The sequence below is a fragment of the Bacillus timonensis genome (assembly GCF_000285535.1).
Classification (GTDB): domain Bacteria; phylum Bacillota; class Bacilli; order Bacillales; family Bacillaceae_L; genus Ferdinandcohnia; species Ferdinandcohnia timonensis.
Map to the genome: position 1 here is coordinate 588034 of NZ_HE610985.1, position 57671 is coordinate 645704.

General features: G+C 36.8%; 48 protein-coding genes and 4 pseudogenes (2 of these 52 only partly in view). All 52 read right to left on the minus strand.

Going from position 1 to position 57671, the window contains the following annotated elements; all coding sequences use genetic code 11:
- Positions 1-910: the 5' portion of a methionine gamma-lyase family protein gene (locus tag BTHG_RS03225; protein ID WP_010282238.1), read on the minus strand. It extends 371 nt beyond the left edge of the window; only the first 910 of its 1281 coding nucleotides appear in the window; the start codon lies at positions 908-910; its stop codon lies beyond the left edge, outside the window.
- A 12-nt stretch (positions 911-922) separates the two neighbouring features.
- Complete coding sequence (gene hflX, locus BTHG_RS03230; RefSeq protein WP_042341531.1) at positions 923-2164, minus strand: GTPase HflX; 1242 nt, start codon at positions 2162-2164, stop codon at positions 923-925.
- A gap of 119 nt (positions 2165-2283) precedes the next feature.
- Positions 2284-3210, minus strand: coding sequence for a stage V sporulation protein K (gene spoVK / locus BTHG_RS03235; protein WP_087947065.1), 927 nt, complete (start codon positions 3208-3210; stop codon positions 2284-2286).
- Between the two features lie 520 nt (positions 3211-3730).
- On the minus strand, positions 3731-3955 hold the full coding sequence (hfq, locus tag BTHG_RS03240) for an RNA chaperone Hfq (RefSeq protein ID WP_010282243.1): 225 nt from the start codon (positions 3953-3955) through the stop codon (positions 3731-3733).
- A 92-nt stretch (positions 3956-4047) separates the two neighbouring features.
- Positions 4048-4995 carry a tRNA (adenosine(37)-N6)-dimethylallyltransferase MiaA gene (gene miaA / locus BTHG_RS03245; protein WP_010282246.1) on the minus strand — a complete coding sequence of 316 codons (948 nt, stop codon included), beginning with the start codon at positions 4993-4995 and terminating at the stop codon, positions 4048-4050.
- Between the two features lie 182 nt (positions 4996-5177).
- A pseudogene (gene mutL / locus BTHG_RS24165) lies at positions 5178-7068 on the minus strand (DNA mismatch repair endonuclease MutL).
- Positions 7069-7145: 77 nt separating this feature from the next.
- Positions 7146-9742, minus strand: a pseudogene (mutS, locus tag BTHG_RS24170) (DNA mismatch repair protein MutS).
- Between the two features lie 125 nt (positions 9743-9867).
- Positions 9868-10410, minus strand: a complete 543-nt coding sequence (locus BTHG_RS03260) for an outer spore coat protein CotE (protein WP_010282253.1) — start codon at positions 10408-10410, stop codon at positions 9868-9870.
- A 335-nt stretch (positions 10411-10745) separates the two neighbouring features.
- Positions 10746-11177 carry a RicAFT regulatory complex protein RicA family protein gene (locus tag BTHG_RS03265; protein ID WP_010282255.1) on the minus strand — a complete coding sequence of 144 codons (432 nt, stop codon included), beginning with the start codon at positions 11175-11177 and terminating at the stop codon, positions 10746-10748.
- A 1-nt stretch (position 11178) separates the two neighbouring features.
- Positions 11179-12708 (minus strand): tRNA (N6-isopentenyl adenosine(37)-C2)-methylthiotransferase MiaB, encoded by a 1530-nt coding sequence (gene miaB / locus BTHG_RS03270; RefSeq protein WP_010282256.1) that lies wholly within the window; start codon positions 12706-12708, stop codon positions 11179-11181.
- 296 nt (positions 12709-13004) lie between these two features.
- Entirely contained in the window at positions 13005-13871 is an 867-nt protein-coding gene (locus BTHG_RS03275) for a 2-oxoacid:ferredoxin oxidoreductase subunit beta (RefSeq protein ID WP_010282257.1), read from the minus strand.
- 1 nt (position 13872) lies between these two features.
- The gene (locus BTHG_RS03280; protein WP_010282258.1) at positions 13873-15609 is read right to left on the minus strand and encodes a 2-oxoacid:acceptor oxidoreductase subunit alpha; all 1737 of its coding nucleotides are present in this window, start codon (positions 15607-15609) and stop codon (positions 13873-13875) included.
- Positions 15610-15933: 324 nt separating this feature from the next.
- A pseudogene (locus BTHG_RS03285) lies at positions 15934-16865 on the minus strand (dipeptidase).
- Between the two features lie 97 nt (positions 16866-16962).
- Positions 16963-17223 carry a stage V sporulation protein SpoVS gene (gene spoVS, locus BTHG_RS03290; RefSeq protein WP_003211281.1) on the minus strand — a complete coding sequence of 87 codons (261 nt, stop codon included), beginning with the start codon at positions 17221-17223 and terminating at the stop codon, positions 16963-16965.
- Positions 17224-17535: 312 nt separating this feature from the next.
- A complete protein-coding gene (locus BTHG_RS03295) occupies positions 17536-18330 on the minus strand; it encodes a TIGR00282 family metallophosphoesterase (protein ID WP_010282271.1) in 795 nt (264 codons plus the stop codon).
- 138 nt (positions 18331-18468) lie between these two features.
- Positions 18469-20031: a ribonuclease Y gene (gene rny, locus BTHG_RS03305; RefSeq protein WP_010282273.1), complete on the minus strand. Its 1563-nt coding sequence runs from the start codon at positions 20029-20031 to the stop codon at positions 18469-18471.
- A gap of 398 nt (positions 20032-20429) precedes the next feature.
- The gene (gene recA, locus BTHG_RS03310; RefSeq protein ID WP_010282275.1) at positions 20430-21470 is read right to left on the minus strand and encodes a recombinase RecA; all 1041 of its coding nucleotides are present in this window, start codon (positions 21468-21470) and stop codon (positions 20430-20432) included.
- Positions 21471-21756: 286 nt separating this feature from the next.
- Positions 21757-23004 carry a competence/damage-inducible protein A gene (locus tag BTHG_RS03315; protein ID WP_010282277.1) on the minus strand — a complete coding sequence of 416 codons (1248 nt, stop codon included), beginning with the start codon at positions 23002-23004 and terminating at the stop codon, positions 21757-21759.
- Between the two features lie 17 nt (positions 23005-23021).
- Complete coding sequence (gene pgsA / locus BTHG_RS03320) at positions 23022-23600, minus strand: CDP-diacylglycerol--glycerol-3-phosphate 3-phosphatidyltransferase (protein ID WP_010282279.1); 579 nt, start codon at positions 23598-23600, stop codon at positions 23022-23024.
- Positions 23601-23930: 330 nt separating this feature from the next.
- Positions 23931-24839 (minus strand): helix-turn-helix domain-containing protein, encoded by a 909-nt coding sequence (locus tag BTHG_RS03325; RefSeq protein WP_010282282.1) that lies wholly within the window; start codon positions 24837-24839, stop codon positions 23931-23933.
- A 106-nt stretch (positions 24840-24945) separates the two neighbouring features.
- Positions 24946-25731 carry a YmfK family protein gene (locus BTHG_RS03330; RefSeq protein WP_010282285.1) on the minus strand — a complete coding sequence of 262 codons (786 nt, stop codon included), beginning with the start codon at positions 25729-25731 and terminating at the stop codon, positions 24946-24948.
- A 174-nt stretch (positions 25732-25905) separates the two neighbouring features.
- Positions 25906-26148, minus strand: coding sequence for a DUF3243 domain-containing protein (locus BTHG_RS03335; protein ID WP_010282286.1), 243 nt, complete (start codon positions 26146-26148; stop codon positions 25906-25908).
- A gap of 79 nt (positions 26149-26227) precedes the next feature.
- Positions 26228-26953, minus strand: a complete 726-nt coding sequence (ymfI, locus tag BTHG_RS03340; protein WP_010282288.1) for an elongation factor P 5-aminopentanone reductase — start codon at positions 26951-26953, stop codon at positions 26228-26230.
- A gap of 52 nt (positions 26954-27005) precedes the next feature.
- A pseudogene (gene yfmH, locus BTHG_RS24175) lies at positions 27006-28292 on the minus strand (EF-P 5-aminopentanol modification-associated protein YfmH).
- Positions 28292-29572 (minus strand): EF-P 5-aminopentanol modification-associated protein YfmF, encoded by a 1281-nt coding sequence (yfmF, locus tag BTHG_RS03350; protein ID WP_010282291.1) that lies wholly within the window; start codon positions 29570-29572, stop codon positions 28292-28294. The pseudogene yfmH and the gene yfmF overlap by 1 nt, the downstream one beginning before the upstream one ends.
- A 179-nt stretch (positions 29573-29751) precedes the next feature.
- The gene (locus BTHG_RS03355) at positions 29752-31221 is read right to left on the minus strand and encodes a sodium:solute symporter family protein (protein WP_010282292.1); all 1470 of its coding nucleotides are present in this window, start codon (positions 31219-31221) and stop codon (positions 29752-29754) included.
- Between the two features lie 256 nt (positions 31222-31477).
- Positions 31478-32431, minus strand: a complete 954-nt coding sequence (locus tag BTHG_RS03365; protein WP_010282297.1) for an ABC transporter permease — start codon at positions 32429-32431, stop codon at positions 31478-31480.
- A 1-nt stretch (position 32432) separates the two neighbouring features.
- The gene (locus tag BTHG_RS03370; protein ID WP_010282298.1) at positions 32433-33497 is read right to left on the minus strand and encodes an ABC transporter permease; all 1065 of its coding nucleotides are present in this window, start codon (positions 33495-33497) and stop codon (positions 32433-32435) included.
- Positions 33494-35020 (minus strand): ABC transporter ATP-binding protein, encoded by a 1527-nt coding sequence (locus BTHG_RS03375; RefSeq protein ID WP_010282299.1) that lies wholly within the window; start codon positions 35018-35020, stop codon positions 33494-33496. The genes BTHG_RS03370 and BTHG_RS03375 overlap by 4 nt, the downstream gene beginning before the upstream one ends.
- Before the next feature lie 137 nt (positions 35021-35157).
- Positions 35158-36267, minus strand: a complete 1110-nt coding sequence (locus BTHG_RS03380) for a BMP family lipoprotein (RefSeq protein WP_010282301.1) — start codon at positions 36265-36267, stop codon at positions 35158-35160.
- 106 nt (positions 36268-36373) lie between these two features.
- Positions 36374-37099, minus strand: coding sequence for a GntR family transcriptional regulator (locus BTHG_RS03385; protein ID WP_010282304.1), 726 nt, complete (start codon positions 37097-37099; stop codon positions 36374-36376).
- 157 nt (positions 37100-37256) lie between these two features.
- On the minus strand, positions 37257-39584 hold the full coding sequence (locus tag BTHG_RS03390; protein ID WP_010282305.1) for a DNA translocase FtsK: 2328 nt from the start codon (positions 39582-39584) through the stop codon (positions 37257-37259).
- 410 nt (positions 39585-39994) lie between these two features.
- Complete coding sequence (locus BTHG_RS03395; protein ID WP_010282306.1) at positions 39995-40204, minus strand: YlzJ-like family protein; 210 nt, start codon at positions 40202-40204, stop codon at positions 39995-39997.
- Positions 40201-40956: a ClpP family protease gene (locus tag BTHG_RS03400; protein WP_010282307.1), complete on the minus strand. Its 756-nt coding sequence runs from the start codon at positions 40954-40956 to the stop codon at positions 40201-40203. The genes BTHG_RS03395 and BTHG_RS03400 overlap by 4 nt, the downstream gene beginning before the upstream one ends.
- A 117-nt stretch (positions 40957-41073) precedes the next feature.
- Complete coding sequence (gene dapA, locus BTHG_RS03405; protein WP_010282308.1) at positions 41074-41940, minus strand: 4-hydroxy-tetrahydrodipicolinate synthase; 867 nt, start codon at positions 41938-41940, stop codon at positions 41074-41076.
- Positions 41941-42067: 127 nt separating this feature from the next.
- A complete protein-coding gene (dapG, locus tag BTHG_RS03410) occupies positions 42068-43309 on the minus strand; it encodes an aspartate kinase (protein ID WP_010282309.1) in 1242 nt (413 codons plus the stop codon).
- A 30-nt stretch (positions 43310-43339) separates the two neighbouring features.
- Positions 43340-44392: an aspartate-semialdehyde dehydrogenase gene (asd, locus tag BTHG_RS03415; RefSeq protein WP_010282310.1), complete on the minus strand. Its 1053-nt coding sequence runs from the start codon at positions 44390-44392 to the stop codon at positions 43340-43342.
- Positions 44393-44519: 127 nt separating this feature from the next.
- Complete coding sequence (gene dpaB / locus BTHG_RS03420) at positions 44520-45125, minus strand: dipicolinate synthase subunit B (protein WP_010282311.1); 606 nt, start codon at positions 45123-45125, stop codon at positions 44520-44522.
- A 1-nt stretch (position 45126) separates the two neighbouring features.
- Positions 45127-46026 (minus strand): dipicolinic acid synthetase subunit A, encoded by a 900-nt coding sequence (gene dpaA, locus BTHG_RS03425; RefSeq protein WP_010282312.1) that lies wholly within the window; start codon positions 46024-46026, stop codon positions 45127-45129.
- Between the two features lie 263 nt (positions 46027-46289).
- Positions 46290-46550: a YlmC/YmxH family sporulation protein gene (locus BTHG_RS03430; RefSeq protein ID WP_010282315.1), complete on the minus strand. Its 261-nt coding sequence runs from the start codon at positions 46548-46550 to the stop codon at positions 46290-46292.
- Positions 46551-46613: 63 nt separating this feature from the next.
- Complete coding sequence (locus BTHG_RS03435; protein ID WP_010282317.1) at positions 46614-47855, minus strand: M16 family metallopeptidase; 1242 nt, start codon at positions 47853-47855, stop codon at positions 46614-46616.
- Between the two features lie 32 nt (positions 47856-47887).
- Positions 47888-48862 carry a polysaccharide deacetylase family protein gene (locus tag BTHG_RS03440; RefSeq protein WP_010282320.1) on the minus strand — a complete coding sequence of 325 codons (975 nt, stop codon included), beginning with the start codon at positions 48860-48862 and terminating at the stop codon, positions 47888-47890.
- A 132-nt stretch (positions 48863-48994) separates the two neighbouring features.
- Positions 48995-51112, minus strand: a complete 2118-nt coding sequence (gene pnp / locus BTHG_RS03445) for a polyribonucleotide nucleotidyltransferase (protein WP_010282322.1) — start codon at positions 51110-51112, stop codon at positions 48995-48997.
- A gap of 187 nt (positions 51113-51299) precedes the next feature.
- Positions 51300-51569 (minus strand): 30S ribosomal protein S15, encoded by a 270-nt coding sequence (gene rpsO, locus BTHG_RS03450; RefSeq protein ID WP_010282323.1) that lies wholly within the window; start codon positions 51567-51569, stop codon positions 51300-51302.
- Between the two features lie 103 nt (positions 51570-51672).
- On the minus strand, positions 51673-52638 hold the full coding sequence (gene ribF / locus BTHG_RS03455) for a bifunctional riboflavin kinase/FAD synthetase (RefSeq protein WP_010282325.1): 966 nt from the start codon (positions 52636-52638) through the stop codon (positions 51673-51675).
- Positions 52639-52667: 29 nt separating this feature from the next.
- The gene (truB, locus tag BTHG_RS03460) at positions 52668-53594 is read right to left on the minus strand and encodes a tRNA pseudouridine(55) synthase TruB (RefSeq protein ID WP_010282329.1); all 927 of its coding nucleotides are present in this window, start codon (positions 53592-53594) and stop codon (positions 52668-52670) included.
- A gap of 87 nt (positions 53595-53681) precedes the next feature.
- Positions 53682-54047, minus strand: a complete 366-nt coding sequence (rbfA, locus tag BTHG_RS03465) for a 30S ribosome-binding factor RbfA (protein ID WP_010282331.1) — start codon at positions 54045-54047, stop codon at positions 53682-53684.
- A 15-nt stretch (positions 54048-54062) separates the two neighbouring features.
- A complete protein-coding gene (locus tag BTHG_RS03470) occupies positions 54063-54341 on the minus strand; it encodes a DUF503 domain-containing protein (protein ID WP_010282332.1) in 279 nt (92 codons plus the stop codon).
- Positions 54338-56521 (minus strand): translation initiation factor IF-2, encoded by a 2184-nt coding sequence (gene infB, locus BTHG_RS03475; protein WP_010282333.1) that lies wholly within the window; start codon positions 56519-56521, stop codon positions 54338-54340. Before infB ends, BTHG_RS03470 begins: the two co-directional genes overlap by 4 nt.
- Positions 56522-56540: 19 nt before the next feature.
- Positions 56541-56843, minus strand: a complete 303-nt coding sequence (locus BTHG_RS03480) for a YlxQ family RNA-binding protein (protein ID WP_010282334.1) — start codon at positions 56841-56843, stop codon at positions 56541-56543.
- The gene (gene rnpM, locus BTHG_RS03485) at positions 56844-57122 is read right to left on the minus strand and encodes an RNase P modulator RnpM (protein WP_010282335.1); all 279 of its coding nucleotides are present in this window, start codon (positions 57120-57122) and stop codon (positions 56844-56846) included.
- A gap of 10 nt (positions 57123-57132) precedes the next feature.
- Positions 57133-57671: the end of a transcription termination factor NusA gene (gene nusA, locus BTHG_RS03490; RefSeq protein ID WP_010282337.1), read on the minus strand. It continues 598 nt past the right edge of the window; only the last 539 of its 1137 coding nucleotides appear in the window; the start codon falls outside the window, past its right edge; the stop codon is at positions 57133-57135.

Here is a 57671-nt window from a genome sequence, read left to right on the forward strand (position 1 = left end):
AAATTGCTGCAGTAAATACAGCTCCTTTTAATGCTTGTCCTACAATATGAGGTGCAAGGAAGAGTCCTTGGTACATTTCTTGCAGGGTGTAAAGAGATGCTCCTGCCTCTGCTCCAATTCCAGGAGATGTCATTCGATATGAACATGCTTCAACAAGTTCTTTTTTCCCAACTAAATAACCACCTGTTTTTGCAAGTCCACCCCCAGGGTTTTTTATAAGTGATCCTGCAATTAAATCGGCTCCAACATGACAAGGTTCCTGAAGTTCAACAAATTCACCATAACAATTATCCACGAATACAACAACATCGGGTTTTATTTGCTTCACAAAGTGAATCATTTCTCTGATTTCTTCAATTGTAAAGGAGGGTCTTGTCGCATAACCCTTTGAACGCTGGATTCCAATCATCTTTGTATTCTCATGAATAGCATTCTTTATTGCTTCAAAATCTGGTCTTCCTTCTGGTGTTAAGTCAACAGTGTTATAGCCGATATGAAAATCCTTTAAAGATCCATTTCCCGAACCTCTAATACCCACAATCTCCTCTAATGTATCATATGGATTTCCTGTAATATAAAGCAACTCATCATTAGGTCGTAACACCCCAAACAACGCAATTGAAATGGCATGTGTCCCTGAAATGATTTGCGGACGCACAAGCGCAGCTTCACCACCGAAAATTTGCGCATAAACAGCTTCTAATGTATCTCTCCCAATGTCATCATAACCATAACCAGTTGACGGGATAAAATGAGAATCACTCACTCGATTATCTTGAAAGCTTTTTAATACACGATATTGGTTATAATCGATACTTTTTTCTATTTTTGTATGTACTGCTTTAATTTGTTGTTCTGTTTCTTCAACTAATTCGGATATTAGTTGACCATAATCTAATTCTGTAAACATTGTACTTCCCCTTTATGAATAAAAATCTCGTAGTTGCCCTACTAAGGAATGATTTGAAAAAATAAAACCTGTACAATCATATTTTTCCTCATTCTCATTGTATCGTAGTTCTTTTAAAATCGTTTCTTGTTTTAAATATGCCAATAACCTGCCCTCTGAACTTGGTAGTGACACCTTGTATTGCTCCATCTCCTCAATCATTGAATCTTCAATTCTTGTCTTAATCAAGATTAAATCATTTTCTTCAAAAGCACTTACTAAAATCGATTTAGATTTTGAAGAAGGTACAAAATCAGGGTGAACTTTATCTTTTTTATTATAAAGTGTTAAAATCGGTATCGATTCCACACCTAGTTCATCTAAAAGTTTTACTACTGTTTTTTCATGATTGAAATAATCAGGGTTTGAGGAATCCACAACATGAACAATTAAATCTGCTTCCTTAACTTCTTCTAAAGTGGAACGAAAAGCAGCAATAAGTGAAGTTGGCAAATCCTGAATAAAACCAACTGTATCTGTTAAAAGAGTTGTTAGTCCACAAGGAAGAATCATTTTACGAGTCATCGGGTCAAGAGTTGCAAATAATAAATTTTCTTCAAATGAATCTGCTTCAGTTAATCTATTAAATAAGGTCGATTTCCCCGCATTTGTATAACCTACTAACGCGATTTGATATGTATTGTTTTTCTTTCTTCGCTCACGATAACGTTCACGGTGTTGTACAATAACTGACAATTGATTTTTAATATCATCAATTCGTTTATGGATATGTCGTCTATCTGTCTCGAGTTTTGTTTCTCCGGGACCTCGTGTTCCAATTCCTCCACCGAGTCTTGATAATTCAATGCCTTTCCCAGTTAGTCGGGGAAGGAGATATTGGAGCTGTGCCAATTCTACTTGTAGTTTACCCTCTTTGGAATTCGCTCTAGTGGCAAAGATATCAAGGATAAGCTGTGTTCTGTCAATTACTCTAGCCTGAAGCTTAGAGGATAAATTCCTTACCTGACTTGGTGATAATTCATCATTAAAAATGATAATATCCGGTTCCAGTTCTTCCTCAAGACTAACGAGTTCTTCCACCTTACCTTTTCCAATGTATGTTGCTGGGTGAACTCGTTCCCGCTTTTGCGTAACAGTCATTATTACCTGACCCTTTGCAGTTTTCGTCAATGACTGTAATTCTTCGAGTGAATATTGAAACCGATTCTCGTCATCATTTTGTATGTGACAACCCACAAGTATGGCTTTTTCCATTTCTTTTTTATGTTCGTTTGCCAATAAATTTACCCACTTTCATGAAAGGTCTATTTCTTTAAGCTATCATACCAAATTTAACATAGAAATGAAATAAACCGCCCACTAAGGCGGCCGGATTATTCTTTAAAAATCAAATCCTGTGTTCTAATTGTTTGAAGCTCCTGTTTACTATACGAATCATCGATTAAGAGCCTCATTGCTTGTGTACGAATGGATTTTTCGATGACGTTCCGAACATAACGACCATTGCTAAATTTTCCAGGCGAAGAATCCATTTTTACCGTAAGTAAATGCTCTCGTAATTTACGCTCCGCTTCTTGGCTAAAAATATATTCACGCTCAATCATCATTTTTGCTGAAATTTCCATTAACTGATCAACAGTATAATCTGGAAAATCAATTACAAGTGGAAAACGAGAATATAGTCCTGGATTTAAAGATAGGAAATGGTCCATTTCTTTCGAATAACCTGCTAAAATTAAAACGAACTCATGTTGCTTATCTTCCATATGCTTCACAAGGGTATCGATGGCTTCCTTACCAAAATCCTTTTCTCCTCCTCTTGCGAGTGAATACGCCTCGTCAATAAATAAAATGCCACCAATCGCCTTTTTAATCAAATCTCTCGTTTTTTGAGCGGTGTGGCCAATGTATTCTCCGACTAGGTCGGCTCTTTCTGCTTCAATCAAATGTCCCTTAGATAGAACATTCATTCGGAGAAATAATTTACCTAACAATCTGGCTACCGTTGTTTTCCCTGTTCCTGGGTTTCCTTTAAACATCATATGAAGTGCCTGCTTCTCTGCTTTTAAACCTTGTTCCTCACGTTTTTTATTAATATAAATCCAAGCATATATTTCCTTTATCATTTTCTTCATTTCTTCCATTCCAACAAGAGCACTCATTTCTTCTTCGATTTCCTTAAGAGCTGCATGCTTTGTCTGGATTTTCGTTGCAACCGCTTCTTTTGATGTTGAGTGCATAACCTTTAATTTCTTTTTTTCACCATTTAAAATTACATTTATTTGTCCATTGTTCTTCATTGTAATTGGTTGGTCCAAGAGCTCTCACCTCTCATTTTGTGTACATTATACGTTGTTAGGTTCATTTCGTGACAAAAGCCCAAGGAAAAAACAAAAGCGCATGCGCCTTTTGAGCGGAACATCGACTAACTACCGCCACGTGCTGTGGCGAACATCGATGTCAGCACATCCTCGAAAATGCTTTGCATTTCTTCGTGCGATGATTATGCTCCCGAAGCCTTTCTTGTAATGTGCAAGTCCGACAAGCACAATGCAGGCCGTCCTTGACGGAACGAATTGTGACCTCAAGGGGCTAGGCGCTGGAGCTAGACGTAGAACGTTGACTTTTTTCCTTTTTATTTCTACAATTTTCTCACTTTTATTACAAACGACTCTTGCTTTTTGTCAAAGATTGCGCTTTCCCAGAAAATATTTATCCATAACACTATATGTATATGAGGTAATTTATAAATCTTGAAGAAAAAATAGACAAGACGAAAAAAACAACCCTACTTTCAAAAGTAGGGTTGTTTTTTGTTTGTTATTCAAGCTCAAGCTTAATATTTTTTTGTGGGGCAAATGTAGAAATGGCATGCTTATAAATAAGCTGTTGCTTCCCTTCTGTTTCCAATAAAACTGTAAAATTATCAAACCCTTTTACTAAACCTCGTAATTGATATCCATTTAATAAGAATACAGTTACAAATGTCCCATCCTTACGTAATTGATTTAAAATTTGGTCTTGAATATTGATTGCTTGTTTCATGAACTGTCCTCCTCTATATCTTCCCGCAGAATGCTGGAACTGCATTGCCCTATTTAGGACAAAACGATAATATCCTATTATTATCTATTCTCTTAAATTTCTAGCTTTCCTGCTATATATTTATAAATTTCATTAAATTTTTCGTCAAACTCATTTTCCATTGACATATCAAACCATTTTACATCCATTTTATTTCGAAACCATGTTAATTGTCGCTTTGCATATCTGCGCGTATTTTGCTTAAGGTCATTAATGGCTTCATCTAGTGATAGTTTTCCATCTAAATAACTATAAAGTTCTTTATATCCGATTGCTTGGATAGACTGACAATTTCTTAACCCTCTAGAATAGAAAGCTGATACTTCGTCAAGTAACCCTGTCTCTACCATCAAGTCCACCCTTTTGTTAATTCGATCATACAACAGCTCTCGATCCATCGTTAAACCGATGAGAACCAAATCGTATAGAAGCTCATGCTTTTGGCCTTCCATATATTCGGTCATCGTTTTGCCGGTTGTTTTAAAAATTTCAAGGGCACGAATAACTCTTCTAACATTGTTAGGGTGAATTCGTTCTGCACTGTTTGGATCGATTTCTTTAAGTTCCTGAAAAAGAGTTTCAATCCCCCTTTCGGCAACTTGTTGTTCAAGTAATTTCCGATAGTCAGAATCAGAGGCTTCATTTGTGAACTGATAATCATAAATGACAGATTGAATATAAAGCCCTGTACCGCCTACAATCATCGGTAGTTTTCCGCGTTTATGTATTTCTGTAATTAATTTTCTAACAACTTCTTGAAATTCAACAACCGAAAAACTCTCATTGGGTTCTTTAATATCGATAAGATGATGGGGAATACCTTCCATTTCATCTCTTGTAATTTTGGCGGTACCGATATCCATACCTTTATAGATTTGCATGGAATCTCCACTAATGATTTCGGCATTTAGTTTCTTAGCAAGCTCTATACTTAATTTCGTTTTTCCAACAGCGGTTGGACCAATTAGAACGACCAGTTTCTCTTTTTTCGATTCTTCCAATCAATCACTACCTTTACTTCAATTCATACTATTATCGTAACACAGATAATAAGACGAATACTAAATTATTATATCCAAATCAGAATAGAAAATAACATTTTATCTAAACTTCTATACGACTTTCGTCTTATATGGGGAAAACTCGCCAATTCAGCGAGTTTTCAACCCTTTTTCCATTTCTATTACATAACACGTTTAAACATTTTTTTCCATTTCATAGGTCGAATGATGTATGATGATAGGGCGACCGTGTGGACATGTAAAAGGATCACTGGTTTTACGAAGTGTTTCAAGTAATGCAAAGATTTCATCATTCCGTAAATGATGATTTGCTTTAATTGATCCTTTACAGCTCATCATAATAGCAGCTGCCTCTCTTAATTTCTTAATATCTATTTTCTTATCATTAAGCACTTGTTCAATTATTTCCTCAATTATTTCCTTTTCATCACCCTTCGGAAACCATTGGGGATGAGAGCGAACGATATAACTGTTATGGCCAAATGGCTCAAGAAAAACACCTACTTGTTCTAAATCCTGTTTATGTGCATTTATGCTGATGCATTCATCTGTTGAATATTCTAAGGTAATTGGGAGTAGTAATTCCTGGAGATTAGAAATATTCTGTCCGACCTTTTCCTTGAAATATTCATATTTAATTCGTTCCTGTGCAGCATGCTGGTCAATAATATATAACCCTTTTTCATTTTGAGCTAGGATATAAGTTCCATGCATTTGACCAATTGGATACATCACAGGCACCCGTTCTTCTTCATTCATCGCCTGTTCAGTACTTGTAAAATCTGTCTCTTCATACTCTTCTAGGACTACACTTCTCTCATCTTCATATTCAGCAATCATTACGTTCTCCGACTCATATAATGGTTCCTGGTTAGAAGACGGGATTTTTGTGGTTTGTTTTTCGAAAACTGTTTCCTCTTTATTCGGAACCTCTTGGACTGTCTCATTATATCGATGAATAATTGGTTGTTGAGGTTCATTTTTTATGGAATGTTGAAAAACAAATTCTTGTTGCTCTGATTTTTGTTTTTCTTTCTTTATCGGATATGCTGCATCCGGAATTAATTGTTTATGTTTAAAAACATCTTTAATCCCTTCATCTATTAATAGATTTAACTCCTGTTCCTTACTAATTCTTACTTCAAGTTTTGCAGGATGGACGTTCACATCAACTAATAGTGGGTCCATTTGAATATCTAACAATACAATTGGAAATCTGCCAATCGGTAAAAGAGTATGATAACCTTGTTGAATGGCTTTAACAAGTGGATAGTTTCGAATATATCTACCATTAATAATGGTTGAGATATAATTTCTCGATGCTCTTGTTACCTCTGGCATTGATACAAAGCCTTCTACTGTAAAATCCAAAGATTGAAGATGGATTGGAACCATTTTTTTCGCAATCCCTAAACCATAAATTGCTGCAAGTACTTGCCTAACATCTCCATTTCCGCTTGTATATAAGAGTCGTTTTCCATTATGAAGTAAACGAATTGAAATTTCTGGATGAGCAAGGGCGATTCGATTTACCGCATCCGTAATATTACCCAACTCAGTATGAACAGTTTTTAAATATTTCAAGCGTGCCGGTGTGTTATAAAAGAGATTAGATACTGTAATATCAGTCCCTTTGCGACTACTGGTAGATTTTTTCCAGACTACCTGGCCACCTTTTATTAGAATATGTGTGCCTGAATTGTCCCCAGTGCTTGTCTTCATTTCAAGCTCGGATACAGAGGCAATACTAGGAAGTGCCTCTCCTCTAAAACCTAACGTTCTTATGCGAAATAAATCATTTTCGTCCTTGATTTTACTTGTTGCATGACGATGAAAGGCATTTACGCAATCCTCACTATCCATTCCGTCTCCATTATCGATTATGCGAATTTTGGACAGGCCCGCTTCTTCAATCTCAATTTCAATTATTGTACTGTTTGCGTCTATGGCATTCTCGACTAATTCTTTCACAACAGAGGCCGGGCGTTCAACAACTTCTCCGGCCGCTATTTTATTTGAAAGAAGGTCATCAAGCTGGATGATTTTTCCCATGCCCTCACCTCATTTTCTTAGGGGATGTTCAAAAAAACACCAGATAATAAGCTCCGTTGATTTTTTGAACACTCATTTTATCTTTTTAATTTTTTTTGAATTTCATATAGCTTGTTCATAGCTTCCAAAGGTGTAATACCTAAAATGTCCATTTCTTTAATAGTTTCCAATACAGCCTTCTCCGCAGAAGAGACCTGCATTTCTTCTTTTTGATACGGTACTTTAGTTTCCTCGAAAAATGAAAGTTGTTGATTGTCTGGGTGATCGATTGACTCATCTTTTGTCACAACTACTTCCTTTTGGCTTTGTTCTAGCTGTGACAAAATTTCATTGGCCCGTTTAATTAAGTTTTCAGGTAGTTCAGCAAGCTTTGCTACATGAATCCCGTAACTTTTATCTGCCGCCCCTTCTTTAATCTTATGAAGAAAGACAACATTGTCATTTTCTTCAATCGCACTCACATGTACATTTACTAGATTTTCTAATTTTGATTCTAAATCGGTTAGCTCATGATAATGAGTAGAAAATAATGTGTGGGCTCCGATATTTTGATGAATATACTCAATAATTGCCTGAGCTAGAGCCATTCCATCATAGGTTGACGTTCCACGTCCTATTTCGTCAAATAATAATAAGCTCTTTGATGTTGCATTCACAATAGCATTTTTAGCTTCGAGCATCTCCACCATAAATGTACTTTGCCCTGAGATTAAATCATCTGCCGCACCAATTCGTGTAAATACTTGATCATAAATTGGTAAAACAGCTTCACTTGCCGGAACAAAACAGCCAATTTGTGCCAAGATCGAGGTAAGAGCAATTTGTCTCATATACGTACTCTTACCTGACATATTTGGACCAGTAATAAGAAGTAAGGATCGATCATGTTCCATCACACAATCATTTGGTACATATTCCTGTGCTTGCATCACCTTTTCCACTACAGGATGGCGTCCATCTTTAATAGAAAGCTCGTCCTCTGAGAAACGTGGCATACAATAGTGGCGTTCTTCACTTATCGTTGCAAAGCATTGCAGTACATCTAGCTCACTGATTATCTTTGCTAAAGCCTGAAGTCTCGGAATATAGGCTTTTACCTGTTCACGAATATCAAGAAAAATTTCATATTCCAATTGGATAATCTTTTCCTCTGCCTCAAGGATTAATGTTTCTTTTCCTTTAGTTCAGGTGTGATAAAGCGCTCCGCGTTTGCTAATGTTTGCTTTCTTTCATACATACCTTCTGGTAAAAAGTGTAAATTAGACTTTGTCACTTCAATATAGTAACCAAACACACGGTTATATCCAATTTTCAAAGACTTAATGCCCGTTTTTTCTCGCTCCTGCTTTTCCAAGGAAGCAATCCAGGATTTCCCGTTTCGACTTGCATCTCGATATTTATCAAGTGTAGCATTAAATCCATCCTGAATGATATTTCCTTCTTTAATCGAAAGTGGTGGCGATTCCTTGATTGAACGCTGAAGAAGGTCCGTTAAAGACTCACAAAGGTCCATTTGTTTTCCTAGATTGTTTGCATATGGATGGTGTAACTGAGTCACAAGTTTATAAATTCCTGGAACCTGTTCCAGCGATTTCTTTAGCTGTAAAAGGTCTCTTGCATTCACATTTCCATAAGCTACTCTTCCAGCAAGACGTTCAAGATCATAAACTTCCTTTAACAAATCCCTTAATTCGAGCCGTTCAAAATATTGTTCTATGAAGGTTTGAACCATATTTAAACGGGCTTCAATTTCTGTTTTATTTAATAATGGTCTATCAATCCACTGTTTTAACAACCGTCCACCCATTGCAGTAACTGTTTGGTCTAATAGCCATAATAAAGAACCCTTCTTGCCTTTACTTCGAATGGTTTCAGTAAGTTCCAAATTACGTTTTGAATAAAGATCAATTTTCATAAATTGATTTGTATAATAAACCTGGACCTTTTGGAGATGATCAAGAGATCGTTTTTGAGTTTTCATTAAATAATTTAATAATCTTCCAAAGGTGATGAGCAATTTCTCATCCTTAAGGTCTTCGGTAATCCGTTGTAAATGAACATCTATTGTACTATTGTCTTCATGAGAAATCGTTACTTGGCACCGTTCAATCATTGCTTTTTTATATTTCTCATCAAAATCAGATGGAACGACAACCTCTTTTACACCATTCGCATAAATTTCTCCGACGACATCTTCAAAATAGGACGACAATAAAGAAGCCCTGTTTTCTCCAGTTGTTAAGTCTGTTAATGCAAATCCAAAATAACCATCTGAAAAAGTCGATAAAGAAGCTATAAAATTATTTTCTTTATCTGAAAGATTCTTACCCTCCATTACAGTACCGGGTGTAATTAATTGAATAACTTCACGTTTCACGACACCTTTTGCCTGTTTTGGATCTTCAGTTTGCTCACAAATTGCAACTTTATATCCTTGATTAACTAATTGTTCAATATAGCCTGCAGCTGCGTGATAGGGTACCCCACACATCGGGATTTTTTCACCCACTCCGCCTTCTCTTCCAGTTAAGGTAATCTCTAAAACTTGTGATGCTTTGACTGCATCTTCAAAAAACATTTCATAAAAGTCACCAAGTCGAAAAAATAAAAAGGCATCTTGATAATCTGCCTTAATCGTTAAATATTGCTTTATCATCGGCGTATACTCTGCCATTTTATAAATCCCCCCAACAAACATTGATTCTTTCAATATTATATCATAACTTAAAAAAGTAAAGGGAAAGACTTGTCTTCCATAAAATGAAAAAAAACTAGGAAGTCAGCCCTCCTAGCTTTCAATTATTCTTCTAAATCGCCGACTAAGAAATCAGGATTTAAATCCTCGAATTCTTCGTCATCTACATCCCAATCCTTATCATCATCATAACAACCATCTGGATTTACGTGGACGCATACCTTTGTTTCACCAATAACTTCAGCTAGAAGCTCTCTTTCTACCTCAACAAGAATTTTGTTTCCATTAGGTGAAATTGTGCATTCTAAGCAATTTGGCTGTTGTAACACTTCTACAAGCACATCACAACTATCACCTAAGAAATTCTCATCTCTGTACTTGAGTTTGATGGAATCTTTGTATGAAAGTGTTTCAGTAACGACCTCTGTTTTTGTATTGTTACCATAAGAATACCACGTGTTCACATCGAATGTGCCACATACTTCTACCGTGTTACCTTTTTTCTCCGCCTCGTAACGGTGGTTAATGATCCAACACCCTAAAATATTGGATGGGTGGTGCGGTGGAGAAATTGTATAAGTAGATTGTGAAAACTTACGTCCTTTACCTACAACAGCTTTTGTGATTATCTCTCTGTATTCAGACATTCGAACAAACCCTCCTCAATCAATCTTCAATTCATCCTATGCGGGACATTTGACTAGTGTGCTAAAGACTGATTTCTTTTTACAAACTTTTTTGCATGTCACTTCGATGCATTTCTTGTAAGTACACCGAAAAAAGTTGAGTAAGCCATTCAAATTAAGAAATAAAAAATCGCATTATAAATCAACTTTACAATTACCGTATAATTCATTCTATGCTGGTTCGCCCATTTATGTACCTTTTTTAAAAGCTGTACAAGCAAAAAAAATAAAGCTTTATAATGCTAAAGCTTCACAATCAATTAAAGGCAAAAGCTTAACGCTTTTGCCTTTGGTTATTAGTGGCAGCCACAGCCACTTTGGTTATTCAATTTTGAACCAGTTTCACCAGCTAGCAAGTCTCCGCCAGTTGATGAAATAATTTCATTCGTTACATTGTTTGAAATAGTATGTGCCACAAGTTGTAAAAGATCGTTCACTTCAACTTGTGAACTCTTGAATTCTGCTACAACAGGAATGTTGTCAAGTTCTTCTTGTAAATTATCAATTTTTTCTTCAACTTGCTTTAATGCTTCTGACTTGCCATAGTGTTGAAAATTAACAGCTTGTTTTTGTAAGCTTTTAATTGTCTCAATAATCTCTTGAACTTTTTTGTTCTGGTTTATTTGTGCTTCTGCACGCTTGAAAAAATCAACTTCTTGTGTTTCTGCAATCATTTTTGCAAGCTCAGTTGCACGCTCAACGATTTGTTCTTTTGTGAATTCTGCCATTTTAGTTCACCTCTACCGCTTCTTCGATCATTTCGCCATCTAATGACCAAGTTTTCGCCTGGATAATTTTTACTTTTACAATTTTACCAATTGCTGATTTAGGACCCTTGAAGTTAACCAATTTATTTTTACTTGTATAACCAGCTAAAACATCCGGATTGTTCTTACTTTCACCTTCAACAAGAACTTCAACAATTTGATCTTGGTACGCAAGATTTTTCTTTGCGGAAATCTCATTTACAAGTGCATTAAGACGCTGAAGTCTTTCCTTTTTCACTTCCATTGAGATGTTGTCTTCCATTTTTGCTGCTGGTGTTCCTTCACGTGGTGAATAAATGAAGGTATAGGCTGAATCAAATTCTACTTCTCTATATAAAGAAAGAGTTTCTTCAAATTGTTCATCCGTTTCATTTGGGAAACCAACAATAATATCTGTCGTAAAGGAAGCATTCGGAATTCTTTCCTTCATTTTGCGTACTAACTCTAAATAAGATTCTCTAGTGTATTTACGTGACATCAACTTTAATACCTGTGAGCTACCAGACTGAACTGGAAGATGAATGTGCTCCATGAGGTTTCCACCTTTAGCGAGCACGTCAATTAAATGATCATCGAAATCACGTGGGTGACTTGTTGTAAAACGAATCCGTGGAATGTCAATTTTTCGCAATTCGTCCATTAAGTCACCTAAACCATATTTAATATCAGTAAAATCCTTACCATAGGCATTAACGTTTTGTCCTAGCAAGGTAATCTCTTGATATCCTTGTCTTGCTAAATGACGGACTTCTTCAATAATATCTTTAGGGCGACGGCTACGTTCCTTACCACGAGTATATGGAACGATACAGTACGTACAGAATTTATCACAACCGTACATAATGTTTACCCATCCCTTGATATTTCCTTTACGTACTTTTGGAAGGTTCTCAATGATGTCCCCTTCCTTAGACCAAACTTCAACAACCATCTCTTTACTGAACATTGCTTCTTTTACAATGTAAGGAAGGCGATGAATATTATGAGTACCGAAAATCATATCAACGAATTGATGTTTTTCAAGTATTTTATTAACAACTGATTCCTCTTGGGACATACATCCACAAACACCAATTAAAAGATTAGGATTTTCAAGTTTTAATGGTTTTAGATGACCGATTTCACCAAATACTTTGTTTTCAGCGTTTTCACGGATTGCACATGTATTTAGTAAAATAATGTCAGCATCCTTCGTATTTTCAGTTGGCTCATAGCCCATTTCCATAAAAATACCGGCCATAACTTCCGTATCATGTTCATTCATTTGACAACCATACGTCCGGATTAAAAAACGCTTTCCTTTTCCTGCATTTTTCATGTCTTCAGGAATTGAAAACTCTTTTAGGTAATTAACCTGTTCCTTACCACGTTTTTTCGCATCCTTTAATGAAGGTGGTTGATAAACAGCTTGAAAATACTTACTGTAATCCTTTTCGGATTTTTTGTCCGCAGGCTTTACCTGAGTACTTTCAAGACGTTGTTTTTCGTTCATGCTGTATCTCCTTCCTTTTTCTAAAAACTATCTTTTGTAAAAAATAAATTTCCATTTAACTAGTATAAGGTTTAACAAGTTTTAATACAATGCAACCATTAAATTGTAGAAAATTATACATTTTTAGAAAAAAAGTAAGCTCTATTCTAGCAATTTATTTTTACTTTATAGACATACGTATTTATTTTATCATTCAACAAACACCTAGTAAAGATTTAAAGACAGGGAGGTGACTAAAGCTATACAATAATAAAAAACCCTACTAAGCGAAACATGCTTAGTAGGGTTTTGTTTATTTACATAAATTCAGCAACCAGTTTATTGAACTTTTCTTCATCCAAGTTCAAATCTGCGTTTACAAGTGGTGCATCACCATACCCGTGCACAAGTTCTTGATAGGATGGCTTTTCTGTATTTTGATAGATAAGTCCAGTAACAAGGCTGTTGTGCTTCATTAATGTTTGCATCGCAATGGAGCGGTCAGATGGGTCATATCCTTCAACATCTCCAAGTTTTGTAAGATTTTCTTTAAACCAGTCATATGTGTTGACTTTGTTGTATGTAACACATGGACTAAATACATTGATTAAAGAGAAACCTTTATGTTTGATTCCAGCTTCGATTAAAGCTGTTAAATCTTTAAGGTCTGTTGAAAAACTTTGTGCAACAAAAGTAGCTCCAGCTGTTAAAGCCATCTCCATCACTGAGAGTGCAGATTCAATTGAGCCTTGTGGAGTACTCTTTGTTTTAAAGCCCATTTCGCTTCTAGGAGAGGTTTGACCTTTGGTTAAACCATAGATTTGGTTATCCATTACAATGTAAGTTATATCAATATTACGACGGATTGCATGAATAGTATGGCTCATCCCAATAGCATATCCATCACCGTCTCCACCGGAAGCAATAACGGTTAAATCACGATTTGCCATTTTTACACCTTGAGCAATTGGTAATGAACGACCATGAATTCCGTGTAATCCATAGGCATTAATATATCCTGAAATACGTCCAGAACAACCAATTCCTGAAATAACAGCAAGCTGTTCAGGCTCGAGTCCAACATTTGCAGCTGCACGTTGTATGGCTGCTTGTACGGAGAAGTCACCACATCCAGGACACCAGTTTGGTTTTACATTATTACGAAAATCTTTAAATGTTGCCATATTAGAACAACTCCTTACATTTTGTATGAACTTCATGAGGTAGGAACGGATTACCATCATACTTTAAAAAGTTTGTAATCTTATCTGCATGTCCTACATTCATCTTCATAATGTTGGCGAGCTGACCTGTAGCATTATTTTCAACTACTAATACTTTTTTAGCAGATTGAATCAAAGGCAAAACTTCATCCGTTGGGAATGGGTGAATAAGTCGAATTTGAGCATGGTTCACTTTAATACCATCATTCTCAAGACGTGTCATTGCTTCTTCAATCGCACCGCGAGTAGAGTTAAAACCAACAATTAAAAGGTCCGCCTCTCCATGTTTCACGTTTTTATGAACAGGGGTCTTGAATTGAAGATTTTTAATCTTCTTAAGGCGCTTTTCCATTTGAGCTTTACGGTTGCTAGCTACTTCAGATGGCTTACCTTGTTCGTTATGTTCAACACCTGTTACATGGTGAATTCCATTTTTTACACCTGGAACTACACGTGGAGAAATACCATTGTCAGTAACTTCATAGCGTTTGAAGTATTCTTTATTCTCTAATTCAGGTAATTCGTCTTCAAGAATTAAACTACCGCGTCTAATTTCAATTTTAGAATAATCAAGTGGTTCAACCGTTTGTTTACCTAATGATAGTTGTAAATCTGTTAGAAAAATAACCGGACATTGATATTCTTCTGCTAGATTAAATGCTTCTATAATGTCATAGAAAGCTTCTTGAACAGTACTTGGAGCCATCACAATCTTAGGAATTTCTCCATGCGTACCATATATCATTGCCATTAAATCAGATTGTTCCTGCTTTGTAGGAAGACCTGTACTTGGACCTCCACGTTGTGTATCAATAATTACAAGAGGAGTTTCGGTAATACCAGATAATCCGATAGACTCCATCATTAACGATAAACCTGGTCCAGCAGAAGCCGTAAAAGCACGTACGCCTGCATAGTTAGAGCCAATTGCCATCGTACAAGCTGCAATTTCATCCTCTGTTTGGATGACAGTTCCACCAAAGTCCGGTAGTTTGCTAATTAAATATTCCATGATCTCAGAGGCAGGAGTAATCGGGTACGCAGGCATGAATCTTGCTCCACCTGCCAAAGCCCCCAACGCGATTGCATCATTACCAATCATGAACATACGTTGTTTTCCATCTGCTTTTTCTAGCTTCATTTTCACGTCTTCGCTAAGCTGATTTTCCAAGAATTCTGCTCCAGCTTTGATTGCTTCCATATTTTTTTCAACAACCTGCTGACCTTTACGACCAAAAATTTCATCAACTACATTTAAATAAACGTTTAAATCTAGGTCTAATAATGAGCTAGTTGCACCGATTGCAACCATGTTTTTCATAAGGGACGTTCCTAGTTCAGTTGCAATTTGCGTAAAAGGAACTGAAAACAAATGAACATTTGTGTCTTCAGGAATTGTTGGCCCGAATTTAGCATCCGCCAACACTACTCCACCAGCTCGTAACTCATGAAAGTTAAAATCGATTGTTTCTTGGTCAAAAGCTACTAAAATATCAAGATCATCAGAGATTGAACGAACTTGAGTTGTACTTACACGAATTTTGTTATTTGTATGACCACCTTTAATACGTGATGAAAAATGGCGATAACCGTATAAATAGTAGCCTAAACGATTTAGAGCTATGGAAAAGATTTCCCCCGTACTCTCGATTCCTTCCCCTTGTTGTCCGCCAACTTTCCACGAAAGTTGATTGATCATGGCTTACACCCCTTTGGAATACGTTCTATATAAGATTTTTTATCGTATTGAGCGTATAGCACTTCCAACTGAGTTGAAAATAATGATTATGTATGGTCTAAAGTAAAATTGGACCAATTCTAATGATAAAAATGGGATAATATCACCAAAAATATTGTATAAAATTCTGTCCAAATTTATAGTTGTTGGATATGTACTAAACGCTTTCAATTCTAGACCTATCAACGAAAAAAAGCAACCCTTAGCCAGCAAATTATCGTGAAAAATGCATATTTTTTTATTTTTCAATAAATTATATTTTTATCCCTTAAATAATTATTTTATTTACGCTGGCAAAACTCTGACAAAATTGTGAAACAAGAATTTTTTACTTGATTCTCAGAGTAGAATTTAAGTAAATAATCAATCAGAGATTCATACCCCGAGAAGTTTTCAAGTCCTCTCGTCGTATCAGTTATTCCATCAAAATCAGATCCAAATCCAACATGATTTTCTCCACCTAGTGAACAGATATGATCAAGATGTTTTAATACATCATCAATTGTTGCATTGCCATGATTAGTTAAAAATTGCGGGACAAATGTAATTCCAATCATACTGTTCTTTTTGATTAATGCTTGTATTTGTTCATCTTGCAGATTACGACGGTGATTGCAAATCGAAATTGCATTTGAATGAGAAGCAATTGGGAAATCTGCTACCTCCATTACATCCCAAAATCCTTTGATTGATAAATGAGATACATCAGTCCATATTAGTGCCTTATTATGCTCCTCTACAACTTCTTTCCCAAAGCTTGATAGTCCCCCTCCACGTGGTTCTGCAATGCCATCTGCTACAAAATTAGCATAATTCCACGTTAAACCAACAGATGACACGCCAAGCCTCAATAACGTTTGAAGTTTTATTATACTTTGATCAATGGCGTCACATCCTTCTAAAGTTAAAAGCGCACCGATTTCATTTTCTTTCAAGGCTAAGATGTCATCCCTTGTTCGTACGAATTTTAATAAAGGGAATGGATCAATTACTTTTTTATAAAATATTTCCACCATCTCTAACGCTACTTCGAATCGGCTTTCAGGTCTCACTTCTTCCGGAATATAAATTGCAAAGCATTGTACCTTACTACCTGATGTTATTAATTGATTGTATGTAATATGTAATTTTGGTGAGTCCGCAAAATCAATCGTCGGATCCATCCACATTTTATATAAAACATCTGAATGTGCATCAAATATTTTCACATTGATCATCTCCTTATATGTATTTTACACAAAAATACCTGTTTGTCTTAGTTGACAAACAGGTCACTACCCGTCATTTGACCGTTTTATATATAAGTACATACTTTTATCGAGGTTCAACGATTAATTTTATAGCAGTTCTTTCTTCACCATCGATTAGAATATCTGTAAATGCCGGAATACAAATTAGGTCCACTCCACTCGGTGCTACAAATCCTCTAGCTATCGCTACTGCTTTCACTGCTTGATTCAATGCACCTGCACCAATCGCCTGGATTTCCGCAGCTCCTCTTTCACGCAATACACCCGCAAGCGCTCCAGCTACAGAGTTAGGATTAGATTTTGCTGAAACTTTTAATATTTCCATTTCTACTTTCCTCCTTGTTCTTTACAATGTTTCCCTGAGTGATCGATAGAACCATACTAACTAATAGCTGTTGGTAATTTTTGCGATCTATCATTTAATCTTTCTATTTTTAAATTTTTTTCGCAGAACTTACCATTGGCTATCTTTATTCAACCAGGGATTACCGAGTCCTGATGAACAACGAATAATGATCCCATAACTACTATATTCACTAGAAACTACTTGTATTCCTGCTTGTTTAAAAGTTTTTTCTAAAAATTCAAAAACTTAATTAAAATATAAAAAAACCAAGATATGTAAAGAATATCTCGGTTAGTCAAAGAATGGATGATCGTCGTTTATAAGGATTCGTTGTATCCCTTTTGCTCTTCCATTCTTTGGATCTATATCAATTAGGACTCCATTTAATTGAGTTCTTCCCTGAACGACTTCAAAACGCACAGGTAATGCTGTTTTAAATTTATGAATGACGGCATCTTTATCCATACCTAAAATGCCATCGTACGGTCCTGTCATTCCAACATCTGTGATAAATGCAGTCCCTTGCGGTAAAACACGGTTATCTGCTGTTTGTACATGAGTGTGTGTACCAACTACCGCTGTAGCCCGTCCATCTAGGTACCAGCCCATTGCAATTTTTTCACTCGTAGCTTCCGCATGAAAGTCTACAAAAATAATGGAAGTACGTTTTTTCGCTTGTTCAATTAATTCATCAGCCTTTTTAAATGGATCATCAATGGCAGGAAGGAATGTCCTCCCTTGCAAATTTATGATTGCAACCTCATGTCCGCTCATTTTACTAAACATAATCCCTTGACCAGGAGTTCCTTCAGGGAAGTTTGCTGGTCGTATCATGTTTTTAGCAGAATCAATAAACTCAAAAATGTCTTTATTGTCCCACGTATGATTTCCAAGCGTGATTGCTTGTGCACCATTTTCGAGAAATTGGTTATATATTTTTTTTGTTATTCCCCTACCAGATGCTGCATTTTCTCCATTCACTATTGTCAGTGTTGGATTGAATTTTGCCTTTAATTTCGGAAGATATTCTCGGATCATATCTCTTCCTGGTGAGCCAACAACATCACCAATAAATAAAATCTTCATGTAAAATCCCCTTTCATAACAAGTGAAGCACAAAAACTGAAAAAACTCAATCTCAAAGGCAATTTTAAAAGAAAGTTCGATAGATGGAACTTTTCAAACATTTTTCGAGCAAAAAAATAAAGTGGCCAAAGGACCACTTTATTTTGCATATTCAACCGCTCTTGTTTCACGAATTACAGTTACTTTGATATGACCCGGATAATCTAATTCTTCTTCGATTCGTTTACGAATGTCACGGGCTAATCGATGTGCATTTAAATCATCGATTGCATCAGGTTTTACAATAATTCTTACTTCACGTCCTGCTTGAATAGCAAAGGATTTTTCCACACCTTCATAGGATTCGGAAATTTCCTCAAGCTTTTCAAGGCGACGGATATAGTTTTCAAGTGTTTCACTTCGGGCACCAGGTCTTGCAGCTGATAATGCATCAGCGGCTGCAACTAATACAGCAATGATTGATGTTGGTTCTGTATCACCATGGTGGGAAGCAATACTATTGGCTACAATTGGATGCTCTTTATACTTCGTAGCTAATTCTACACCGATTTCAACGTGGCTACCTTCCACTTCATGGTCAATAGCTTTACCGATATCATGTAATAATCCAGCTCGACGAGCAAGTGTTTCATCTTCACCTAACTCAGCAGCCATTAAGCCTGCTAAGAATGATACTTCCATTGAGTGTTTTAAGACGTTTTGGCCATAGCTTGTACGATACTTTAAGCGGCCTAAAATCTTAATTAAATCTGGATGGAGTCCATGAACACCAACCTCAAAGGTTGTTTGTTCACCCACTTCACGAATATATTCATCAACTTCACGTCTTGATTTATCAACCATCTCTTCAATACGTGCCGGGTGAATACGTCCGTCTTGAACAAGTTTTTCTAGTGCGATTCTCGCTGTTTCACGGCGAATTGGATCAAAGCCAGATAAAATAACTGCCTCAGGTGTATCATCAATAATAAGGTCAATACCCGTTAATGTTTCAAGTGTCCGGATGTTTCGTCCTTCTCTACCAATAATACGGCCTTTCATCTCATCATTAGGCAAGTTAACTACAGAAACTGTAGTTTCCGCGACATGATCAGCGGCACATCTTTGAATAGCAAGCGAAAGTACTTCCTTTGCTTTCTTATCAGATTCTTCCTTTGCACGATTTTCTGCTTCTTTCACCATCATCGCTATATCATGGGAAAGTTCATTTTCAATACGTTCCAGGATGATTTGCTTTGCTTCTTCACGTGTTAAGCTAGCAATACGCTCAAGTTCAGCTTGTTGCTTGTTTACCATCTCTTCCACTTTGCTTTCCATCTCTTCAATATGCTGTTGTCTTTGAGCGAGAGAATCCTCTTTCTTTTCTAACATGGATTCACGTTTATCTAATGTTTCATCCTTACGATCAAGATTCTCTTCTTTCTGCATTAAACGATTTTCTTGTTTTTGTAGTTCGTTTCTTCGATCACGGATTTCTTTTTCTGCCTCTGCACGAAGTTTGTGAATTTCATCTTTTGCCTCTAACAGTGCTTCCTTCTTAATTGAATCTGCTTCTCTATTCGCATCTTCAACAATTTGTTCGGCAACACTTTTTGCACCAGCAATTTTAGTTTCGGCAATAGACTTACGAACATAAAAGCCAACAATCGCACCGACGATTAGGCCAGACAAAGCGGAGATGATTATAGAAATGGGATCCATCTTCTTCACCTCCTCTTGCTATGAACTTTTTCTTGCTAGATCAAAATGTCGGCATGTACATTGTAATAGCAACATACAGCACAAAGGCTTTTTAAGCTAATCAGATTCTTAGGTTACGATCCGAAAGCAGCGAAACTACTCCGGGTCTGAATAGCAAATGCTCAAACCGAGTTTTGCTTCTAACGTTTTAACTCTAACAAAATGTAAAATATACATTTTAATTGTAAATGTGTGAAATTTTATTGTCAAGGCCTGTCAAAAATAGTATTACATGAAAATGGAAATTTTATATAGTTGAATTATCTATATTGGGAATTTGAGGTCTTCTTTCTTGTTAAAAAGAGTAAATTTTGTGGAGTAATTGAAGAAGAGACACAATTGCTGTGTCTCCATCTACATTAGTCTTGTAAATCAAATTCTTCTTGTTCTTCATCAGCCGGAGCAACTACCACACCGTCTAATCCATAGTGATTTCTGATTTGTTGAAGGATTTCATTTTTGACATCAGGGTTTTCTTTTAAAAATTGTTTTGCATTTTCACGACCTTGACCAACACGTTCTTCCTTATAAGAATACCAAGATCCGCTCTTTTGAACGATATCAAGTTCAGAACCAATATCGATTAGTTCACCTTCAATCGAAATTCCTTCTCCGTACATAATGTCTACTTCAGCTGTTTTAAATGGTGGTGCTACTTTATTCTTAACAACCTTCACTTTTGTTCTATTACCAACAAGTTCATTGCCTTGTTTTAATTGTTCCGCACGACGAACCTCTAGTCTTACAGAAGAATAGAATTTAAGCGCACGTCCGCCCGGAGTGGTTTCTGGGTTTCCGAACATTACCCCAATTTTTTCACGGACTTGGTTTATGAAGATTGCAATTGTATTTGATTTATTGATTGCACCTGAAAGCTTACGTAATGCTTGTGACATTAATCGGGCTTGTAGACCCATATGGGAATCTCCCATCTCACCTTCAATTTCTGCTTTTGGAACAAGTGCTGCAACAGAGTCAACTACTAAAATATCGACGGCACCACTACGAACTAATGCTTCAGCTATTTCTAATGCTTGTTCACCAGTGTCAGGCTGAGATAATAATAGTTCATCAATGTTTACACCTAATTTTTGTGCATATGCTGGATCAAGTGCATGTTCCGCGTCAATAAACGCTGCTTGTCCACCAGTTTTTTGTACTTCAGCAATCGCATGAAGGGCTACAGTGGTTTTACCAGAGCTTTCTGGTCCATATATTTCAATTATCCGTCCTCTTGGATATCCTCCAACACCCAATGCTATGTCTACCGCTAGTGAACCACTAGATATAGTGGAAATTCTACGATCTGTTTGTTCTCCAAGCTTCATGATTGAGCCCTTACCAAATTGTTTCTCTATTTGCTTCAGTGCCATTTCTAAGGCCGCTTGACGATCACTCACTATTTTTCCTCCTTTATTCGTGCAACTATTAATACTATACAATGTTTTGTTCGATTTGCCAAGCAAAAAAACGAACATTTATTCGGTTATTTTTGTTAATAGTTTTTTCCCTAAAATCCAATTTTTAATAGTTGAAAATCATATTTTCAAAATAACATAGACCAAGCAAAATTGAATTTTAGTCTTTGAAAATAGTTGAAACAGTTTTATTTTTCAACTAACTGTATTTCCCTCTAATTCCATAAAAAAGACGATCCATAATGATCGCCTTTTGAAAACAAATGAATCAGTTTCCCTGCTCACTTAATAACTGTAGTAAATAATAAAAACCATATTTTACGGTTCGTATTCGTATTCCTTGACGGGAACCCGCTAACTTCAACGGGTATACCTTAGTCGGATGATTTAAATAAGATATCCCGATATACACAGTGCCTACTGGTTTTCCTTCGGATTCACTTGGCCCTGCTACGCCAGTAAAACTAATTCCTATATCAGAATGCAAAAGCTTTCTTACATTTACCGCAAGCTGTTCAGCTGTTGAGCTACTCACAGCTCCATCAGTATCTAACGTTTCTTTCTTAACATGTAGCACATGTTGTTTCACTTCATTTGTATAACAAACCACTCCGCCTTTCACAACAGCAGAAGATCCCGCTAGGTTAGTTAGTTCTTCAGCGAACAAACCACCTGTTAAACTTTCTGCACTTGCAATGGTAAGCTTTGAGGATTTGAGCTTATTCATGAGTTCATTTACTAGAGAAGTAGAGTTATACCCATATAGGAACTTGCCAACTCTTTTTAATATTTGAGTCTCTGTCTCATCTAGTAGCTTATTTGCGACATCTAGTGAGCTATGCTTTGCTGTTAATCGAAGTGTAACTTCACCATCACCTGCTAATGGGGCAATTGTTGGATTTGTTTGATTGTCTATTATATCTTCAATCTCTGTTTCAAGCTGTGATTCCCCAATACCAAAGAAACGCAACACTCTCGATTCAATTCGTTCAACGACACCAAGTGATTTTAATAGGAATGGGGCACCGTATGAAAGGAACATTGGATTAAGTTCTTTTGGTGGACCTGGGAAAAGCATATATGTAATTTTATCAACTTCGAGTCCCATCCCAGGCGCCATCCCGTGATCATTTGGCAAAATCTCTGAACCCTCAAGCACGAGTGCCTGCTTCTTATTATTTTCTGTCATATGACGGTTCGTTTTCTTAAAGAAATCTTCAATACTACGTAAGGCTTCTTCATCAAAAACAAGTTTTTTTCCTAATACCCTTGCGATTGTCTCTTTTGTTAAATCATCCTTTGTTGGCCCCAATCCACCTGTAAAAATGATTAAATCAGAACGAGTTTGCGAAACTTTTATCGCATCCATTAAACGGTCAGGATTGTCACCAACAACTGTATGGTAATAAACATTGATTCCAAGCTCAGCAAGCTGTTTGGAAATAAACTGTGCATTTGTATTTGCGATTTGCCCCAAAAGGAGCTCAGAGCCTACAGCAATTATTTCAGCATTCATTGAAGATCGTCACCATCCTATTTTGAGTTTGCAAAGATATGTTTGTTTTTCGCAAAGTAATCCCAACCTGAAATAATTGTAAAAATAACTGCAACCCAAAGGGCAATCATATCGAATGGGATTGAAAGAAATTCAAACGGCCAATTATGTAATAGTAATGCGGAAACGGCAACTACTTGGGCCCACATTTTGATTTTTCCAAGCATTTTTGCAGCAGAAACCTCTCCACCTTCAGCTAATAAAAGACGTAAGCCTGTAACTGCAAATTCTCTACTGATAATAATAATAACCATCCAAGCAGGTGCTAGGCCGAATTCAACTAAACTGACCAGGGCTGCTGATACTAAAAGCTTATCTGCAAGAGGGTCTAAAAACTTTCCAAGATTCGTTACTAAATTATGCTTTCGTGCCAAATGACCATCAATCCAGTCTGTACTAGAAGCAACAATAAAAATAATTGCACCAACTAGATGAGCAACTGGAAGATTAATTGAGCCAATTTCTACATTACCCCAACCAAATGGAACAAACACGACAATTAAAAAAAGTGGAATTAAACAAATTCTTGCCACCGTAATCTTATTTGGTAAATTCACAATAATACCTCCAAAATATAATCAAATGGGCCTCGGCATTTTGCACCCGATTTTCAGTTCCACAGGAAGTGGGGCATAAAGATGTTGCCGCAGAATGTGGTGTTCTTAGTCTTTGAACTTACTAATCGAAACATTCCCTCTTTAAAAATCGTGCATCCGCCGGAGGCTTAACATTATTCAAGCGGTGGAAGAAACCCTTACTGGTTTTTTTCCATTATTACGTTTATTCCCATTTATAGACGTAACTCCTAATGAATAAAGTTAAATACTTATATTAGTGATAATACCACTTGTACGAAACAAAAAGCCATCATAACGATGACTTTTTTGTTATCCTTGCGTTCCCGGAGTGAATTTTATGGTTATTATCTGTTGAACAACTTCTCCGGTGTTAAATGGATATTGGAATGGTTCGCCATTTATTTCAATTGCTAAATCAGAAGACCTTCCAATATTAAAATTGATTTCTGTTTGTCCAGTCAGATCAACTTCTTCTGTTTGACCATCTGCGATTTCTTTATAGACAAATTTTTCTCCTTGTCTATTTCTAACCGCAACCCACGCTTTTCCACCTGTTTTTGCAGTAAGTTTAACCTTAAATGAATCTGTATTTTTCAATTCATAAGTAGCTGTACTTGTTCCTTTACCAACCTCAACTAGTTCCTGAGTGGTAGCCTCTTCTTCAGGTTCCTCTTCTTCAGCGGAGTCAGTATCTGTTTCACCTGCTACCTGTTCCTCTTCTGTTGGTTCTTCTTTCTTTTCAGCCTGATCAGGAGGTGGTTCATTTGATTCATCATATTCTGTTTCTTGACTTTCAAGTTGTGTGCTTGGTTCCTCCGCAACATCTTTTTTGGATACAAACCAGTAAATTGTCATCGCACCACCAAGAATAAAAAGGGCCAATATAATCATTGGAACTTTATCTATAATTTTCGAACTTGTCGAAGAAATTTGTCTTCTTGATTGCACTCTCGAAATTTGTTCAGGAATTTCATCATTATATGTACCAGGAATTTCTGACTTATACTGCTCAAATAATTCTTCAGGATTAAGCCCTACAGCCTCTGCGTATTGCTTAATAAAAGCACGGACATAGAATTTACCTGGCATCACATTATAATTTCCTTCTTCAATCCCAACCAAATACCGTTTTTGAATTTTGGTCATTTGCTGTAAATCGTCCAAACTTAAATCTTTTTGTTCTCTCGCTTCTTTAAGTCGAGATCCTAACTCACTCATTTTTTTCACCTACCAATTCCGGGATACTATTGGCGTCCTCGCGTTGATTATACTAGCATTTTTATCTATTTCAGTAAAGGTTTTACTTCTGATTTAACGTAAAAAATTAAAAATCAAAACCTGAAAAATCAGATCCAGAAAATTGTTGATACTCGATGTCATACGTGATTTCTTCTTCAGGGTCATTACGAAGTTCAATGATGTAATCAAAATCCTTCAATGTATACTCCGTATGACGTACAAACATGTCAGGATGCTCTACTAATTTAACAGCAGGTAGTCGCATAATTTCTCTTACAAGTTGTAAATGCCTTTCGGTTGCGCGCCTAGTTGAAACAATTCCATCAATAATAAAAAGATTATCGACGTTGTACTCATCCTGAATAAGCTCATTTCGCATGGTTTGTTTTAATAATGTCGATGAAACAAACAACCACTTTTTATGGGCACAAACACTTGCAGCCACAACTGATTCGGTTTTTCCAACCCTTGGCATGCCTCGAATCCCAATAAGCTTATGGCCCTCCTGCTTAAAGAGCTCTGCCATGAAATCAACAAGCAGACCTAATTCGTCACGGGTAAAGCGAAATGTTTTTTTATCATCTGCATCTCTTTGAATATAGCGCCCATGTCTAACGGCAAGCTTATCACGAAGCTTCGGTTGCCTTAATTTTGTAACGTTAATCGTATCCATTGTATGTAAAATTGATTCAAGTCTCTCAATTTGTTCATTATTATCACTTAATAAAAGCATTCCCCTTCTACGATCGTCTACACCATTTATTGTGACAATATTTATCGAAAGCATTCCTAGTAAGGAAGAAATATCACCTAGGAGACCTGGGCGATTTTTTGCAATTTCATATTCTAAATACCACTCTTTTTTCTCCAAAAGTTCCAGCCCCTCTTACTAGTAGTGGTTATAATTTCCAATTATGAAATAATGCATCGCTTTTATTATAAACTAATCAATTCATATTTTATAGAGGGCTGGATAAAAAATGAGGAAATTTGCTTAAATAAAAAAGAGAGGAAAATCCTCTCTTGCTTCGAAACACTTCCTAACCTATTGGACAAGCTTTACCATTACATTAGCAATTGCTTGTTGCTCTTCTTCTGAAGCAACCTTCCAAAGGTCCCGTAATACTTTTTCTTGAGCATTTTTTGGTTCAACTTCACTTGCTAGGTAATCACCTAATTGATGAGCCATATCATTGATTACATTTTGATCCATTCCCTCAGATTTAGCATGCTGCAAGCGATCACCTAAAAAATCTTTCCATTCTTCAAAATTATCTAGTACTGACATAAGTGACCCTCCTTATTAGGTTAGTACATAGTTAGTTTGTCGATTGTGAAATAAATTATTCGTAACATATTCAAAAGAATTAACAATACCAACCACCATTAACGGAGAGCACTTGTCCAGTAATGTAAGATGCTTTATCGGACAATAAGAAAGCAACCGCATTTGCTACTTCACCTGGTTCGCCGATTCGTCCTATTGGGATTTCTTCACTTATCCCTTGCAGGTCATCCACTGAAAATTCCTGTAGCATATTTGTATTTATCGCTCCTGGAGCTACTGCATTAACCCGAATCCCGCTTAGACCAACTTCCTTCGCTAGTGCTTTTACAAATGAAATTTGTCCTCCCTTTACCATGGAATATAACACCTCACAAGAGGCGCCTGTGATTCCCCAAATTGATGAAATCACGATAATATTCCCACTCTTTTTCGTAATCATATTTGGGAGCAAGGCTTTTGTTAACAGATAGGGTGTACTTATGTGAAGCTGTACCATTTGATCAACCGTCTTTTGATCAAAGTCAGTCATCAAACCAAATACGCTTTTTCCTGAATTATGGACAATTGTATCAATTGGGTGTTGGATTTGATTAACTACCTGCTCTACGCCAGATGGTTGACTTAAATCGGCGTTTAGTAGGTGGATCTCAACACCCTCACGCAACAAATTTTCGGCTATCCTTTTTACAGCCGTTTCGTTTTTATGATAGTGAAGGTATAACGAATAGCCAAGATTGGCAACTTCTTTAGCAATGGCACCTCCAATCCCTCCGCTAGCGCCTGTTATTAACGCATACTTTTTCATAATTCATTTCCCCTTAAAAAAGCATCCTTTAAAAAGGATGCTTTGGCATTTACTATTTTTTAGGTATTACCTGGCACTCCGTCATTCTAATCTCATCAAAAAATTCATTCACAGTGTTCGTAATATCATCCACTGTTAAACTTTCCATTATCGGAACAACATCAAATAAATTCATATCATTAAAAGCATATCGTGTAAACTGATTTGCAATATAATCAGGTGAGTTAAGGGAGCGAAGGAAAGCGCCAATTTTTTCTTTTTTACCCGCTCCAATTCTTCTGACGTAATCCCTTGATTTTTACTGGACAGCATGATTTTTCTAATTTTGGCTGACAATTCATCTGGGTTTGATGTATCACCGCCAACTACGGCAAATCCGAACCCTTGTTCCTCAGTATAATCGTACGTAAAAGTATCATCTATTAAGCCTTCATCATACAATGTTTGATAATGCTTTGAGCTCTTTCCGAATAACCAATCTAGAATAATCGTAATCGATAATTCTTTTTTAAGTAATTCATTACCTTTTCGGGAAGGATTTTAGAGCTTTTACACCAACCATACATTTTGAAGACTGCACATTCATTTCAAGAACTTTCTTCTTTTCATTCACTTGGACCGGTTCATTTTCAAAATGGCGTTTGATTTCAGGCTGATTCTTATAATCTTTTTTTGCTTGATTCGTGTGGATTTGTTCCATTATTTTTTCCGGATCAATTGGGCCGACCACAAACAGCACCATATTGCTCGGATGATAGAAGGTTTCATAGCACTCGTACAGCATATCCTTCGTTATTTTAGCAATAGAATCAATCGTTCCCGCGATATCAATACGGACAGGATGATTTTTGTACATATTTTCAATCACACCAAAATACAATCTCCAGTCCGGATTATCATCGTACATCGTGATTTCTTGACCAATAATCCCTTTTTCTTTTTCAACCGTCTTTTCAGAAAAATAGGGGCTTTGGACAAAGTCAATCAATGTCTCAAGATTTAATTCAACATTAGATGTACTTGAAAATAGATAAGCAGTTCGTGTAAAAGAAGTAAATGCGTTTGCTGAAGCACCTTGTTTACTAAAATCTTGAAACACATCTCCGTCCTCTTTTTCAAAAAGCTTATGCTCTAAAAAGTGAGCAATCCCATCAGGTACTTTAACCAAATCGTTTTTCTCTAGTGGTACGAATTGATTATCTACTGACCCATAATTGGTTGTAAAAGTTGCATACGTTTTATTAAACCCTTTTTTCGGGAGGATATAAACATTTAGGCCGTTTTCAAGTTTCTCATGATAAAGAACCTCTTGAAGTTGTTCAAATGTGATTTTATCCATTACTTACCTCCCTCCAATCCAGTAAGGAAGTAAATGGTATCAAGTTCAATTTTCTTCGCAACATTCACTACCTCCTCCTTCGTAACTGCTTCAATGCCTGCTATCCACTCTTCAAGCTTTTTGGATTTATTTGAGATAACGTTGTGATATAAAACCTCAGCCATCCCTCTTGAAGTATCAAGCGTTTCAAGCAACTGGTTTCGTATGACAGCCTTTGTTTGATCCATGATTTCATCTGTAAAATCACCATCGACCATTGCCTTCATTTGTTCCTTAATAATTGTCACAGCCCGCTCATAATTATTAATATCAATCCCAGACATTACCATCAGAAGACCTTTATGGCTTTCCACCCTTGATGCAGCATAATAAGCTAAGCTTTCTTTTTCCCTTACATTAATAAACAACTTAGAATGTGAAAAACCGCCAAAAATTCCATTAAACACTTGAAGGGCATCATAATCAGAATCTCCAAATGTGATATTTGTTCGGTACCCAATATTTAGTTTACCTTGTTTCACATCCTGTTTTTCGATGACTTCATTTACCTTTACAACCTGTTTTGTTTTCGTTTCTGATTGTGTTCGTTTGCTTCGCTCAGAAAATACAAAAGCAGAAGAAACAACTTCTTTTACCTTTTCAGGCTCGACATTACCAATAATATACAAATCAATCTCATCTTCAGCCAATATTTTTTGATAATAATTATAGAGGGACTCAGCTGAAATGCTGTCAAGATCTTCTATTCTTCCATTCACATGAAGGTGATATGGTTCATCCTGACACATTTCTTCGACTAATCGTAAATTTGAATACCTCATCTTATCATCATAAACGGCTTGAATTCGCTGTCTAAGGCTACGTTTTTCTTTATCAATGATTGACTTTTTAAAAGCTCCATTTTCGGTGACAGGAGATAATACAATTTCTTGCAACAATGAAATTGCTTTATCAAGTAATGGTGTTTGGTCTTTTAAAAATAGTTCATTTGCAATTTCCACGAAAAAAGAGATGATGTGGTTTTCCCCTTTTTTCGCTAAATCTACATACAATGCAGCACCATATAATTCGTCTAAATAGGAACGCAAACTTGTGGTTGAAGGATAGCTAGGTGTCTCACTTTGAAGCACATATGGAAGCAATGCCCTCTGTGTAACAAACTCCTCCTCTAATGGAGCTTTGATTCTTAATACAATTGTATTCGTTTTAAATTTATCTGTTTTAATCGTATGGAGTGTCATGCCGTTTACTTTATGCACAGTTTCATCCAATAAAATCATTTATACATAGCCTCCTTTTTTGGTCATCGCAAAACCCTATATGGCTATTTTTCAACCAAAACGAAATTTTAATCTTAAAAACACTATAACCTCAGATTAGCAATGATTTCAAGTTTTGACCCTATATTTTCCTGACAAAGAAAAACAAACCAGTTTCATAACTAGTTTGTCTCTATCAGTCATTGATTTTTTGCAAGTTCGCTTTTTATATATGATAAAAATTCATTTGCTTTCTTTTCAGGTGGTTTCGTTGCAAGACTGACCCCTACAAATAATACAATCGAAAGAAGCAATCCCCACACACCAGACCCATACCCAAATGGTTTAAGCTTCATGGCTTCTAGAAAAATCACCACTAATCCGCTTATCGTAACACTTGACATTACCCCTGCTGCAGTTCCTCTCTTCCAGAAAAAAGCTCCAATAATAGCTGGAACGACAACGATTAGACCAGCAGAAGAAGCTACCGAAAGCACAGCAATTAAATCTAATTGTAGTTCGGCAAACCCATATGCAAGAACTGCGATGACTGGGATAATAAATTTACCGACTCTTAATTGTCTCTGCTCATCCTTACCATTTGAAGAAATGCCATACACATCTCTTGCGAAAAGAGATGAAAGGGTTAATAATATCGAATCGATGGTAGAGATGGCCGCAGCCATAATGGATACCATCACAATAACTCCTAAAATCACTGGAACGTGATGAGAAGAAAGTAAGTTAGGTGTGGCAACATCCGGATTTTCAAGGCCAGGGAATAATAATATTGCGGAATACCCCCACATTACTGAAACAATCGTGTAAATAAACCCAAACACAAGAAATCCTAACAACATTTTTCGTAAACTTCCTAAGGAAGCAGGCATATATAAACGCTGACTCACCTGAGGATTAGAAAGACTAAAGAAAATCCAAGGGATAGTTAATGACAAAAAGGTAGGAAAACTAAAATACCCATTGCCTGGAACCGTTAGTGAATCGGGATGATTTATGTGCAATTCACTAAAAAACGTGCTAAATCCACCAAGTGCATTAACTAATAAAATAACAACAAGTGATGAGGAAACAATCATTACGAGAGCTTGAAGGGAATCGGTCCACATTACAGAACGAATTCCAGAAATGTATGTAAAAATCAGTGCTAAAACAGTTGCCAATATTGCACCAGTTGTAAACGAAATCCCTCCATTTGTAATCCCCTCAAGTAAATATCCCACTCCCGCTAATTGAACTGCACTATACGGAATAAGGAAGATACAACTAGAAATCGAGATAATCGCTGCAACTTTTTTATCGTTATAACGGTCTCCTAACATTTCCGATGGCGTCACATACCCATATTTCTTACCAACTATCCAAAAGCGTGGTCCAAAAAAAGCAACTAGCGAAACGCCCATAAAATATATAATTTCAAAACCAAGTGCGCCAACACCACCACGATAGGTCAATCCAGCTAACCCGACCATCATAAATGCGCTATAAGTTGTAGCACTATAGCTTAAAGCGGAAACAAAACCGTTCATTTTTCTGTTACCTAAAAAGTAACCCTCCATATTTACTTGCTTATCACTTCTAGATAAATAAGCAATAAAGACTGAAAGGATAATATATAAAATAATTCCCCACCAAACAATAGATGCACTCATTCATTACTCACCTCCAGTTTCTTGTTATGATGTAATTTATCAAAATTATCAAGAGAGCTAACACAATCCAAAGCAGAAAACTACCATACCAAGCTGTTACATCCGATAAAAAGACATAGGGTATGATGTAGGCTACCAGTACTAAGAAGAGGCATAGACTACCCCAGAAAATCTCTTTTTTACTCATAATCTCCCTCCCAGTTATCCATTTAAAAAAAGGAATGACATTACTGCCATTCCGTAAAAAATTATAATCTTATCGTTTCCCTGAATCAAATGGTTCACCGGCAGCCTTAGGCGCTTGTGAAGACTTGGAAAATATAACCAATGCAATTAATGTTACCACATAAGGGAAAATCTTTAAGAGAATTGGTGGAACAACTGCAAGCTCTGGTATTACCGATGAAACGTTGGCAACTGTACTTGCAAAACCAAAGAACAAAGTAGCGCCTAAAATTCCAAGGGGTTTCCATTGTCCAAAGATTAAGGCAGCAAGTGCCAAGAAACCTAAACCAGAAACATTCCCAGTGAACTCGCCTGCATACGTTACAATGATAATCGCACCACCCAAACCTGCAAAGGCACCTGAAAGAATAACCCCTAGGTAGCGGATGCGTCTTACATTAACTCCTGCAGCTTCTGCAGCTTGCGGGAATTCACCACAAGAACGTAAGCGAAGTCCTGCTTTTGTTTTATATAAAACAAATGCACTAATTAATAAAACAAGTAAAATAAACCAAGTCGTTGGATATGTTTTTGTAAAAAACAGATCACCTATAACTGGAATCTTAGATAGGACTGGAATATCTGTAGGTGAAAAACCACTTGTAATACGGATATTTCCACTACCAGTTATATTTCTTGCTAAGAACACGGTTAGTGCACCAGCAATCATATTGATTGCCGTACCACTAATAATTTGGTTTGCATTTAAGTTGATGCTAGCAAATGCATGTAATAGAGAAAAGAGTATCCCAACAATTGCTGCAACAAGTAATCCAATCCATAAGACTAGATTATGGTTTGACATTGACCCTTGAAGAAAATTGATTGTGAGTGCCCCTGCAAATGCTCCGAAGATCATTAAGCCGTCCAAACCAATATTAACGACACCACTTCGTTCACTGAATAAGCCACCAAGCGCTGTTATTAGGAGGGGAATGGTAAAAACTATTGCATATGGAAAGATTTGTTCAATGATAGACCACATTTTACACTTCCTCCTTTTTTACAGCTGACTTATCAGTTTGCCGTCTTTTGAACTTTTTCATTAACCGTTCAATTAAAATACTAGTAGCAGCGAAATAGATAATAATCGCAATAATTGTATTTGCAATTTCTGGTGGGATTTCCGTCATCGCGTTCATAAATCCTGTACCAGAATAGAGAATACCGAAAAATACAGCTGCAAATAATACCCCAACTGGACTATTTGCCCCTAATAACGCTACTGCAATCCCATCAAAACCTTGAGATGGTAAGTTACCAATTTGCATCGTACTTGCATTACCTGTGTACATTGCTACTCCAGCTAAACCGGCTAAGCCGCCTGAAATTAACATAGATAATACGATATTAGTATTTACTCGCATACCTGCATATTCCGCAGCATGACGGTTAAAACCTACTGCTTTTAATTCAAACCCTAACGTTGTTTTATTAATAATAAAACCAATGATAATAACAGCGATAATAGCTAAAAACAAACCAAGGTTAATATAAGAGCCTTGGAACATTTCGGTTAAAAATGGTGCTCTTAAGGTTGCTTCATCTGGTAATTTTCTTGATTCTGTCTCAAGAAATTCACCTTTAAAATAACCAGGAACAACATAATAAACAGTCCAATAGGCTACCCAGTTCATCATGATAGTTGAAACAACCTCATGGACATTAAATCTTGCTTTAAGTAAACCTGGAATAAATGCCCAAAGTGCTCCACCAATAAATCCTACTAAAATCATTACGAGTAAAAGGATTGGTCTGGACCACTCGAATGTTAAACCAACAGCTGTTGCTAGTAAACCTCCGATTAGCATCTGACCAGAAGCCCCGATATTAAATAATCCTGTTCGGAAAGCAAAAGCAACTGATAAACCAGTAAAAATTAATGGCGTTGCGGTTGCTAAAGTATCACCAAATCTTGAAACGTTTTTCAAACCACCTTGGAACAAATAAAGATACCCTTCGAAAGGATTACTTCCAATAAAGAGCATTAAAATTCCACCAGCGATTAAACCCAAAAGTACTGCAATTAATGAAATGATTGTATTCCTCATACACTTCTCTCCTTACCTACACCAGCCATCATGAGACCAACCTCATTTTCATTCGTTTCAGAGGCATTTACAACGCCAATAAGTTCGCCGTTGTTGACAATGGCAATCCGGTCAGAAAGCTGCAATACTTCATCAAGTTCTAATGAGATTAGGAGTACAGCTTTTCCTTTATCACGATGTTCAATCAATCGTTTGTGAATATATTCAATTGATCCAACATCTAGCCCACGAGTTGGTTGAACGGCTACTAGCAACTCGGGATTTAATTCTAGCTCTCTCCCAATAATCGCCTTTTGCTGGTTACCACCTGATAAGGTTCTTGCTATGGATTTTTCCCCTTCTCCTGAACGCACATCAAAGTTTTCTAAAATTTTCTTCGCATATTCTCTCATTGCAGTTACATTTAAAAGTCCACGTTTTGCAAATGGTGGCTTATTATAAACCTCTAATACCATATTAGATTGAAGTGTATAATCTAAAACGAGACCTCGTTTTTGTCTATCTTCTGGTATGTGAGCGATACCCTTTTGAATACGCTGACGCACTGGAAGAGTAGTAATATCCTCACCATTTAACGTAATTTTTCCTGATTCAGCTTTACGAAGACCTGTGATGGCTTCCACTAACTCAGATTGACCATTTCCTTCAACACCTGCAATACCCACAATTTCCCCTTTTCGTACATTTAAAGAAAAGTTCTTTAATCCCATGACTTTTCGATTATTTTTAACGGAAAGAGAATCTATATCTAATACCACTTCACCTGGTTTACTTTCTTCTTTATCTACATTAAAGGAAACATTTCGGCCAACCATCATCTCCGCCAAGCTTGCTTCACTTGCGTCGGCTACATTCACTGTTCCTATGTATTTACCACGACGAATAACTGTACAACGATCTGCAACAGCTTTAATTTCCTTCAATTTATGTGTAATAATGATGATGGATTTTCCTTCTTTGATTAAATTCTTCATAATCTTCATTAATTCATCAATTTCAGTTGGGGTTAAGACAGCTGTAGGCTCGTCAAAAATAAGCACATCAGCCTCGCGGAAAAGCATCTTCATGATTTCAACCCGCTGCTGCATTCCAACAGATATGTCCTCAATCTTTGCATGCGGGTCCACATTAAGTCCATAATAATTCGATAGGTCTTCAATGCGTTTTGCGGCACTTTGAATATCCAAAACAACGCCACTCTTTATAGGTTCACTACCTAAAATGATATTTTCAGTGACCGTAAAGTTTTCAACTAACTTGAAATGTTGGTGCACCATTCCAATACCTAATCGATTTGCAACATTAGGGTTGGAAATGTGTACTTGTTCTCCGTTTACTTTAATAATACCTTGCTCAGGCTGGTACATACCAAATAAAACGCCCATGAGCGTCGACTTCCCTGCCCCATTTTCACCAAGAAGGGCGTGGATCTCACCTTTTTTTAAAGTAAGAGTGATATTATCATTCGCTACAATACCCGGAAATTCTTTCCTAATATTTAGCATTTCTACAACATATTCCATAGTAGCACTCACCTTTTTCTAGACTCAATTCCTTTTTATTATGAGTCCCCTATTCACACCCAAAAAATGTGTTACCTCTACGTATTACATTAATATAAAAGAGACGGCTGAAACCGTCTCTTTTATCAGCAAAATTCTTACTTGATTAAATTACCTTGTTCACCGGAGACTTTAATTTCACCTGATTTAATCTTTTCAAAAACTTCTTTTACCTTGTTAACAGTTTCATCGCTTAAATTAGGATTCTCATCTGGAAGGCCTACTCCATCGTTTGTTGCATCATATGTTAACGTTTGTCCACCAGGGAATTTACCATCAAGCTCTTGTTTGATAATTTCTTCAGTTGCATGAGTTATTTTCTTCATTGCAGATGTTAAGATAACTGATTTATTATTTGCTTCATCATATACACCGTCAGCATATTGGTCAACGTCAACACCAACGATCCATACTTCGTCTCCATTACCTACACGTGTTTTTGCTTCATTGATAGCTCCTACACCTACACCACCTGCAGCGGCAAAGATTACTTTTACGCCACGATCATACATTGATGCTGCAATCTGTCCACCGGCTGCAGAATCTGTAAAAGTACCTTGATAAATAACGTTTTGTTCTTTAATACTAAGATTTGTTCCTAAATTTTCGTTTGCATAGGTTACACCTTGTTGGAAGCCCCAGTTGAATTTTTGAACAGCTGGGATTTCCATACCACCGATAAATCCAGCTTCTCCCTCTTTTAATTCAAGAGCAGCAGCTACACCCGCTAAGAAACCAGATTCATGCTCAGCAAAGAATACAGCTACAGTGTTATCAGCCACATCTGGTACAAAATCACCCTTATGAGGATTTCCGTCTATAATAACAAATTTTGCATCTTCATATTTAGATTGAGCTTGGTAAATTGCAGTTTCAAATTTAAAGCCAGGAGTAAAAATGAATTTGTATCCTGCATCATAAAGATTCCCAATTTCTTTTAAATATTCTGCTTCAATTTCACCTGCTGGTCGAAGATACTTTTCTTGTATGCCATACGCTTCTTTAGCGGCTAAGATACCTTCCCAAGTACCTTGGTTAAATGATTTATCATCAATTGTACCAGCGTCAGTAACCATACCTACTTTTACATCGGTACCTTTTCCATTTCCTTTACTAGTACCTTCTTCGTCTGCGCCTCCACATGCACCTAGCAATGTTCCAGCTGCAAGGAGAAATGCTAGTCCAAAACCAGCTTTCTTTTTAAACATGGAATTACCCCCTAAGTTTTTTAATCAAAAAAAATTACCTTACTTTAAATATCTGTAAGTAACGGACTACTTATTCACCTCCTTAAAGTGTGCATGTTATTTCACTTTATAAAACACGCTTTCTAACAACGTGGAAAGAAAATTTGTCTGCCCTAAAATAATTTTGTGAGAATAAAACCGGTTCATCATTTTCATCATAATGCATTTGTTTTAATAACAACAATGCTGTTTCCGGATCGCAATTTAATATGGGTGAAATGGTGTCATGATAGCCAATAGGCTCAATATGCGTAACAGCATATGTGATTTTCCGTCCCGCCTTTTTCTCTAGCAAATCAAAGATGGACTCTTCATGCGAATAATTGGTTGGTAAATTTTTTGATAGAATCTTATCGATACAATATACAACAGGTTCTCCATTTGCTGTTCGTACACGTTCAATTACGGTAATCTCATCATTTTCCAAACAACTAAAGCCCTTTATATCACCGTCTGTAGGACCCTTGATTGTTTTTGATAAAAAAATTGTACCAGGTGACATTCCAGCATGAATAATCATATCTGTAATACTACTTATTTGTTCAATGCCCGAATTAAATAGGGGCTTTGTATTTACAAAGGTTCCAACACCATGTCTTCTGAGAATTACGTTCTCTTCTTCAAGTATTCGTAACGCCTCTCTTAATGTTGCTCTACTTACCCCTAATTGTTTTGCTAGCAGAAACTCTGATGGTAGTTTTTCTTTTTCTTTATAGACACCGTTTTCGATATCAAGTCTGATTTGATCTATCACTTGTAAGTACAATGGTCGATTATCTAACTTGATAGTCATCTGCTTTTCCCCCAGTTTATGTATAGTAGTCATCAGACCTCTGATGTTAGACCGATTAATCTGAAAATAAATATATCATTTTTTTTACAAGAAATAAACAGCAATTGCGTAATTTGTCGAAAAAAAAGAAGAGCCTATGCCCTTCTTTGTAAAAAACTTAACTTCCAACATCTTCGCTTTTTGCTGAAACAAGAACAGTTCTTGGTTTACTGCCCTCATAAGGACCCACTACACCTCTTGCTTCCATCGCATCAATCAGTCTAGCAGCTCTAGTATAACCAATTCGAAATCTTCGTTGCAGCATTGAAACAGATGCTGTTTGCATTTCAATAATTAGTTGTACAGCATCATCATATAGTTCATCTGCTACTTCCTCTGTCGTTTCAACCGTATCAGTCGGTATCATTTCCTCCTGGTATTGCGCTTTTTGCTGGGATATTACAAAGTTTACAACCTCTTCTACTTCATCATCTGATAAAAAGGCCCCTTGAACACGCATCGGTTTTGAAGCACCGACAGGTAAGAAAAGCATATCCCCGCGTCCTAGAAGTTTTTCTGCTCCTCCCATATCTAGAATCGTTCTAGAATCTGTTTGTGAAGAAACACTAAAAGCTATCCGAGAAGGAATATTTGCTTTGATGACTCCAGTGATTACATCAACTGATGGTCTTTGTGTTGCGATTATTAAATGAATTCCCGCAGCACGAGCCATTTGGGCCAGACGAGTGATAGAATCCTCGACATCTGAAGAGGCAACCATCATTAAATCCGCTAGCTCGTCTACTATGACGATAATGTATGGAAGTGTTGGTTGTTTCGCCTCTTCTTCACTATTGTGGCGTCGAATATATTCATTGTATCCTTCAATATTTCTTGTATGAGTATGGGAGAATAATTCGTATCTCCGCTCCATTTCATTCACAACTTTTTTGAGGGCTTGAGAAGCTTTTTTCGGATCTGTCACAACAGGCGCTAGTAAATGTGGAATCCCATTATAAATATTTAATTCAACCATTTTCGGATCAATCATCATCATTTTTACTTCGTGTGGTTTTGCCCTCATTAACACACTTGTTATTATGCCATTGATACAAACACTCTTACCACTACCTGTTGCCCCTGCCACTAATAGATGGGGCATTTTGTTTAGTTCTGCAAACTTAGCTTCACCTGAAATGTCACGACCAAGTCCTATTAATAATTTAGCATCAGATCGTTGTGGTTCAATATCCTCTAGTACCTCCCGTAACGATACAACAGCAATTTCAGAATTAGGAACCTCTATTCCAACCGCTGATTTTCCCGGGATTGGTGCTTCAATACGAATATCTTTTGCCGCTAATGCGAGGGCTAAATCATCACTAAGATTTACAATTTTACTTACCTTAACCCCTACATCCGGGTACACCTCGTATTTTGTTACTGCTGGACCAAGATGGACTTTGGTTACCTTAGCCTTTACACCAAAACTATGAAATGTCTTTTCTAATTTTCTAGCATTTTCATAAATATTTTCATGCTCCGCACTTTGGCTTGTTTGCTTTGGTGGATGAAGAAGCTCGATTGGAGGTAGTTCATAATCTACATTCTCAAGCTCACCTTCTGTAAAAGTGATCGGCATTTTCTCATCGTGGTCATGATCCTCCTGAGTTGTATGATGAGAATCGTGTTTTTCATGTTGTGCTTCTTTTGTATATGCCTTATCCGCAAAGTTTGAAATAATTGGCTCAATCGGAATTTCAACAGGATCTTCTTCAATGTTAGCTTCTGGTGAAGCTTGTAAATCCTGAGTTTTGTTGTCTTTTTTCTTTTTTCGTTTTTCTTTTTTAGGCTGGTTTTTACGTTGATGAAACCAACTCTTACTGTCATCCACAAATGCAATCCATTGGTTCCTAAAAAAAGAAGCAACGGGGCCAAAAATTTTTGCAAGAGTATCATGAAGTGATTTTCCGGTAACAAGGACACCACCAATTATGATTAAAAAGACAGATATTATTTTTGTCCCTGCTTCATCAAATAAGAAATAGGAAGCTGCAAATAGAAGTGAACCAATCATTCCTCCGCCTAAATCTGTTGTACTCGTATTTCCATTAACAACTGCCCAAAACATACTCCATGTGTTCTTTATAACACTTGGGTCCGTAAATTTGCCTTCGTTTGTTTGCAAATTAAAAAGCGGTATATGACTTAATAATAGTAATGCGCTAATAATTAAGTAGACTCCAATTAATTGCCTTGTAACAATCCTTGGCCAAGTTCGATTCCATATGATATAAAAAGAAACAAGCAATAGTCCGATTAATCCGAGAATATCCCAATTCCCAAGAAAAAATCGAAATAAATAGACAAGTCCGGTTCCTACCGTACCCAGTCTAGCTAAACCTATACATGCTAACGCTAGTAATAATAACCCCAGCAATTCAAACTTAAGAGTTTTTTTCCACTCATCTTTCCGCTTTGAGTGTCTACGTTTTCGTTTTGCCATACTACACCTACTCCACCTATCAATAAAGACAAAGCAGCCATATCCATGGCTGCCTATTGTATCAAATACGCCAAGGCGTACTTGCGCCCAGATTTTTTCGAGCAAAGCCGAAAAGCTACTTTTAATAATCTGTGGCATCCGCCGAAGGCCCAACTTTAACAGCTATGGATATTACCATAGCTGTTAAAGTTAATCTAGTTAAATTATAGCACATTATACCAATTGGGGACAATTGATGTAATGATAGAATACCTACTATACTTTCTCATTTTTAGCTCATTTGATGATAGACAATAACATTTATTGATAAGCTTGCTTGTTGATTATTTATTGGCTATTAACTACTTTTAACTATAGCTTAAGGCTAGTGAAACACAATGGTTTCACTAACATGAGCTAAAAATTCAGTACTAAAATTTTATTTTTTGGCCTGGTGAATATCTACCGTCTAAAAAGTGCTGAGGGTCGGTACTCATCACTCTTTCGATTGTATACTCACCGTTTTGGGCTTGACTAACAGCTAATGATACTCCATTTATATCTACATACTTTACATTATTTTCTTCCATTTCAGTTTGAGGGAAAATAAGCTCTTGTGGCATCATAGTATATAAAATCATTGAATCATCTGCCCACTTTCTTTGGATACGTTTCTCTCATCAATTAACTCATTTAATTTTTTAATTGCTTGCCCAATTCCACCAATCTCATTGATTAGCCCGTATTCAACCGCATCAGAACCGATTACATTTGTTCCGATATCTCTCGTTAAATTGCCTTTAGAAAACATCAATTCTTTAAATTTCTCTTCAGAAATATTCGAATGACCGATTACAAAATTCACAACACGCTCTTGCATTTTATCGAGGTATTCGAATGTTTGTGGAACTCCGATAACCAAACCGGTTAATCTTACTGGATGGATTGTCATCGTTGCCGTTTCGGCAACAAAAGAATAGTCGCACGCTACAGCAATTGGAACTCCAATCGAATGACCGCCTCCTAACACAATTGAAACAGTTGGTTTTGAGAGTGATGCAAGCATTTCAGAAATCGCGAGTCCTGCCTCAACATCTCCTCCAACTGTATTTAATATTACTAATAAACCTTCAATTTTAGGATTTTGTTCAATTGCAACAATTTGGGGTATTACATGTTCATATTTAGTTGTCTTATTTTGTGGCGGCAATTGAATATGACCCTCAATTTGGCCGACAATTGTAAGGCAATGTATATTACTGTCATTTGACAGTTGGGGAACATTTGTTTGCCCTAATTGTTGAATTTTTTCGACTAGAGATGACCCCTTTGTTTCATTTTTATCTTGATCCCCTTGTGGTTGTTCTTCATTTATGTATTGATTATTATTCATAACAATCTCCTTTCAACCCATTTACCATTTAGTATAAACACATGGCTTCTTTTCATTCTGGATTGTGGGAAAATGAAAAAAGCCAACCATTTGATTGACTTTTAACAATTGACTTTATTATGATAATAAATTTGATAACTCAATACGTTCTTGCTCGGTTAACGGGATAAGTGGTAAACGAACAGAACCAACATCTAATCCCTTGATTTGAAGAGCTGTTTTTACTGGTACAGGATTTGGAGCTGCGAATAGTCCCCTCATGATTGGTAAAAGCTTCTGATGGAGGCTGGCAGCTTCTGTGTTGTTTCCTGCTAAAAACGCTTTTATCATTTGCTGCATTTCATTACCTATCACATGGGAAGCAACTGAAACAACACCTTTTGCTCCAATTGAAAGTGCCGGCAATGTTATTCCATCATCCCCACTATATAAATCAAAATTCGCATCTGTCTTTGCAATTATTTCGGTCATCGCTTCTAAACTACCGCTCGCTTCTTTAACAGCTACGATATTTGGAATTTTGGACAATTTAAGAATGGTTTCTACCGACATATTGATAACTGATCTACCTGGAATATTATATAGCATCACAGGTAGATTCATACTTTCTGCAATTGTTTTAAAATGTTGATAAAGACCCTCTTGATTGGGCTTGTTATAATACGGTACAACAAGCATAATCCCATCAACACCGGCTTCCTGTGCTTTTTTTGTTAACTCCATTGATGCATACGTATTATTGCTGCCTGTTCCAGCAATGACCGGAACTCGACCGTCGACAACCTTTACAACGTGACGAAATAGAGCCACTTTTTCCTCAGATGATAATGTGGGAGATTCACCTGTTGTTCCTGCAACAACCAATGATTCTGTACCATTGCCTAATAAATAATTGATCAACTGAGTTGTTTTTCCGAAGTCAATATTTCCTTTATTATCGAATGGTGTCACCATTGCAGTAGAGATTCTTCCAAAATCAATCATGCTTTTTACACCTACTCCCATCAATTACGCCAGGTATTACTCGTTTCACCTAGGCTTGATCTAAAAATTTATAATCTTACGTACTGCTGATTAAGAAAGGGACACCTCGTAAAGGAGGCTCCCTCTTTTAAAAGTCTACCACTTCTGCTCCAACAGGTCCATCGGATAAATGGAATGCCTTATGAAGAGCATTAATCGCTTCATTCATTTCAGACTCTTTTACAAGTACCCAAATCGTAGAAAGACTGTCTGCTGATTGTAGGATTTGAATTCCTTTTTCCGAGAGTGCTGTAACAATCCGAGCAGTTACTCCAGGTACCCCGTTCATTCCCGCTCCAACTGTCGCTACCTTTGCACATCTTTCCGTAACAATAGGTTCATATCCCAATTCTTTTAGTTTTGTAACTGCGCGTTCCGTCATTTCCCCTGCAACAGTATAGACAACTCCATTAGGTGTGATATTAAAGAAATCCACACTGATTTTTTCATTAGCCATCGCTTTAAATACTTCTGTTTGCAGATTGTATTGACCTTTTTTGGCTTGAACCTTTAATTGGGTAACATTTGTGACATGTGCAATACCTGTAATCAATCTTTCCTTGACCTCGACCCCTCGACGTTTTTCAATTGTTGTCACTAGCGTACCAGGTGCATCTGAGTATGTTGAACGCACCCTAATTGGTACCTTAGCCTCCATCGCAATTTCAACAGCACGTGGGTGAATCACTTTTGCTCCTTGGTAAGCCATGTTCACAATTTCGTTATATGTGACCACTGATAGCGGTTTTGCATCTCCAACGATACGAGGGTCTGCTGTCATTACACCTTCCACATCTGTAAAGATATCTATCCATTCAGCTTGTAGTGCAACCCCTAGTGCCGCAGCCGAAGTATCACTTCCGCCTCTTCCAAGGGTTGTAATATCCCCTAACTTAGAAATCCCTTGGAAGCCTGAGACTACAACAACATCATGTTCTTCAAGGGTTTGAAGCAATCGGTCACACTTCATTTCAATAATTTTAGCATTAGTGTGTTCGTTATTAGTTCGAAAACCAGCCTGCCCACCATTTAAGGCGGCAGCTGATATTCCAGATTTATTTAACATATTGGTGAAAACAACACTGGAAATAATCTCTCCGCAGGAAACTAGCATATCCATTTCCCTGTTACTTATGCTTGAATTGTGTTCCCCTACTAGACTTAACAAAGTGTCCGTTGCATAAGGGTCACCCATACGTCCCATAGCAGATACAACGACAACTACTTTATTTCCATCTGAAACGGCACTTTCAATATGCTTTTTAGCTCTTTCTCGCGATTCTTCATTTCGTACTGAGGTTCCGCCAAATTTTTGTACAACAATATTCATGAAACCACCTCATGTTTTGGGTTGAAACGATTATTTTGCTACTAAACCTAGCTTTAATAGACTACCAGCAATTTGTACAGAGTTCCATGCAGCACCTTTTAATAGGTTATCAGACACTACCCACATGTGGAATCCATTGTCTTGATCTAAATCTTTTCTAATTCTTCCGACAAACACATCTTTTTTACCTACTGCATGAATTGGCATTGGATACACTTGCTCTTCTGGATTATCTTCTAAAACCACTCCAGGTGCAGTTGATAGCAAGTCTTTTACGTCCTGTGCAGAAACTCCAATTTGAGTTGTTTCGAAATAAACAGATTCTGAATGACCAGTTTCAACCGGTAAACGAACGCAAGTTGCAGCGACAGGTAGCTCCGGTAAATGCATGATTTTTTTCGTTTCGTTAATCATTTTCATTTCTTCAAATGTAAACCCATTATCCTCGAATTTATCGATTTGTGGGATGGCATTAAAAGCAATTTGATAATGTTTTTTATCACCTTTAACTGGTAGGACTTTCGGGGTAACTTCTTTACCTTCAATGATATCCTTTGTTTGCTCATTCATTTCTGTGATAGCTGCAACTCCTGAACCTGAAACAGCCTGATAAGTTGAAACAATGACCTTTGATAATCCATATGTTTTACGAACTGGTTCTAAAGCAACTACCATTTGAATCGTTGAACAGTTAGGATTTGCGATAATACCATTGTGATTTAAAAGGTCGTTTTCGTTTACCTCTGGAACGACTAGAGGTACGTTTTCATCCATTCTAAAAGCACTTGTATTATCAACTACAATTGCCCCACGTTTAACTGCTTCTGGAGCTAGTTCCTTTGATACACTTCCTCCAGCACTAAACAAGGCAATATTAACACCCTCAAATTTTTCTGGTGTTGCAACCTCCACTGTTATTTCTTTCCCTTTATACGTAATCTTTTTACCAGCAGATCGTTCTGATGATAATAAAGTTAATTTTGTTAATGGAAAATCGGTTTCCTCGAGTGTTTTAATCATTTGCATTCCTACAGCACCAGTAGCACCAACAACTGCAACATGTAAATCTTTTTCTAATGTCATTATGTTATTCCCCTTCCAAGTAATACTAGAACGTCTAATTTACGTTTAATGATTTATATTTTACCACATACAAGTACTAAAGGAGAGAAGAATTTTCATTCTTTCTCCTTTATTCTAATAATTTTCATTATTCTTCATCATCACGGAACTTTTCAATAATCACTGGTTGTAATTGTTTTCCTTCAATGGCAGCTGCAACAGTGTCTCTAAGCATTGGCATCCGAGCTACCATAGAATTAGGTTTTTTCGAAGGCGCATCTTGACCATATGGGATAAAGTAAATATTTTTTGTTGCCATTAGTCTCATTAAGTTTACACCATTTAAGCCCAGTGCATCATTTGTTGAGATGCCTAAAACGACTGGTTTTTGATTTCTTAATGTTGCTTTTGCCGCCATTAATACGGGGGAATCGGTTAGGGCGTTTGCAAATTTACTCATGGAGTTCCCCGTTAGTGGTGCAATTACCATACAATCAAGTGGAATTTTCGGACCTAATGGTTCTGCTTTTACAATTGAGTCAATCACCTTATTACCTGTGACTTTTTCAATTCGTTCTATCCATTCAGCACCTTCTCCGAAACGAGTATTCGTTGATTGTACAGTCCACGAAACGACTGGTATTACCTCGGCCCCCTCATCTACAAGTCTGATAATCTCTGGTAAAACTGCATCATACGTACAATGAGATCCAGTAACACCAAATCCAATTCTTTTCCCTTTTAATAAAGTCATATTATTCATTCTCCTCTCTTTGTTGCAATAACTCAAGAAGTAGTTGAGATAATACATTCGCCACAATTTGCCCGGCTGTCTTTGGCGCAACAATACCAGGTAATCCAGGCGCTAATAATGCTTTAATCCCTCTTTTTTCAGCATATCTAAAATCCGTACCACCAGGTTTTGATGCTAAATCCACAATTAATGTGTGTGCAGGCATTTTCGAAATAACACTTGCTGTTACAATTAACTTTGGAACTGTATTAATACAAACATCAATATCCTTAACCTCTTCAGCAAGGTTTGATAAGTGAAAAGGTGTTAATCCCATTTCTGTAATTCTTGCAATATGCTCTGTTTTTCTGGCACCTACTTTAACATGTGCCCCTAATGCAGCAAAACTTCTTGCAACACTCATTCCAACCCTACCAAGACCAAGTACGGCAACCTTCGAATTATGAATGGTTATATCGGTATGTTGAATAACCATCATAATGGTTCCTTCCACAGTCGGAATTGAGTTGTAAATTGCGACATCATCTCTCTCAAATAAACGTACTAATTTTCGATTTGAAGCGTCAGTAATTCCATCTAAATACGAATTGCTTATTCCTGAATAAACAACACAGTGTTCAGGTGTTTTTGATAAGATTTCTTCTGTTAAAACGACTGTTTCATTTGAAAAAATCGTTTCAACCTCTCCTTCACTATTCGTTCCGGAAACTGGTAATATAATGGCATCTATATCTGAAAAGTTAATTTCATCTAATCGTTCTTTTGAGGCTCCTGTAAATCCATGGTCTAATTGATCAAATCCAATTAAAGAAAGCCTTGCATCTAATTCAATTAGTTTACGAATTATCTCTAACTGTCGTGCATCTCCGCCAATAATTGCCACATGCATATCAGTTAACATACGTTTTATCACCTTCTTTTAACTAAAGTAAGCTCGAAATCATGTGAGTTTGGTTAAGTAAGACCTCACATCAGTAACCTCGACTTCTTCGTTCATTTATACCAACTCAAATTTAATAAAATCACAATAATTTTATTTACTTCACCATACTATGAGGCATCTCTAAAATAGGTGAATGAACAAGTTAAAATTTGAGTAAGATAACATATTCAATTGATAAACACAAAAAAACCCACGGATACCCGTGGGTTTACATTGTTTTGCTATTCACTTTCTTCAGATCCATATTCCTCTGGAATATCAATGATAATCATATCAGTTCCAATTTTTCGAATATGTTGCCATGATACGCGGACTTCATTTCCTTGTTTTCTTAAACCAAACCACTTTAACGAAGGTATGATGAGTGCCTTTATTTGACCCGTTCTTTCATCAATTTCTAAATCTGTTTGCCCTAAAACACCAAGTCTTTCCGCACGTTTTACATCGACAATTTCTTTTCCACTTAATTCACTTAGTCTCAAGAAGACCACCCCTTCAATGTCCTTACTACATACTATGGAGTAGTCCACTTTTTTAGAAGCAAATTAGTTTGAAAGCTTTAGTGGTAAATCATCGGTAGGACTAATTAACGCTAATGAAAAATCATCAGTGAAAACTCGTTTCCCCATTGCATTTACACTATCTTCATTAACTACATTTATCTCGTCTAAAATTTGATCAAGACTTTTATGCTCTTTTAATAATAATTCATTTTTCCCATTTCGGCTCATTCTGCTGTTTGTACTTTCAAGACTTAACATGAGGCTACCTTTCATTTGTTCTTTACTATTCTTTAATTCTTTTTCGGTAATGCCCTCTGCTTTAAGCTTTGCTAATGTATCTTGAATGGTTTCAAATAACAGATTTAATTGATTGCTTCCTGTTCCCCCATAAATGGTTACCATTCCAGTGTCCTTATATGAGGAATGGTAGGAAAATACCGAATAGGCTAAGCCTCTTTGTTCACGTACATCTTGGAACAAACGACTGCTCATACTGCCACCTAGAATATTATTTAACACAATTAAATCGTATATATCTTTGTCCCCAATTTGTAAACCATTGAAACCTAAGCACAAATGAGCTTGTTCCGTTTCTTTCTTTCGTGTGATTTTATTGGTGTGGAAGGTAGGCTTTTGCAATTCTTGCTTCGTATGATTTCCTGAATAGTTGCCGAAATAAGCTTCAACTTCAGTAATAAAGTTTTCTTCAATATTACCAGCAATAGACACAACCACATTTTCTGGTGTATACATGTCATTCATATATTGACGAAGCTTATCTCCATTAAAGGTTTCTAATCTTTCTTCCGTACCTAAAATTGGATAACCTAGTGGATGATTTTCGTAAGTTGCTTTACTTAGCAAATCATGGACAATATCATCTGGTGTATCTTCATACATTTTAATTTCTTCATAGACAACATTCTTCTCTTTTTTCAATTCGTCTTCATCAAAGGTTGAATTGAAAAACATGTCTGCTAATACATCCAATGCAAATTTTGAATGCTCATCTAATACTTTTGCGTAATAACAAGTATATTCTTTGGAAGTGAAGGCATTTACTTGTCCGCCAATACTATCAAATGACTCTGCAATCTCCCTTGCGGTTCTGGTTTTCGTCCCTTTGAAAAACATGTGTTCAAGAAAATGAGAAATTCCGTTATTCTCTGGGGTTTCATTCCGGGATCCCGTCCCAATCCACACTCCAATTGCAACTGATCGAACAGTTGGGATATTTTCTAATACAATTCTTACACCATTTTGACAAGTATATTTTTTGATCAAGGTTGTATTCCTCCTGTTCTCAAAACGCAATATTACTTTTTCTTTAGTATAATACGTTCCTCGTTTAATAATGTAGAAACGTTATCGATTGCAAGATTTTTTTGCTTTATAGATAAAATTAATCTTTCAAGACTCTGAGCAGTTGGTGATGTTGGATGCATTAAGACCATGGCTCCAGGATGAATTTTGCCCATTACTCGTTGAACCAATACATGTGGCTGGGGGCGCTGCCAATCGATTGTATCCACACTCCACATGATTGTTTTCATACCGAGATCATCTGCTATTTTTACTACCTCATCACGATAACTCCCACTTGGAGGTGCAAAAAGGGTTGGCTTTTTACCTGTTGCTGCCTCAATTACCTGATTCGTTTTAATTAACTGCTCCCTAACCATATCGGATGCCAATGTTTTCATATCTGGATGTGTATAGGAATGGTTCCCAATCTCATGACCGCTATCCGCAATCATTTTTGCTAAATCCGGATTTTCCTTTACCCATCTACCTTCTAAGAAAAAGGTTGCTTTTACATTATGCTTCTTTAGAGTTTCAAGCATATCAGGAATATATTCATTTCCCCATGCCACATTTATAATAAATGAAACAACAGGTTTGTTAGGATTTCCTCGATAAATGGGAGACGAAGGTAAATCTTCAAGGTGAACTTTCGGCGCTAGCTGGTTATACACAAGCTTATTTTCATCAAAAGCGCCTACTTTTTTCATCTTTTCATAAGAAGCTTTAATATTTACTTCAAGTCCATTTAAGCCAGGTGTAGCTTTCCAAACCGAATCAATCTTTGCATCCTCCGCAGGAATGTTATATTCAATTGCCCTTTTTTCAATTTCATTTAACAACTGATTACCTTTACTACTAACAGGGATTGCGTCAGCACTTTCTTTGAGTCCCCGAATGTAGTCATTTGTAAACGGATTATGTAATGAACCAATGGAAATTAATAAAATGCATATAAAAACAAAAAATTGTATGTACTGTTTTTTCATAGCTATCCCCCTCTTTACTAGAAAATATGTAAAGGAGGGACAAGGTAGAACATAAATCACATAAATAAGCTATTAAATGAATATGCTTTTATAAAACCTAAAAAGCCCGGTTTACCAGGCTTTAGAAAAATTTTATTGTTGTTGTTGTTCTTTTTCCTTTTGTTCACGTAAAACAGCTTTTCTTGACAGGTTGACACGACCTTGCTTATCAATTTCTGTCACTTTTACAAGGATTTCATCACCAATTGAGACAACATCCTCTACTTTTCCAATCCGTTCTTCAGCAAGTTCTGAAATATGAACAAGTCCATCTTTGCCACTGAAAATTTCAACGAAAGCGCCGAATTTCTCAATACGTTTTACTTTACCAAGGTACATTTGGCCAACTTCCACTTCTCGAACAATATCTTCGATGATTTTCTTGGCTTTTTGATTCATCGCTTCATCAACTGAAGAGATAAAGACAGTACCGTCTTGTTCAATATCAATTTTTACGCCAGTTTCATCAATGATTTTATTGATTTGTTTACCACTTGGTCCAATAACATCACGAATTTTATCTGGATTAATTGTCATTGTTAAAATCTTAGGAGCATATTTAGAAAGCTGTGATCTAGGTGTTGTTAATGTTGCTAACATAGAATCAAGGATCTGCATACGACCTTTTTTCGCTTGTTGTAGTGCTTCTTCGAGAATTTCACGAGAAAGTCCTTCAATTTTAATATCCATCTGTAGCGCTGTAACTCCCTTTGATGTTCCAGCTACTTTAAAATCCATGTCTCCAAGATGGTCTTCCATCCCTTGAATATCCGTTAACACAGTGTAGTGCTCACCAGATTTAACAAGACCCATTGCAATACCTGCTACTGGTGCTTTAATTGGTACACCTGCATCCATCATAGCTAATGTACTTGCACAGATGCTTGCTTGAGACGTAGAACCATTGGATTCTAAAACTTCAGAAACAAGACGAATAGTGTATGGGAAATCCTTTTCAGATGGAACAACTGGCTCCAATGCACGCTCACCTAATGCACCATGTCCAATTTCACGACGACCCGGTCCTCTCATAGGTCCTGTTTCACCAACACTAAACTGAGGGAAATTATAGTGATGCATAAAGCGTTTTGTCTCTTCAATTCCCAATCCATCAAGGATTTGCACGTCACCTAAGGCACCAAGAGTACAAATACTCAACGCTTGAGTTTGTCCACGTGTAAATAGTCCTGAACCATGTGTACGTGGAAGTATGCCTACTTCTGAAGAAAGCGGACGAATTTCATCAATTTTTCTTCCATCCGGACGAACCTTCTCAACTGTAATTAAGCGTCGAACTTCCTCTTTTACAAGTTTATTTAGTATTTCCTTAACTTGCTTAATCGTCGTAGCTTCAGCTTCTTGTTCCTCAAATTCTGCAACAAGTGCTGCTTTAACTTCATTAATTGCATCTTCTCTTGCATGTTTCTCGGCAACTTGTACTGCTTTGTTAATGCTCTCTTCAGCTTTCCCCCGAATTTGAGCCTCTAATTCTGAATCAAGCTCGTAAAGGGCAATTTCCATTTTTTCTTTACCCATTTCTGCTACGATTTTTTCCTGGAATGCAATTAAACGTTTGATTTCTTCATGTCCAAACATAATTGCTTCAAGCATTACTTCTTCAGGAACCTCATCAGCACCTGCTTCAACCATGTTGATTGCATCTTTTGTTCCAGCAACAACTAGATTGATATCACTTTTTTCCTGTTCTTTTACTGATGGGTTAATGATAAATTGATTATCAACTCTTCCAACAGTTACACCTGCAATTGGGCCTTCAAATGGGATATCTGAAACAGATAACGCCAATGATGAACCAAACATTGCCGCCATTTCAGATGAACAATCTTGATCCACACTCATAACAATACTAACAACTTGAACTTCATTTCTGAATCCATCAGCAAATAAAGGACGAATTGGTCTGTCTATTAATCGACTTGCTAGAATTGCTTTTTCACTTGGTCTACCTTCACGTTTGATAAATCCTCCAGGGATTTTTCCAACTGCATATAATCGTTCTTCATAGTTTACAGTAAGTGGAAAGAAATCCAAAGGTTTTGGTTCTTTTGATGCTGTTGCTGTACTTAAGACAGCAGTTTCTCCATAGCGAACTAATACAGCTCCGTTAGCTTGCTTTGCTAATTGACCAATTTCTACAGTCAGTTGCCTGCCAGCCCAGTCCATGGAAAAAACTTGCTTTCCTTGTTCCATAAAATAGTACCCCTCTCTAAATCACATTCAAATATATGTAGTGTTAGTATGAACTAATTTATTCGAACATATCAATACTAGTTAAATATGTAAAGTGAATTTTTGTTCAAATAGTAGAAATGAAGGAAAAATATCCCTCTATTTTTAACCTAATAAAAAAGCGGGAATGCTCCCGCTTTTTCGTAGATTATCGACGTAGTCCAAGCTTGTTGATTAACTCACGGTAACGAGTTACGTCTTTATTACGAAGATATGTTAATAAATTACGACGTTTACCAACCATCTTTAATAGACCACGACGTGAATGATGATCCTTCTTGTGTGTACGTAAATGATCATTTAACTTATTGATTTGCTCAGTTAGGACAGCGATTTGAACTTCTGGTGAACCAGTGTCATTCTCATGAGTTTTATACTCGCTGATAATTTCGTTCTTACGCTCTTGTGTGATTGCCATCCTATTCACCTCCTATAATAGTATCCCCGATTACCTAGCAGACGTTGGTGATTCGGACTGCCACGCAATGGTTCTTTTTCATACTTAACTAGAATACAACTTTTTACGATAAAAAGCAAGTATGTTCGTCTATTTTTTCAAAGTATTGCTTTGCGTGTTCCTTATCTTGACCAATTTGTTTTACTAATTCATCAATGGACGGAAACTTTCTTTCGGAACGGATTCTTACATGCCATTCGACCGTAACTTCCTCATTGTAAATATCTTCATTAAAATCAAACAGATGAACCTCAATCGAAGGTACAGTCCTGTTTTCATGAAAGGTAGGTTTAACACCAATGTTACATACTCCAGTGTACCATTTTGAACCCGTTTTTAAACGAACAGCATAAACGCCCATTTTTGGAATGATATAATCACCATTCGGTTTCACGTTAGCTGTCGGAAAGCCAATGGTTCTTCCACGTTTTTCACCATCAACTACAATCCCTTTTATTGTATAAAACCTACCTAATAGTGGTGGAAGTTTATCGACCTCTCCTGTTTGGATGAAGTCTCTAATCAACGTTGAACTTACCTTTTCATTATTAAAGGTTAATTTTTCTACTGTTGTTTGCGTAAATCTTCCATCGGCATGTACAGGTAAAGTTTTCATTGTTCCTTTGCCCAATCTACCGTAGGTAAAATCAAATCCTGCAACAACATGCTTTACATTAAGCCCAACAATATATTCATCAACAAATTGTTGTGGAAGTAAACTCGCAAACTCAGATGAGAAGTTTACAATGTATAAATAGTCGATATCACTTTGCGCAAATAACTCTTCTTTATGATGCAATGGAGTAATATATTCAACATGGGTAACATCTTTTTTAAGTACAACTGATGGATGGGGATCAAACGTCATAACAGAGCATGCAATCCCTTTTTTCTTTGCTTCCTTTTTTGCCGTTTCTACAACCTTTTGGTGCCCCAAATGGAAACCATCAAAATAGCCCAATGCCAAAACTGTAGGCGGCAAATCTGTTTGATTAAATGTATGTGGATGTGTGATATAAATCGTTTTCACTTCTATTTCACCTTTTCTCACTGAATACCCTATTGTAATTCTTGGTTATTGACTAGTACTTTAATAGGTTTTATCAATTGTGGTTTATCTGGGTGTCTTTGATATATTGCTAGGATTTTTTCATCATGTAGAATAGCAATAGGCTCTCCGATTCGAAGATCATGTAACTCTTCTGGAACCGGTAAAACCGACCCGTTTTTTACTTTCTCTGCTACTTTATCATTAATCGTAAATTTGAGCAAATGTGAAAGAGCACCCTCAATTGAAAGGAGATGTTCCTGGATTGTCCCAGTTTTCACTATGTGTTCCAGTTCATCAAGTGTTATACATTGTTCAAGCGTAAACTCACCAGAAGAGGTCCTTCTTAAATCAGACATGTGTGATGGATACCCGAGTTTTTCACCCATTTGTACGGCTAGAGTTCGTACATAGGTGCCTTTGCTGCATGTTACACGAAAACGAAAAGAGACAGTTTGATCGTTTTGATTGATATCGCTAATTAGCTCCAGTTTATGAATGGTAATGTTGCGAGATGGCCTATCGATTACAATACCCTTTCTAGCATACTCATACAGGCGCTTTCCGTTCACCTTAACTGCAGAATACATAGGGGGAGTTTGAATGATTTCACCAGTTAATGAATGCAACACGTTTACTACTTCTTCTTTCATTATTTCGCGGTCTACTCTTTTCTCTCCAACTATCTCGCCGGATGCATCTTCTGTTGTAGTTGAAAAACCTAATGTTACTTCCCCTTCGTAGGTTTTATTTGCTGCAGTCACGTATTCTACAATTTTCGTCGCTCTACCTAAACAAACTGGTAAAACCCCAGAAACATCAGGGTCTAATGTTCCAGTATGGCCTACTTTTTTCATTTTCACTAATTTACGAACCTTAAATACACAATCATGGGAAGTCATCCCTTTTGGTTTATTAAGTAGTAATATTCCATCCACTAAGAACCACTCCCAATACTTTTTATGAAAATTCCACTAAAACAACTGAAAAAAGGGATAGACTTTGTAAAAAGCCTATCCTCTTTATTATTCTCGGTTTGTCTCTTGATTTGAATCCTTGTTAATTTCATGCAGGATCGATTCGATTCGATTCCCATAATCAATTGATTCGTCAAACTCAAATAAAATCTCAGGTGTTTTACGTAAACGAATACGTTGGCCAATTTCTGAGCGGATAAAGCCCTTCGCTTTTGCAAGACCTTTTAAAGTGTTTTGTCTTTGCTCCTCATCACCTAAAACCGAAATAAAAACTTTGGCTTGTTGAAGGTCTCCAGTAACTTGAACGTCGGTTACAGTTACAAATCCGATCCGCGGATCTTTAATCTTACGTCCAATAATGTCACTTAATTCCTTTTTCATTTGTTCTCCAACACGATTTGGTCGTAAACTCATCTTTATATCACCTCGTTATAACCACTCAAAGTCGGTCACTGTTCGATCTAATTCCGGGAACGAATCAATAAACTTTAAGGCATTGTTTAATTCGAGCTCAGAATGCTTTCGACTTGATGATACAGTAACAATCGCAAGCTTTGTGCGCTGCCATGTATCTTGGTAGTCTACTTCTGCAACTGAAACATTAAACTTTTGTTTGAGCCGAGTCATGACGCTTTGTAATACGGAACGTTTTGCTTTTAAAGAATTCGCATCATAGATGACACATTCGCATTCTACATAGCCAATCAATGACGATCAACTTCTTGCATTACAAATGCTTCTATAATGTCTCCTTCTTTAATATCGTTAAATTTCGCAATTGTTATACCACACTCATAGTTTTGCGCAACTTCCTTGACATCGTCTTTAAAACGTTTCAATGTATCAATTTCACCTTCAAAGATAACAACACCATCACGGATAAGTCGAACTCCGCTATCACGAGTGATTTTACCATCCGTTACATATGACCCAGCAATCGTACCAATTTTTGATACTTTAAAGGTAGTACGTACTTCAGCTTGACCGATTACTTTCTCTTCAAATTCAGGGTCAAGCATGCCCTTCATTGCGGATTCGATTTCTTCTATTGCCTTATAGATAATACGGTGAAGACGGATATCAACTTCCTCAGCTTCAGCAGTTCTCTTTGCATTCACATCAGGTCGAACATTAAAGCCGATTACAATCGCATTTGATGCTGATGCGAGTGTAATATCTGATTCATTAATAGCACCGACACCAGTATGAATAATCTTAACTTTAACACCCTCAACATCGATTTTTTGAAGAGATGCTGCCAAAGCTTCTACAGACCCTTGAACATCGGCTTTAACAATAAGATTAATTTCCTTCATTTCACCTTGTTTAATATGCTCAAATAGATCTTCAAGACTAACTTTTACTTTATCGCCACGTTGTTCTACTAATTGTTTTTGTGCTCTAGCTTCTCCAACTTGTCGTGCTTTCTTTTCGTCTTCAAAAACTACGAATTGATCACCAGCTTGTGGAACATCATTTAGCCCAGTGATTTCAACTGGTGTTGAAGGTCCTGCTTCTTTAACACGACGACCTAAATCATTAACCATTGCACGGACACGGCCAAATGTATTACCAACTACTATTGGGTCACCGATGCGTAATGTTCCGTTTTGAACTAATAGTGTCGCAACAGAGCCTCTTCCTTTGTCAAGCTTTGCTTCAATTACTGTGCCAGTTGCTCTTCTCTTTGGATTAGCCTTATATTCTTCAACCTCACTAACAAGAAGAATCATTTCAAGCAGGTTGTCGATGCCTTCTCCTGTTAACGCAGAAATTGGAACAAAGATGGTGTCCCCACCCCAAGCCTCAGGAATTAATCCATGTTCTGTTAATTCTTGCATGACGCGATCTGGATTTGCTGTTGGTTTATCCATTTTATTCACAGCAACGATGATTGGCACCTCAGCAGCCTTCGCATGGTTTATTGCTTCAACTGTTTGTGGCATTACACCATCATCCGCTGCAACAACTAATATAGTGATATCTGTAACCTGAGCACCTCTTGCTCGCATTGTTGTAAACGCAGCGTGTCCTGGAGTGTCCAAGAAAGTAATTTTCTTATCATTTACAACTACTTGATATGCACCAATATGCTGCGTAATACCACCAGCTTCACCAGCTGTAACCTTTGTATTACGGATAGAATCAAGGGTAGTTGTTTTACCATGGTCAACATGGCCCATGATTGTTACAATAGAAGGTCTTTCAACTAAATCTTCTTCTTTATCTTCTTCAACATATTGTTCGAATTCTGTAACTTCAAAAACAATCTCTTCTTCGACAGCTACACCGTAATCAGATGCAATTAGTTCAATTGAATCCTTATCAAGTTCTTGGTTAATTGTAGCCATAACACCTAGCATGAAAAGCTTCTTTATAATTTCTGAAGGTTCTTTGCCAAGTTTTTTAGCTAATTCTCCAACTGTTAATGAGCCGATAAAAGTAATTTTTTCCGGCAATTTCTTTTCTGGCTTTGGTTGGACCGGTTGGTGATTGTTGTTTGAACGATGATTGCCTCGTTGTTTATTCTTATTCCTCTTATTATCTCTTGGCTGAAATGTCTTTTTCTGACCTTGATTATCGGTTTTTTTACCGTCACGATTTTTAGGAGGTACAGGCTTTTTCTTAGTTTCATTCTTATCAACCGCACCGGTAGCATTACCCTCATTTACAGCTGTCTTTGGAGTATTGTTTTTGTTTTGATCTTTTGCAGGTTTTACCTGTTCTGAGTTCTTTCCAAATGTTTGATCCAATTTTTTCAAAATATCTCCCTCTATTGTTGCCATATGATTTTTAACTTCTATGTCCATCTCTTTTAGTTTCGTTATAACTTCTTTGCTTGAGATATTTTGCTTTTTTGCATATTCGTATACACGCATTCTGCTCATATGTTCACCCCCAAATATGTTAATCGAGCAAGAGATTAATCTTTTCTGCAAACCCACTTTCTGTAATAGCGACAACTACTCGGGCATCCTTCCCAATCGCGTTGCCTAATGTATACCGGTCGCTAACAGTTCGAAGTTGAACTTGATAATACGTGCTTTTATCCGTAATTTTCTTAGTAGTGTTTGCTGACGCATCATCAGATAAAAGAACGAGCTTTGCGTTTCCTTTGCGAATTTCCTTCACAACTAGTTCTTCACCTGAAATGACTTTCCTCGCTCGATTGGCAAGACCTAATAACGATACCCAGTCTTTGTTTTTCATTTATGAAGACTTCTCCTTTTCAACCAATTGAAGTAATTCTTCATAAATTGAATCATCGATCTTCGTTTTCAGTTGATTTGCTAGAATGTTCTTTTTCTTTGCGAGTAAGATACATTCTTTATCCTTACTTAGATACGCACCACGACCAGATTTTTTTCCAGTGAGGTCAATTGATACTTCGCCCTCTTTGGAACGTACAATTCTCACAAGTTCCTTTTTCGGCTTCATTTCACCACTAGCTATGCATTTACGTAATGGTACTTTTTTATTTCCAACCAATTTTTTCACCTCACTCGATTTCTTCAGATTGCAAATCGAATGCTACTTCCTCGTGTTCTTCATCTTGATCGTCATCAAATAAGCCAAAACTTTCTCGTGGATAAATTCCCGCTTGCTCTGCTTCTGATTGACTCTTAATATCAATTTTCCAACCAGTTAACTTTGCAGCTAATCGAGCATTTTGTCCTCTTTTTCCAATTGCTAATGAAAGCTGATAATCTGGAACAATGACTGTTGTAGCCTTTTCTTCCTCATTTACAATAACATCGAGTACTTTCGAAGGACTTAAAGCATTTGCTACAAAGACAACAGGATCATCAGACCATTTTACAATATCGATCTTTTCACCTTTTAGTTCATTCACAATTGCTTGAACACGTTGACCCTTAGGTCCTACGCAAGAACCGACTGGGTCTACTTCAGGATTTTCAGAGTGAACTGAAATCTTTGAACGATCTCCCGCTTCTCTTGCAACTGATTTTATTTCGACTGTTCCATCATAGATTTCTGGAACCTCGATTTCAAAAAGACGTTTTAATAGTCCTGGAT

Bases quoted from the DNA above. Each gene is read 5' to 3' on its own strand.
- BTHG_RS03265 (WP_010282255.1), bottom strand. From the start codon at position 11,177: ATGGCAGAATTCACAAAAGAACAAATCGTTGAGCGTGCAACTGAGCTT.
- hflX (WP_042341531.1), bottom strand. From the start codon at position 2,164: ATGGAAAAAGCCATACTTGTGGGTTGTCACATACAAAATGATGACGAG.
- hfq (WP_010282243.1), bottom strand. From the start codon at position 3,955: ATGAAACAAGCAATCAATATTCAAGACCAAATTTTAAATCAATTACGT.
- BTHG_RS03440 (WP_010282320.1), bottom strand. From the start codon at position 48,862: ATGAAAAAACAGTACATACAATTTTTTGTTTTTATATGCATTTTATTA.
- BTHG_RS03315 (WP_010282277.1), bottom strand. From the start codon at position 23,004: ATGAATGCTGAAATAATTGCTGTAGGCTCTGAGCTCCTTTTGGGGCAA.
- BTHG_RS03295 (WP_010282271.1), bottom strand. From the start codon at position 18,330: ATGAAGATTTTATTTATTGGTGATGTTGTTGGCTCACCAGGAAGAGAT.
- BTHG_RS03370 (WP_010282298.1), bottom strand. From the start codon at position 33,497: ATGAGGAATACAATCATTTCATTAATTGCAGTACTTTTGGGTTTAATC.
- rpsO (WP_010282323.1), bottom strand. From the start codon at position 51,569: ATGGCAATCACACAAGAGCGTAAGAACGAAATTATCAGCGAGTATAAA.
- BTHG_RS03375 (WP_010282299.1), bottom strand. From the start codon at position 35,020: ATGGAATATGTTGTAGAAATGCTAAATATTAGGAAAGAATTTCCGGGT.
- BTHG_RS03355 (WP_010282292.1), bottom strand. From the start codon at position 31,221: ATGAGTGCATCTATTGTTTGGTGGGGAATTATTTTATATATTATCCTT.
- rny (WP_010282273.1), bottom strand. From the start codon at position 20,031: ATGGATCCCATTTCTATAATCATCTCCGCTTTGTCTGGCCTAATCGTC.
- BTHG_RS03385 (WP_010282304.1), bottom strand. From the start codon at position 37,099: ATGACTATCAAGTTAGATAATCGACCATTGTACTTACAAGTGATAGAT.
- yfmF (WP_010282291.1), bottom strand. From the start codon at position 29,572: ATGATTTTATTGGATGAAACTGTGCATAAAGTAAACGGCATGACACTC.
- dapG (WP_010282309.1), bottom strand. From the start codon at position 43,309: ATGAATATTGTTGTACAAAAATTTGGCGGAACCTCAGTACGAAATGAA.
- spoVK (WP_087947065.1), bottom strand. From the start codon at position 3,210: ATGAAGAACAATGGACAAATAAATGTAATTTTAAATGGTGAAAAAAAG.
- BTHG_RS03480 (WP_010282334.1), bottom strand. From the start codon at position 56,843: ATGAAAAACAAAGACTGGGTATCGTTATTAGGTCTTGCCAATCGAGCG.
- dpaB (WP_010282311.1), bottom strand. From the start codon at position 45,125: ATGACTTTATTAAAAGGGAAAAGAATTGGATTTGGTGTTACTGGATCT.
- BTHG_RS03380 (WP_010282301.1), bottom strand. From the start codon at position 36,267: ATGTTTAAAAAGAAAGCTGGTTTTGGACTAGCATTTCTCCTTGCAGCT.
- asd (WP_010282310.1), bottom strand. From the start codon at position 44,392: ATGACATTAGAAAAAGATTTACATGTTGCAGTTGTTGGTGCTACTGGT.
- rbfA (WP_010282331.1), bottom strand. From the start codon at position 54,047: ATGAGTTTACGACCAAATCGTGTTGGAGAACAAATGAAAAAGGAATTA.
- BTHG_RS03325 (WP_010282282.1), bottom strand. From the start codon at position 24,839: ATGAGTGAGTTAGGATCTCGACTTAAAGAAGCGAGAGAACAAAAAGAT.
- pnp (WP_010282322.1), bottom strand. From the start codon at position 51,112: ATGGAACAAGGAAAGCAAGTTTTTTCCATGGACTGGGCTGGCAGGCAA.
- BTHG_RS03400 (WP_010282307.1), bottom strand. From the start codon at position 40,956: ATGAATAATAATCAATACATAAATGAAGAACAACCACAAGGGGATCAA.
- dapA (WP_010282308.1), bottom strand. From the start codon at position 41,940: ATGATTGATTTTGGAAGAATCTCTACTGCAATGGTGACACCATTCGAT.
- infB (WP_010282333.1), bottom strand. From the start codon at position 56,521: ATGAGCAGAATGCGTGTATACGAATATGCAAAAAAGCAAAATATCTCA.
- miaB (WP_010282256.1), bottom strand. From the start codon at position 12,708: ATGAACGAAAAACAACGTCTTGAAAGTACTCAGGTAAAGCCTGCGGAC.
- BTHG_RS03335 (WP_010282286.1), bottom strand. From the start codon at position 26,148: ATGTCAGTACTAGATAATTTTGAAGAATGGAAAGATTTTTTAGGTGAT.
- BTHG_RS03260 (WP_010282253.1), bottom strand. From the start codon at position 10,410: ATGTCTGAATACAGAGAGATAATCACAAAAGCTGTTGTAGGTAAAGGA.
- spoVS (WP_003211281.1), bottom strand. From the start codon at position 17,223: ATGGAAATATTAAAAGTTTCAGCAAAATCTAATCCTAACTCTGTAGCT.
- BTHG_RS03390 (WP_010282305.1), bottom strand. From the start codon at position 39,584: ATGGCAAAACGAAAACGTAGACACTCAAAGCGGAAAGATGAGTGGAAA.
- BTHG_RS03395 (WP_010282306.1), bottom strand. From the start codon at position 40,204: ATGATTTTATATACTATGATGCCACAAGAGCTTATTTTCCCTCAAACT.
- BTHG_RS03280 (WP_010282258.1), bottom strand. From the start codon at position 15,609: ATGATCAATCAACTTTCGTGGAAAGTTGGCGGACAACAAGGGGAAGGA.
- ymfI (WP_010282288.1), bottom strand. From the start codon at position 26,953: ATGAAAAAGTATGCGTTAATAACAGGCGCTAGCGGAGGGATTGGAGGT.
- BTHG_RS03365 (WP_010282297.1), bottom strand. From the start codon at position 32,431: ATGTGGTCTATCATTGAACAAATCTTTCCATATGCAATAGTTTTTACC.
- dpaA (WP_010282312.1), bottom strand. From the start codon at position 46,026: ATGTTAACTGATATGCATGTGGCAATTATTGGCGGAGATGCACGACAG.
- BTHG_RS03275 (WP_010282257.1), bottom strand. From the start codon at position 13,871: ATGGCAACATTTAAAGATTTTCGTAATAATGTAAAACCAAACTGGTGT.